Below are 55487 nucleotides of genomic sequence, written 5' to 3'. Positions count from 1 at the left end.
CGATGCTGTTTAAGCACTATGGGAAGTGGATCGACGGTGCTGATGGGGGTGCCGAAGCGGCAAAGCTCAACGCCCTTCACAAACCCCGCAAGCCAGGCGCGGCGACAGGTTAGACGTAGCTGCGACCGGTTGGTTTGATCGTGACCGTCACGCGACCTTCATGTCCCTCCGGCATCATCGGATCGAGTTCGACGATCGCCCCAAGTCCGAAGCTCGTCGCGATGAAATGAAGCTCCTCGATCTCTTTGCCGTGCAGTTGCGTCTGCATGACCTCTACGAGCTGGGCGCGGTCCTGGCGCGTCCGCGACGGTGCGTCGATCAGTCCCTTGTAACCGATCGCTTCGGCCAAAGCGGCTGCGAATGCAGTCCGAACGAGATCCTCGTCCTCGAGGGATAACTCGACGTCCTCGTCATCATCGAACTCGAAGGAATTGGAAACACCGTCGTGGCCGACGGCAAAGCTGTCGGCCGAGCCATCCTGCTCAGCCGGTGCTGGGGAGGGCATACCACCATTTTCTCGTGCTGTGGATGCGGCCATCGGGCGGGGCTCCTCAGGGTGGCAAATTTCGCGTATCTCCCACGAAATATCCACAATGTCCGCAAAAGCCAACGATTCCAACCACTTAAGTGGTGACCCCTACGGGAATCGAACCCGTGTTTCAGCCGTGAAAGGGCCGCGTCCTAACCGCTAGACGAAGGGGCCGCCGGGTGGCGTGGAGGGGCCTCTAAGGGAGGTTGTGGAATCGGTCAACAACTTTTTTCAGTCGGCCCATGCGGCGTCCTCGATATGGAGTTCGGCGACGTCGCGGCCCGACCAATCGTCGACCTTGGCGCGGCCTGCCAGCCACAGGCGGCGCGTGCTGCCGGCGCCCAGCAAAGCCTGGCCCAGTGCGGTGTCGGCCTGGCGAAAGGCCATCGCCTTCAGGCTGCGGCCGTCCGCCCCGGCGACGATGGCGCGGACATGGTTGGTGCCGACCAGATCGGCGCGGATCACGCGAAAGGGACCGGCGGCGATGCGCGGGGCGGGCCAGCCCATGCCGTAAGGGCCGCCCGCCTCCATCGCGCCGACCAAAGCGGGATTGACCCCGCCGGGGGCCAGCACGGCGTCGACCAGCAGCGCGCGGCCCGCGCTGGCGCGGACCACCGCTTCGGCCAGGCGTTCCTCCAGAAATTCGGCGAACTCGGCGATCCGATCCGCTTCCACCGTCAGGCCCGCCGCCATGGCATGGCCCCCTCCGGCGATCAGCAGCCCCTGTTCCCTGGCGGACAATATGGCGGCGCCCAGATCGACCCCGGCGATCGAGCGGCCCGATCCCTTGCCGATCCCATGCTCGTCGATGGCGATGACGATGGCGGGGCGGTCGAGCTTTTCCTTCAGCCGCCCCGCGACGATGCCGATGACACCGGGATGCCAGCCCGCGCCGGAGACGACCGCGACCTGCCGTGCGCGGTCGACGATGGTCTCGGCGGTGGCCTGGACCCCGGCCTCGATCGCGCGGCGTTCGTCGTTGAAATGGTTGAGCTCCTCGGCGATGGCGCGCGCCTCGGCAGGGTCCTCGGTGGTGAGCAGCCGCACCCCCAGATCGGCGCGGCCCACCCGTCCGCCCGCATTGATGCGCGGACCCAGCGCGAAGCCGAGGTCGGAACAGGTCGGTGCGCGGGTCAGCCGTGCCGCCTCGGTCAGCGCGGCCAGGCCGATATTGCGCCGCTGCGCCATCACCTTCAGCCCCTGGGCGACGAAGGCGCGGTTGAGGCCGCGCAAGGGGGCCACATCGGCCACCGTGCCCAGCGCGACGAGGTCGAGCAGGTCGAGCAGGCGCGGCTCGGCCCGGTCGGCGAAGAAGCCGCGGGTGCGAAGCGTCCGGATCAGCGCCGCGCCCAGCAGGAAGCAGACGCCGACCGCCGCCAGATGGCCGTGCGCCGCGCCGTCGGTTTCGTCCAGCCGGTTGGGGTTCACCACCGCATGGGCGCGCGGCAGCTCGGTGGCGCATTTATGGTGATCGACCACCAGTATCTCGATCCCGGCGGCCTGGGCGGCGGCGAGCGGCTCGAACGCCTGCGCGCCGCAATCGACGGTGACGATCAGGTTCGCACCCTCCGCCTGGAGGCGCAGCAGCGCCGCCTCGGTCGGGCCATAGCCTTCGCTGAGACGGTCGGGGATATAGGCGCGGGGCGCCAGGCCGAGGTCGCGCAGCAGGCGGACCATCACCGCCGCCGAGGTCGCGCCGTCCACGTCATAATCGCCGAAGATGGCGACCGCCTCTCGCGCCATCACCGCATCGGCCAGGCGCGCGGCGGCGCGGTCCATGTCGCGGAAGATCGAGGGATCGGGCATGAACCCCCGGATCGAAGGCGTACGATGCTCCTCGACCGCATCGGGCGGGCAGCCGCGTGCGAGCAACAGCTGCGCGACCAGATCGTCATGGCCCAGCCCGTCGCGCGCATCGGCGGCCAGGGCACGCCAGCGCCAGGGCTGGCCGAGAATCGATTGACCGACGCCGAGGACTTCGGTCATGGGCGAGCGGCGAAAGCGGAGAACGTCACGCGAACGCCATGCCATGCCGCGCGGAGTCGCGACAAGGGGGGATGGGACCGCCGGGTCAGCTGACCCAGTTGCCCTCGCGAAACCATTTGGTGATGACGTATTTGACGCCCTCGACCACCGGCATCCCTTCGTGCAGGGTCATCTCGTTGGGGCTGCCGTCCAGCTTCATGTTGTTCCAGGCGAGCAGCAAGCCCCGGCGCGGCGCGACGCGGATGCCCGCCTGCGGAAACCAGGTCGCGCCGCCCTCCGGCACGTCGTTGAGATAGATCATCGCGGTCCAGGTGCGCTGGCCGCCATGGACCCGGACCTTTTCCCAATAGCTTTCGCTTTCGTGGAAATAGTCGTGATGCGCGCGGAACTGCTGGCCGGGGGCATAACGCTGGCCCTGCATCGTCTCGCCCTGTTCGGGGGCGATGCCGAGCAGATCGGCGATCGATTCATCGATCGGCTGCACATCGGGGGACCAGCGGTTCATGTCGCAGCTTTCCGAGGTGCGGAATCCGTAATCGGGCCGGTCGGACAACAGGGTCGAGGGCCGACGATTGGAATCGATCATCGCGATCAGCGCGTCGCACTGGGCGGGCGTGAGGAAGTCATGCTGATAATAGATTTGCGCGGTGTCGGTCACCACGCGCTGGACCGCGGGGTTGGCGTCCAGCCGTTCGGGCACGCTGACCCCGAAGCGGGCGCGGACGGGGGAGGCGGCGGGATTGCCCTTCGGCTTCCTCGAAAACAACGACATGCCCCGGATGTGCGACGATGGGCCGCCAAAGACAAGAGGCTGGAGAGGGAGGGGGCGCGTCCACCCCCTCCGTCCCGCCATTACCAGAAGATGTCGTAGACGATGTCGACCACCAGCCCGCTGCGCAGGTCGACCAGCACCGCATCATTATAATAGCGGACCCAGCGATACGAGCCGTAAGCGGGCGGCAGGCGATAGGCATAGGGATCGTCCAGCCAATAGCTCTGGCCGAAATACATCGGCTCCAGGATCACGCCGCTGGAGAAACGCTGATAGCCATAGCCGCCATAGGGCGAATAATAGCGGGGCAGGTGATAGGCGCCGCGATTGAGCGAGCGCCAGCCCAGCCAGTCATAGCGGCGGTCGCGACGCCAGCTGCGGTTCCACTGATCGGCCCAGGCGCGCCGTTCGGCAAAGCCGTAATTCTGGTCGTTCTGATCCCGCCAGTCGCCGAAGCTGCGGCCCCAGCGGTCGCGATCCTCGCGCCGACGCCGTTCCTCGTCGCGCCAGCGCTGGTTCTGCGCCTGGTCCCGCCATTCCCTTTGACGCCATTCCTGCTGGCGGCGGTCGTCGTCCGGCGACCGCCAGCCCGCCGGGTCGCGCGGGCGGTCGCCGCGCCAGTCGCCGCGATCGGGGCGCGGCCGCTCCGGGCCGGGTCCGTCCGGGCCGGGGCGGTCATAGTCGCGTGGTCCGCCCTCGGGGCCGCCGGGGCGGCTGGGTGCGGGGCTGGGTTCGGGACGCTGCGGGCGCGGCGCCTCGGCATGGTCCGGGCGGAAGGCCGGGCGGTTCTCGGGAAAGGATTCGCGGTCGTGGAAGATCGGCCGCCCCTCGCTGCGCTCCAGCCGACCGGCCGGGCCGCCCGGACCGGGGCCCGGACCGGGACCGCCGGGGCGCGGTCCGCCCTCCGGACGGCCGCGCGGGCCATCCATGATCATCGCCTGCGCGCCGACCATCGCGGGGGCCATGCCCGCCGCCATCGCCGCCGTCGCCAGCAAGCCCGCCATCCAGTTCCTGCTCATCGCTCGCATCCCCATCCGTCGGCGCACGAGCCGACCCCGATCATGCGATGCACCTTGCCCCATGGCCGTTGAGCGGATGCTGAACCCGTCCGTCAGCATTGTGAAAGAATCGGGTCATGGCGTGTCATGAACGCCCGCAGGCGCAAGGAGCGCGGGAACGGCACGCGCGGCGTCGGCGGGATCGGTGCCGGGCAGGGGGGCGGCGGGGATCGTCTCCTCGCCACGTGCGGCACGGGCGGCGCGCTGGATCGCCTCGACCAGCCGGGGATAGACGCCGCAGCGGCACAAATTGGTGATCTGTGCGCGGATCGTCGCTTCGGAGGGGGCGGGATCGCGGCGGAGCAGCGCGGTGGCGGCCATCACCAGACCGGGGATGCAATAGCCACACTGGCTGACATTGGCCGCGAGGAAAGCCTGCTGGACGGGATGCGATCGGTCGCGCGACAGCCCTTCGATCGTGGTGACGACGCTGCCCTCGATCCGGCCGATGGGGATCTGGCAACTGCGCACCGCCCGCCCGTCCAGATCGACCGTGCACGCGCCACAATCGCCCGTGCCGCAGCCATATTTGGTGCCGGTCAGGTTGGACGCGTCGCGCAGCGCCCAGAGCAGCGGCGTATCCGGGGGCAGGCGATAGCGGACGGGCTGGTTGTTGACGGTCAGGCTGGTCATCGGGGGCGAGGCATAGGCGATCGACCAGCCCCGCTCAATCGAGGCGGGTCACGTCGTCGGCCGGTCGCGTCCCAGCAGTGGCGCGGCGCGATCGAGCATCAGGTCGGCGTCGGAAAAGCGGATCGGGGTGCGGACGCCGGGAACGGTGGAGCCGTCGGGCCGCTGCGGATGGATGGCCAGTCCGCGCGCGATGACCTGCGGATCGGCAAAGGCCTGTTCCACCGTATTAATCGGCCCGGCGGGCACGCCCTCCGCCGCCAGCCGGGCGAGCAGCGTGTCGCGCGGCCAGACCCGCGTCGCCGCTTCGATCATCGGGGTCAGCGTGTCGCGATGCTCGCAGCGCAAGGCGTTGGTCGCGAAGCGGGGATCGTCGCCATCGATGCCGACCAGCGCGGCGAAGCGCCGGAATTGCGTGTCGTTGCCGACCGCCAGGATGAACCAGCCGTCGCTGGCGGGAAAGGCGGCATAGGGCACGATATTGGGATGCGCATTGCCCAGCCGGGTCGGCGTCGTCCCCGAGGCGAGATAGTTCATCGCCTGGTTGGCGAGCACCCCGGTCATCGTGTCGAGCAGCGCCATGTCGATCCGCTGCCCACGGCCCGTGCGCTCCCGCATGTGCAGCGCCGCCTGGATCGCGATCACGGCATAGAGCCCAGTCATGATGTCGGCGAGCGCCACCCCGATCTTCTGCGGCGGACCGTCCGGCTCCCCGGTCAGGTCCATGATCCCGCTCATGCCCTGGACGATGAAGTCATAGCCCGCGCGCGGGGCATAGGGGCCGTCCTGCCCGAAGCCGGTGATCGAGCAATAGATCAGGCGCGGGTTGATCGCCGACAGGCTGTCATGGTCGAGGCCATAGCGGGCAAGACCGCCCAGCTTGAAATTCTCGATCACCACATCGGCATCGGCGACCAGGTCGCGGACGATCCGCTGCCCCTCCGGCGTCGCGAAGTCGGCGACGACCGAGGATTTGCCACGATTGGCGGCGTGGAAATAGGCCGCGTCGCGGCTGCCGTCCGGGTTGGCGATGAAGGGCGGCCCCCAGCGGCGCGTGTCGTCGCCCTCGGGGCTCTCGACCTTGACGACCTGTGCGCCGAGATCGGCCAGCACCTGCCCCGCCCAGGGACCGGCGAGGATGCGGGCCAACTCGACGACCTTCAGGCCGGTCAGGGGTGGGGGATTTGCCATCCTCAATCCTCCCCATCGCAAGATGGGGAGGGGGACCGCGCCCGCAGGGCGTGGTGGCGGGGCAGGGGCATAAGCCCCTCCACCATCCTTCGGATGGTTCCCCTTCCCAAGCCGAGCTTGGGGAGGAATGGGGACGGGATCAAAATGCCGCGATCCCGGTGATCGCGCGGCCCAGGATCAGCGCATGGACGTCATGCGCGCCTTCATAGGTGTTGACCGTCTCCAGGTTCAGCATGTGGCGCATCACCTGATACTCGCCCGAAATGCCGTTGCCGCCATGCATGTCGCGCGACGCCCGCGCGATGTCGAGCGCCTTGCCGACATTGTTGCGCTTGACGATCGAGATCATCTCGGGCGCGAACCGGCCCTCGTCCATCAGGCGGCCGACGCGCAGCGAGGCTTGCAGGCCCAGCGCGATCTCGGTCTCCATATCGGCCAGCTTCTTCTGATAGAGTTGCGTCGCCGCCAGCGGCCGCCCGAACTGCTTGCGGTCCAGGCCATATTGGCGCGCGGCGTGGAAACAGAATTCCGCCGCCCCCATCGCGCCCCAGCTGATCCCGTAGCGCGCGCGGTTGAGGCAGCCGAACGGCCCCTTCAATCCCTCGACATGCGGCAGCAGCGCGTCCTCGCCAACCGCCACCTCATCCATCATCACCATGCCGGTGATCGAGGCACGTAAGGACAGCTTGTTGTCGATCTTGGGCGCCGACAGCCCCTTCATGCCCTTTTCCAGAACGAAGCCCCGGATCGCGCCGCCATGCGCATCCGACTTGGCCCAGATCACGAAGACATCGGCGATCGGCGAATTGGAAATCCACGTCTTGGCGCCCGACAGGACATAGCCGCCATCGACCTTCTTCGCGGTGGTGCGCATGCCGCCGGGATCGGAGCCCGCATCGGGTTCGGTCAGCCCGAAACACCCGATCCATTCGCCGCTCGCCAGCTTGGGCAGATAGCGGCTTTTCTGTTCGTCCGAGCCATAGGCATGGATCGGATACATGACGAGGCTCGACTGCACGCTCATCATCGAGCGATAGCCGCTGTCGATCCGCTCCACCTCGCGCGCGATCAGGCCATAGGCGACATAGGATGCGCCGACGCCGCCAAATTCCTCCGGGATGGTGGGGCCGAGCAGCCCGAGTTCGCCCATCTCGCGGAAGATCGCGGGATCGGTATGCTCGTTGGCGAAGGCGTCGATGATGCGCGGCGCCAGCCGGTCGTCGGCATAGGCGCGCGCGGTGTCGCGGATCATCCGCTCGTCATCGGTCAGCTGGTCGTCGAGCAGCAACGGATCCGCCCAGTCGAACTTGCCCATTCGGGACATGTCTTCTCTCCTTGTCCCCCCGCTTCTCCCGAAGGCGGCCTGGTTTGTCCACCCCCGGCGGGGTCGGGCGGCGACATGAAAAAGGGCCCCTCCCGCCGGAACGGGAAGGGCCCAGGTCTGAACGCTCGAGGGGGCGTCAGAGCTTGAAGCTGAGCGTCGCGCGCAGATCGCGACCGGCCAGCGGCGCGAAGTCCTTCAGCACGCTGGCATGGCGGCGCGCGTCGACGTCGAAGATGTTGTTGGCCGACAGGGTCAGCGTCGTCGGGTTCACCGCGCCCCAGGGCTTGAGCTGGACCGAGGCGTTGACCAGCGTGAAGCCGTTGGTCGGCGTCTCCAGCCCCAGCACGCGGCTCTGGCGGAAGCTGCGCTCCACCTCGACGCGGGCGTTCACCCGGTCCGACTGCGCTTCCAGCCCGCCGAGCAGCCGCAGCGGCGGGATGCGCGGGGCGGGGCCGGTGTTCAGGATCTGCGCATGGACATAGTCGCCCAGCAGGTCGGCGTTGATCGCATAGGTGCCGATCGTCGCAAGGCGAACCGAACCCTCCGCCTCGATCCCGTAATAGCGGGCATCGGCCTGCGCATATTGGAAGCAGGGCAGATCGACCTTGCGTCCCGACGGCGCGGCCGCTGCTTCGCACGGACCCTGCTGGACCAGCGCGTCATAGATATAGTTGGAGAAGCGGTTGTAATAGGCCGAGGCGTCGAAGCTATATCCCTCGCCATGGCCGTGGACGGTCGCCTCGATACCCCAGCTCGCTTCCTTCTTGAAATTGGGGTTGCCCAGTTCATAGGCCTCGGTCCCGGCGTGCGGGCCGTTGGCGAACAGTTCCTCGGCCGACGGCGCGCGTTCGGTGCGCGACAGGTTCAGGCCCGCGCGCCAGTCGGGCGCGAAGCCGTAGCTGGCACCGACCGAGCCCGAAAAGGCGTCGAAGCTGCGCTGGCCCCGGAAGAAGCGGTTGTCGGCGACGGCGGTGCGCGCGGTCAGCGAGGTATGCTCGTAACGGGCGCCCGCCTCCATCTTGAAGGCGCCGCGATCCAGCTGTTGCAGGGTGAAAAGGCCGACCTGCGCGGTGTTGTTGCGCGGCAGGAACGCCTCGTCGCCGCGCACGTCGAAGTCGCGGTTGAAGAACTGGACGCCCGACGCGCCCTGCCAGCCGTCGCGCTTCGACTGGACCAGCTCGAGGCGGCTCTCGATGCCCTTGTTGTAGAAGGCGGTGCCGATGCCGCCATCTTCCTCCAGCTCGTAATGGCGATATTGCGCCGCGCCCGCGCGCAGGCGGATGCGGTCGAGGAAGCCGCCGCCCGTCTCGATCTCGCCGCGCAGGTCGAGGCGGTTCTGGACGAGGCTGAGACGCGGCGCCTCTGGCTTTTCGCCGCCGGGGGTGAGGGTATAGCGGATCGGCACGCCGTACAGGCTGTCATAATGGCTATAGGCGATGCCCAGCGACCCCGTATCGGTGATCAGCGCACCGCCGACCCCCGCCGTCCAGGTCTCGCTGGCGGTGTTGGGCAGGCGACCGCTAAGATTGGCGAGTCGGGCGAAGTTGAGCGGGTCGCGGGGCGCCTGTGCCGCCGCCGCCTGCGCCTCGGCGCGGGCGCGCGGAGACAGGACATAGCCGCCGATCTTCAGATTGTCGGTCTTCAGATACGAACCGTCCGCGTGCACCACGAACTGCTTGCCGACCGCGACATCGGTCGCGCCCGCCACCGACCGTTCGGTCGCGGCCGAGCCATAGGTCGCCATGCCCGACAGGCGATAGCCATTTTCGGGCACGGTGCGCGGGATGCGGGTGTCGATGACGTTGACCACGCCGCCCACCGCCGACGATCCGAACAGCAGTGCGGAGGGGCCGCGCAGCACCTCGATCCGCTCGGCGAGCAGCGGGTTGATGACGACGGCATGGTCGACGCTGGTGTTCGACACGTCGATCGATCCGATGCCGTCGGTCAGCACGCGGATACGCTCGCCCTGGAAACCGCGCAGCACCGGGCGCGAGGCGTTGGGGCCGAACGAGGTGGCCGACACGCCCGGCTGACGGGCCAGTGTCTCGCCGATGGTCGGACGGATCGAGCGTTGCAGTTCCTCGCCCGTCACGATCGAGGTGCCCGACAGCACGTCCGCTTCCGACTGCTGGACCGGCGCGGTCACCACGATCTCGCGGCCGCGATTGGTCGGCTGGCCTGCGGTCTGCGCGGCGGCGGGAAGGGCGAACAGGGCGGCGACGGCGGTGGCCGACAGGCCGGACAGCAGGACGGACTTGGGCAAGGACAGGGCTCCGATGATTGGCGAAGCCCCGTCGGTAGCGTAGTGTTACAACATATCAACAGAAAAATGACCGACCGTTCATCCGTTTGCCGCATCCGCACAGGTCAGGACGCGCAGCAGCCACCCCTCCGCCGCCGGTTCGACCGACAGATCCGCGACGATATCGCGACCCAGCGGAATATCCGCCTCCGCCAGATCGGCCAGCCAGGCGGCCAGGGCCGGGGAGGAGGGCGCGGCCAGCGACAGGGTCGCCACCGATCCGCTGAATGTCGCCGACGACCAGGGTTCGACCGCCTGGACCGCGATCGTGACCGTACAGCCCGCCTGCGCGGCATGGGCGGCAAGGACGCGGGCCAGCCTTTCGCCGCGATCGGCGGGACGCGGACGGCTGCGGCACAGACCGGCGGAGCGGCGGGCGGGGTCCGACCAGGCGAGCGCGGTCATGCGCGATGCTCCGCGATGAAGCTGCGGACGCGCTGGACCATCTCCGGCCCCGGCTCTCGCCCGCGCCGCAGGTCGCCCACCAGTCGCGGGTCGTTGACCGCCATGCGGCCGAACTTGGTTTCCGGCATGTGGCTGGCCTTCAGATAGCGTTCGATTAACCCCAGCAATTCCATGGACGTTCTCCCATTGTCCGAATCTCTGGTGTTCTTGTTCTGTTCTAATTTCCAACTTGTCTAGGAAAAATCCTATGCCTATATCGGAGGCCATGTCGGGATCGGAGATCAGGGCCACGCTTCAGGCGCTGGCGGAGCAGGCGGGCGTCAGCCTGGCCGCGCTGTCGCGCATGCTGGGGCGCAACGAGGCCTATCTTCACCAGTTCGTCCATCGCGGGTCGCCGCGCATGTTGGCCGAGGGCGATCGCCGTCAGCTGGCCGAGTTCTTCGGCATCCCCGAAACGCGGCTGGGCGCGTCGGTGGAGGCGGGGCCGATGCTGGTGCGGCGGCTCGCGGTGGCGGCCTCGGCGGGGCCGGGGGCGACCGTGGATGACGAGGTGATGATCGGGGTCGAGGCGCTCGATCGCCAGTTGGCGCGGCGGCTGGGGCTGCATGAGGGCGCCGCCTCGGTCATCCGGGTGCGGGGCGACTCGATGGCGCCGGGGCTGATGGACGGCGATCACCTGGTCGTCGATCAGCAGGATGTCCGTCCGCCCGCGCGGGGCGGCCTCTATATCATCCGCATCGGCGAGGTGTTGATGGTCAAGCGCGTCCGCGCCGGGCCCGAGGGGCTGGTCGCCTCAAGCGACAATCCCGCCGCGCCGCCGGTCCCGCAGGGGCCGATCACGGTAATCGGGCGGGTGGTGTGGCAGATGCGCCTGCCCAGCTGACGGCCTCAGCGGCTCCGCCACCAGAGCAGCAGCGCGACGAGGATGCCGAACCCCAGTCCGGCCAGCACGCCCAGCGTCACCTGTCCCGTCGCCAGCCCGGCGAGGATGCCGCCCACCACGCCGACCGCGATGAAGAACCCGCCCGCGGGCGCGGACGGCCGCGACGCGCGGGGCGGGGACGGCGGGGCGGAAGGGCGCTGGGGATCGGTCATGGCGACCGTCCTCGCACGATGCGCCGGGCGAGGCCAGCCGTCCCGCGACGGGGCGCGCGGCACAGGTCAAGGGGACTGGCGAAAAACGGAAATCCGGATTAGGGACGCCAGCGAAACGGCACGGTTCAGGAGTGTATATGCCCGATCGCGGCGGCGGCTTTCAGGTTCCTCCCTTCGTCACCGACACCGATGTGGCGACTGCGGCGGAGATGATGGAGACGTTCGGCGAATCGGCGGGCGGGGAAGCGGCGGCGCGCGCGGGGCGTAGCCGCGACCTGGGCAACCACATCCATTTCTGCCGCTGGCGCCAGATCGAGCGCCTGATCGGCCTGTTGTCCAGCGAAGAGGCGTTCGGCACCGTTCATTGATGCGGGCCGGGTGGCACGCGGACCATGGCGCGCGACGTCCGGCGCGGCAAATCTGTTCAACCGAGCGTGCCGGGGGGTGTCGCTGCCGCTCCGTCGCGGCTAGGGACTGGGCCATGATGGTCCGCGTCGGGCGGCCGCGCCGCTCGGTCGCCATCCTTTGTACTGCCATGGAAATGGGCGGAATCGCCTGGACGGGCCAGGCGCGTGCCCAGACGGTCCCGGTCGGGACCAGCCCCGCATCGTCCTCGACCGCGCCCGCCGCGCAGCCGACGCCCGATGCCATCGATCCGACAATGCTCGACCCTTCCGCGCCGCTTGCGCCGCTGCCCGAGATCGGGGTGGCCTGGCCCGACCTGTCGACCGCGCCGGGCGATCCGTCCGCGACGATCGCGGCGACGGTCGATGCGGCGGCGGAGCGACGTTATCGCTGGCGGGTCGAGGGGATCGACGGCGCGGGGGACCTGCTCCGCAAGCGGTTCGACGAGTTGTCCAGCCTCCACACCAATGACGGCGATCCCGCCAACGCCGCGCAGCTCGACCGCCGCGCGCGCGAGGATGCCGCGCTGCTGACCAATTTGCTGCGCGGCGCGGGCTATTATGATGCGCAGGTCGCGACGCGGATCGAACCCGGCGAGGTGCCGACCGTGCTGCTGCAGGCGACGCCGGGCAATCTGTACCGTTTCGCCGGGGTGACGCTCGACGGGGTGCAGAAGGCGGGGGACAAGGCCGCGCCGCTGACGCGGGCGTTCGGCATCAAGCCGGGCGATCCGGTCGACGCCGATACCATCGTCGCGGGCGAGGCGGCCCTGAAAGCGGCGGTGGGCGAGGCGGGCTTTCCCTTCGCCAAGGTCGGCGATCCGCAGATCGTGGTCGATCGCGCCGCGCGCACCGCGACGCTGGACCTGACGATCGCACCGGGCACGCCGCGCCGTTACGGGCGGATCGTCACCACCACCGACCGGCTGTTCGACGCCGAGCATGTCCAGGACATTGCGCGCTTCCGCCCCGGCGATCCCTATGACTCGGCCGGGCTGGACGATCTGCGCCGCGCGCTGGTGCAGACGGGGCTCGTCTCCTCGGTCCAGGTCAAGCCGGTGCCCGGCGACACGCCCGAGACGGTCAATGTCGCGGTCACGCTGGAACCCGCGCCGTCGCATACCATCGCGGGCGAGCTGGGCTATGGCACCGGCGAGGGCGCGCGCGCGGCGATCAACTGGACCGATCGCAACCTCTTCCCGCCCGAGGGCGCGCTGACCCTGCGCAGCGTGCTGGGCACGCGCGAGCAGCTCGGCTCGGTGGTGTTCCGGCGCAACAATTTCAACGGCCGCGACCGGGTGCTGACCGCGCAGTTCGCCGCCGCGCATCTGCTGCGCGACGCCTATGAGGCCAAGACGCTGTCGCTGTCGGCCAGCCTGGAGCGGCAGACCAACATCTTCTTCCAGAAGACCTGGACCTGGTCGCTGGGCGGCGAGCTGCTGACCTCGGACGAGCGCGACGTGATCGAGTCGACCGGCCAGCCGCGCCGACGGACCTTCTTCATCGGCGCGTTGCCGACCAGCCTCAACTATGACGGATCGGACGATCTGCTGAACCCGACGCGCGGCTTTCGGCTGGGCGGGCGGCTGAGCCCCGAATTGTCGTTGCAGGGGGCGGCGTTCGGCTATGCGCGGACGCAGGTCGATGCCAGCATCTATCGCCCGCTCGGCGACCGGGTGGTGCTGGCGGCGCGCACCCGGCTGGGGACGATCCTGGGCGCGCCGCGTGACCAGATCGCACCGTCGCGACGTTTCTACGCGGGCGGCGGCGCGTCGGTGCGCGGCTATGGCTTTCAGGCGATCGGGCCGCGCGACGCCAATAACGACCCCATTGGCGGGCGCAGCCTGGCGGAATTCTCGATCGAGGCGCGGGTCAGGACGTTCGGCAATTTCGGCATCGTGCCCTTTCTCGACGCGGGCAATATCGCGACCTCGCCGCTGCCGCGCCTGACCGGGCTGCGCTTCGGCACCGGGCTGGGAGTGCGCTATTACTCCAATTTCGGACCGATCCGCCTCGATCTCGGCACGCCGCTCAACCCGCAAAAGGGGGATAGCCGGGTCGCGGTCTATGTCTCGCTGGGGCAGGCATTTTGAACGAGGGGGAGGACCTGCCCGCCGATCCGCCGGTGACCGCGCGCCGGTTCCGCTGGAGTCGGGCGCTGGCGATCCTGATGGCGCTGGTGCTGGCCACGATCGGCGCCGCGCTGATGATCGTCGATACCGCGATCGGTCATCGCTGGGTCGCCGACCGGATCGGGGCGATCCGCACCCCGACCGGCCTGCGCTTCTCGATCGGACGGATCGAAGGGTCGCTCTATTCGGACATGCGGCTGGTCGATCTGCGCGTCTATGATCTGGACGGCCTGCTGGTCCGGGTGCCGCGAGCGCGGCTGGACTGGCGGCCGTTGAACTGGGCGCGGGGGGCACTCGACATCCGCGCGGTCGAAGCGCCGCTGGCCACGCTCTACCATGTGCCGCACACCCGCCGCACCGGGCGCGACACGCCGATCCTGCCCGATTTCGATATCCGCATCGATCGGCTCCACCTCGACCGGCTGGTCCTCGCGCCCGCCGTGCTGGGGCGGCGGCGGGTGGCCCGGATCAATGGACGCGCGGATATTCGCGACGGCCGGGCGCTCGTCGCGCTCGACGGCGCGGTGGCGGGCAGCGACCGGCTTCGCCTGCGGCTGGACGCGCAGCCCGACCGCGACCGGTTCGACCTGGCGGTCCAGGCGCGGGGGCGTGCCGGGGGCGTGTTGTCGCGTCTGTCGGGCGCGCGCGCGCCGGTGTCGCTCGACGTTGCGGGCAAGGGCAGCTGGACCCGCTGGGACGGGCGCGCGCACGGCCTGATCGCGCAGCGGCGCGCGGCCGACCTGACGCTGTCGGCGCGGGCGGGGCGCTATGCCCTATCGGGTTATCTCACCCCCTCGCTGATCCTGCGCGGACGGTTGCAGCGCCTGACCGCGCCGCGCGTGACGCTGGCCGGGCAAGCCGATTTCGCCGACCGCCGCCTGACCGGCGCACTGGCGCTGCGCTCGGCCGCCTTGCGGGCGCGGGCGTCGGGGACGGTCGATCTGGGCGGCAACCGTTTCGACGGGCTGCGGGTGGAGGCGCGCCTGCTCCGGCCCGAAGCGTTGTTCGCCAATATGCGCGGACAGGCGATCGCGCTGCGCCTGCGGCTGGACGGCGCGTTCGACCGGGCAGCCTTCGACTATCGGCTGGCGGCCACCCGCTTCTCCTTCGATCGCACGGGGTTCGACGGCGCGCTGGCCGAGGGGCGCGGGCGGTTGAGCGGGGGCTGGCCGCTGACCCTGCCGGTCCGCTTCACCGCCGCACGGGTGACGGGGGTCGGCGAGGCGGCGGGCGGCATATTGCGCCGCCTGTCGGTGGCGGGCGACCTGCGCATCACGCCGCGGGCGATCGTCGGACAGGGGCTCGCGCTGCGCTCGGACAGGCTGGCGGGGCGGCTGGGCCTGCGGATCGACCTGACCAACGGTCGCTACGATGTCGCGCTGGACGGCGCGTTGCAGCGTTATCTGATCCCCGGCCTGGGCGTCGTCGACGTCCGGTCCAAACTGACCGCCGTGCCGGGAGCGGGCGGCCATGGCACGCGCATCGTCGGGCGCGGCGAGGCGCAGGTCCGTCGTCTCGACAACAGCTTCCTGCGGTCGCTGGCGGGCGGATTGCCGCGCCTGACCACCGATCTGGAGCGCGGGCCGGACGGCGTCTTCCATTTCCATCGGCTGGTGCTGACCGGCCCGGATATCCGGCTGACCGGCGAGGCGATCCGCCGGACCGACGGCAGCTTCCGCTTCGTCGGCGGCGGGCGGCAGCGCAGCTATGGCCCGGTGCAGATGACGCTGGACGGGCGGATCGACCGGCCGACGCTGGACCTGATCCTCGCCCAGCCCAATGCCGCGCTGGGCCTTGCCAATGTCCGCGCGCATCTCGACCCCAGCGACCAGGGCTTTGCGGTCCGCGCCGATGGCGGATCGCGCCTGGGCTCGTTCCGCCTGACCGGCGCGATCCTGCTGCCGCGCGGGCAGGATGCGGTGATCCAGTTCCAGCCGCTGGAGGTTGCCGGTGCCAGGGCGACCGGCGCGCTGACCGTGGCGCAGGGCGGCTTTGTCGGACAGCTGGGCGTGGCGGGCGGCGGGCTGTCGGGCGAATTGCTGTTCCGGCCCGCCAATGGCGTGCAGCGGATCGAAACCCATCTGGCGGCGCGACAGGCGCAGATCGCGGGCGTGGCGGTCCGTCAGGGGCGGCTCGACCTGATCGCGCTGCTCGATCCCGCCGGGGCCTCGGTCGAGGCGTCGGCGCGTGCGCAGGGAGTGCGGCACGGCGCCTTCCACATTGCGCAGATGACCGGCACCGCGCGGTTGCGTGGCGGGACGGGCGAGGTGCGGGTCGGTATTTCGGGGTCGCGCGGTCGCGCCTTCGCGATCCAGACCGTGACGCAGGTGACGCCGGGGCGGCTGTCGATGACCGCGCAGGGCACGCTCGACCGGCGTCCGCTGCAATTTCTGTCGCCCGCCGTGGTCACGCGCGACGGCGACGGCTGGGCCCTCGCGCCGACGCGCCTCGCCTTTGCGGGGGGTGAGGCGAAGCTGGCCGGGCGGCTCGACGCCGATGGCGTGGAGGTGCAGGCGGGGCTGTCCCGGATGCCGCTGGCCGTGCTCGATATCGGTTATCCCGGCCTCGGGCTGGGGGGCAGCGCCAGCGGGATGCTGACCCTGCGCCGGGCGGGCGGGGCGCCGACCGGCAAGGTCGACCTGACCATTCGCGGGCTGACGCGCGCGGGGCTGGTGCTGAATTCGCGGCCGATCGACATGGGGGTGGCGGGGGTATTGTCCGCCGACCGGCTGGGCGTGCGCGCGGTCATGGCATCGGGCGGGCGGATCGTCGGGCGCGGCCAGGCGCTGCTGGTGCCCGCCGGACAGGGCGACTGGGCCAGCGGGATGCAGACCGGGCAGCTGATCGCGCAGCTACGCTATGCCGGGCCCGCCGATACGCTGTGGCGGCTGACCGGGGTCGAGCTGTTCGATCTGTCGGGGCCGGTGGCGATCGGCGCGGATGTCGGCGGCTCGCTCCGCCAGCCGGTCATCCGGGGAGTGGTGCGCGCGACCGGCGCGCGGATCGAAAGCGCGACGACCGGCACCGTCCTGACCGACGTCCAGGCCAGCGGCCGGTTCGGCGGATCGCGGCTGGTGATCGACCGGTTCGCCGCACAGGCGGGGCGCGAGGGACGGGTTAGCGGCAGCGGCCAGTTCGACTTCGCCGCCGCCCATGGCATCGGGCTGGACCTCTCGCTTCAGGCCAGCCGCGCCGCGATGATCGCGCGCGACGATATCTCCGCGACGGTGACCGGGCCGCTGACCTTCCATTCGGACGGGACGGGCGGCACGATCGCGGGCGATGTGGTGCTCGACAGCAGCCGTTATCGCCTGGGCCGCGCCTCCGCCGCGACGGCGGTGCCGCAGCTCAACATCCGCGAGATCAATGTTCCCGGCGGCGGCGAGGAGGACGATGCTCCGCGCAAGCCCTGGACGCTGGACGTCCGCGCGCGCGCCTCTGGCGGGTTGATCGTCTCCGGGCTGGGCCTCAACAGCGAATGGTCGGCGGACCTGAAGATCGGCGGCACGCCCGACAATCCCGCGATCACCGGACAGGCGACGCTGATCCGCGGCGATTACGACTTTGCGGGCCGCGAGTTCGATCTGGCGCGCGGCATCATCCGCTTCGGCGGCGAGGTGCCCGCCAACCCCGCGCTCGACATCGCCGCCAATGCCAATGTCCAGGGGCTGAGCGCCTCGATCCGCGTCACCGGTACCGCGCTGAAGCCCGAGATCGGCTTTTCCAGCACCCCCGCGCTTCCCAATGACGAGCTGTTGTCGCGCCTGTTGTTCGGCACCTCGATCGCCAAGCTGTCCGCGCCCGAGGCGTTGCAGCTGGCCGCCGCCGTCGCCGCGCTTCAGGATGGTGGTGGCGGGCTGAACCCGATCAATGCGGTGCGCCGGGCAGCGGGGCTCGACCGGCTGCGCGTGCTGCCCGCCGATGTGCAGCTGGGGCGCGGCACGTCGGTGGCGGCGGGCAAATATATCACCCGGCGCCTCTATGCCGAGATCGTGACCGACGGTCAGGGTTATTCCGCGACCCAGGTCGAGTTCCAGGTCACCCGCTGGCTGTCGCTGCTCTCCAGCATCTCGACGCTGGGGCGGCAGAGCCTGAACGTGCGCATCTCGAAGGATTATTGAGGCGTTGCGCTTGCCACCATGTCGAACAGGAGCCTGAACCCCATGGAAAAGACCGCGTTCATCGACAAGACCGGCGGCCCCGAGGTGATCCGGTGGCGCGAGCACGAACTGCCACCGCCCGGCCCCGGCGAGGTTCGGATGCGTCACCATGCGGTGGGCCTGAACTATATCGACACCTATCACCGCAGCGGGCTCTATCCCATCGACCTGCCGGGCGGGCTGGGCTCGGAGGCGGCGGGCGTGGTCGAGGCGCTGGGCGAAGGCGTGACCGATTTCGCGGTGGGCGACCGCGTCGGCGTGTTCGGCCCGGCGCGCGGCGCCTATGCGACGGCCCGCAATGTCGCGGCCGATCTGCTGGTGCCCTTGCCCGACAGGGTTGATGATCGCACGGCCGCGGCGATCCTGCTCAAGGGCGCGACGACCGCGTTCCTGATCGAGGATTGCGCCGCCGTCCAGCCGTGCTGGCCCGTGCTGGTCCACGCAGCGGCGGGCGGGGTCGGGCACCTGGCGGTCGGCTGGCTGAAGGCGATCGGCGCGACCGTCATTGCCACGGTGGGCAGCGAGGCGAAGGCTGAAAAGGCGCGCGCCGCCGGGGCCGATCACGTCATCCTGAACCGGACCGAGGATGTCGCCGCCCGGGTTCGCGAGATCACGCAGGGCCAGGGCGTGCCGGTGGCGCTGGACGGCGTGGGCAAGGCGACCTGGGGCGCCTCGCTCGACAGCATGGCGCGGCGCGGGCTGGTGGTCAGCTTCGGCAATGCCTCGGGGCCGGTCGACGGGGTCCATCTGGGCCTATTGGCGGCCAAGGGCTCGTTGTTCGTCACGCGGCCGACGCTGTTCGACTATGCGGTGACCGCCGGGGACAAGCGGCGGCTGATCACGCGGGTCTTCGCGATGCTGGAGAAGGGCGCGATCGCGCCTGAAATCGGCCAGAGCTTCGCACTGACCAACGCGGCCGAGGCACACCGCGCGATCGAGGCGGGCGAGACGGTGGGGAGCACGGTGCTGATCCCCTGACCAAAGTCGAAGCGCCAGGAATATTCCTCGTCCGACATTCCCGTTAAGCTGGCTGAAATCGCCCACCGGAGACCCATATGATCGCGCTCCTCCCGCTCGCCCTGCTGGCCATTCAGGCCGCGCCGACCACGCCGACGGCACCGGCCACGGTCGAAGCCCCCAAGCTCGTCATGGTCCGGGTCGCGATGCAGACCAGCCTGGGGCCGGTCGTCCTCGACCTCGATCGCACTCATGCGCCGATCACCACCGCCAATTTCTTGCGCTATGTCGACCAGCACCGGCTGGACGGCGTGACCTTCTATCGCTCGGTCCGCGTCGCGCCCGATTTCGGCTTCGTCCAGTTCGGTATCCAGAACGAGCCCAAGCGCATCCTGCCCCCGATCGCGCATGAGCCGACGACGAAGACCGGCCTGAAGCATCTGGACGGCACCATCTCGATCGCGCGGCTGGCGCCGGGCAGCGCGCGGGGCGACTTCACCATCATGGTGGGCGCGCAGCCCTCGCTGGATGCCGATCCCTCCAAGCCCGGCGACAATCTGGGCTATGCCGCCTTCGGTCATGTGGTCGAAGGGATGGACGTGATCCACAAGATCCTCGACGCGCAGACCGACGCCGCCAAGGGGCCGTTCAAGGGCGAGATGCTGGCGGCACCGGTCAAGATCCTGTCGGCCAAGCGGGTGTCGGTGACGCCGTGAGCGACAGGCTGCTGATCGTCGGCACGGTGCGGTTGCCGCCGGACAATCTGGACGCCGCCCGCCCCGTCATGCGCCGCATGGTCGAGGCTAGCCGCGCCGAGCCGGGATGCCTGGAATATGGCTATGCCGAGGACGTGCTCGACCCCGGCCTCATCCATGTGAAGGAGATATGGGCCGATCAGGCGGCGCTGGATGCGCATTTCGCGTCGCCGCATATTGCCGAATGGCGGGCGGCATGGCCGGTATTGGGCATCGGTGAGCGCGATCTTCGGGTCTATGCGGTCGGGGAAGCCCGCCCTGTTTAATGCTCGGATCGACATTCGATCCGCCTATTCTTCCCTCTGCCCTCGCTGAGTCCATTGCCCCCGAAAGGGCAGGGGGCAGGTACTCATGTTATCCTGCTCTATTTGCGGAGGACGGCGAGTGTCGTCCTTGCGTCAGTCCAAGAGCTTTGACGTCATCCGTACCTCACGGCCGTATCGGCGGCTGTCGTCCCAAAAAGAAAGGGGCCTTGCGGCCCCTTTCCCCGTAGTGACATCGTGCAGGGGCTGGATCAGCCGCTGTAGTACATGTCGTATTCGACCGGGCTGGGGGTCATTTCCCAGCGCATCACTTCGCTCATCTTCAGCTCGATATAGCTTTCGATCTGGTCCTTGGTGAACACATCGCCCTTCAGCAGGAAGTCGTGGTCGGCGGCCAGCGAGTCGAGCGCTTCGCGGAGCGAACCGGCGACCGTGGGAACCTGGGCCAGCTCGGCGGGCGGCAGGTCGTACAGGTTCTTGTCCATCGCCTCGCCCGGATGGATCTTGTTCTGGATACCGTCCAGACCCGCCATCAGCAGCGCCGCATAAGCGAGATACGGGTTCGCCAGTGCGTCGGGGAAGCGCACTTCGACGCGCTTCGACTTCGGACCGGTGCCGTAGGGGATGCGGCACGAAGCCGAACGGTTGCGCGCCGAGTAAGCGAGCAGCACCGGCGCTTCGTAACCCGGCACCAGGCGCTTGTAGCTGTTGGTGGTCGGGTTGGTGAAGGCGTTCACCGCCTTGGCGTGCTTGATGATGCCGCCGATGAAGTACAGGCACATTTCCGACAGACCCGCATAGCCATTGCCGGCGAACAGCGGGTTCTTGCCTTCCCAGATCGAGAAGTGGGTGTGCATGCCCGAGCCGTTATCTTCCTTGATCGGCTTGGGCATGAAGGTCGCGGTCTTGCCATAGGCATGGGCGACCTGGTGCACGACATACTTGTAGATCTGCATGCGGTCGGCGGTCTGGGTCAGCGTGCCGAAGGTCAGACCCAGCTCGTGCTGCGCGGCGGCGACCTCGTGATGGTGCTTGTCGCAGGGCAGGCCCATTTCGAGCATGGTGGTGACCATCTCGCCGCGGATGTCGACCGCCGAGTCGACCGGCGCGACGGGGAAATAGCCGCCCTTGGCGCGCGGACGGTGGCCGAGATTGCCGCCCTCATATTCGCGGCCGGTGTTGGTCGGCAGCTCAATATCGTCGATCTTGAAGTAGGAGGACGAATAGTTCGTGTCGAACTGCACGTCGTCGAACATGAAGAATTCGGCTTCCGGACCGACATAGACGGTGTCGCCGATGCCGGTGGTCTTCACGAACGCCTCGGCGCGCTTGGCGGTCGAGCGCGGATCGCGGGCGTACAGCTCGCCGGTCGACGGCTCGACGATGTCGCAGAACACGATCAGCATCGGGGTGGCCGAGAACGGATCGGTGTACACGGCGTCGAGGTCGGGCTTGAGGACCATGTCCGACTCGTTGATCGCCTTCCAGCCCTCGATCGAGGAGCCGTCGAACATCAGGCCGTCGGTCAGCTCATCCTCACCCAGGATCGAGGCGACCATGGTCAGGTGCTGCCACTTGCCCTTGGGATCGGTGAAGCGCAGGTCGATCCACTCGATCTCTTCGTCCTTGATCTTCTTCAGGATGTCGCTGGCCGTATTCGCCATGTGCCGTTCTCTCTCTGCTTGGCCGCCCTCCGGCGAAAGGCCGGGGCCGGTGATACGTGTTTAGCCGGGCCGAATGTCAGCCCGGTGACGGATGAGTGTCGGGTGCGTCAGATCGCCGCGTCGTCGCGCTCGCCCGTGCGGATGCGCAGCGCCGTTTCGACCGGGATCACGAAGATCTTGCCGTCGCCGATCCGGCCGGTCTGCGCGGCGGCGGCGATCGCCTCCACCACGCGCTCGGCCAGACCGTCCTCGACGACCACCTCCAGCTTCACCTTCGGCAGGAAGTCGACGACATATTCGGCACCGCGATAGAGCTCGGTATGTCCCTTCTGGCGGCCGAAACCCTTCGCCTCGGTGACGGTGATGCCGGACACGCCGATTTCGTGCAGCGCCTCCTTCACCTCATCGAGCTTGAACGGCTTGATGATCGCCTCAATCTTTTTCACGAGCCTGACTGTCCCCGATGATGTTCGAACCCTCGCCCGATCTCACGCGTTGCAGAGATCGTGCCAACTGCCTTCCCCTCCTGGAAGGGCAAGAAAATGGTCAGATTTGCGCCCGAAAAGCGGGCAGAAGGATGGATGCTGCTCAAATAATGGGCAGCGATCACAGGATGCCCCGCACGGCTTCGGGCGGGCGGCCGATGACCACGCCCTTGGGCGTCTCGACCAGCGGCCGCTCGATCAGGATGGGATTGGCGGCCATCGCGGCCAGCACGGTGGCTTCGTCCGCCTGTGCGAGCGCCTTTGCCTCGGCCTCGGCCTTGCGAAGCCCGTCGCGCGGCGCCAGGCCAGCCTTGGCATAGAGGCGCGCGAGTTCTTCGACGGAAGGCGGCGACTTGAGATACTCGACCACCGTCACATCGGCGCCGGCGTCGTTCAGCAGGGCCAGCGCCTCGCGCGATTTGGAGCATCGCGGATTGTGATAGATGGTCGCCCGAATGGCCATGAGCGGCTTATGCGCTCCGCAGCGGTGAAAGCCAAGGCTCTCGTGACCGGAAAGAGCGGGACGGGCAGGGGGCCCGCCCCGCGCGGAAATCCGTTTAGTGCTTCGCGGCGACCGGCATCCGTTTGAGCGCGCGGGCGACGGCGGTGGTGAAATGGTCGCCGGGCCGGGCCTTGCACTGGTCGACGACGACGGGCACGATGTTCTCGACCCCGTCGACGGTATAGGTCGGATGGGGCTTGCCCTTGGGGCCATAGTTCGCCGCATAGACGATCGCCTGCGGGCGGAAGCTTTCATCCAGCAGGCCGAAGTCGTGACACGACACGGTTTCCAGCTTCTTGCCGGACTTGAGCACTTCGATCACGCGCACGCTGCCGTTCTTGCCGGGCACGTGAGCCTGTTCATAGACGCGCTGCGCCATGCCGGCCGATGGAAGCGCGACGATGGCGAGGGCGGCCAGGGCGGGGAGGGGACGGAGAAGTTTCATCTGCGATACTCCTTTCATCAAAGGCACCGCGGAAATGCCGGTTGCACAGGCCATGTTTCACCAGTGAAAGATTGTTCACCAGCCCTTCATTAGCCGGGACGCGGCCTGGAAAACAAAAAGGGCGCCCGGTCCTATGGCCGAGCGCCCCTGATCGAACATGGAATGGAAAGAGGTCAGGCCTGCTTGGCCAGCCACTCCTCCAGCCACTTGATCGTATAGTCGCCCTTCTGGAATTCGGGATCGTCCAGCAGCGACTGGTGGAGCGGGATGGTGGTCTTCATCCCCTCGATCACGAACTCCTCCAGCGCCCGGCGCAGGCGGCGCAGCGCGCCTTCGCGGGTCGTGCCGTACACGATCAGCTTGGCGATCATGCTGTCGTAATAGGGCGGGACCTTATAGCCCTGATACAGCCCGCTATCGACGCGGACATGCATGCCGCCCGGCGCATGATACATCTTCACCGTGCCCGGCGAGGGGGCGAAGGTGCGCGGATCTTCCGCGTTGATGCGGCATTCGATGGCGTGGCCGCGGAACTGCACGTCTTCCTGGCGCAGCGTCAGCGGATGTCCCTCGGCGACGCGGATCTGTTCGCGCACCAGGTCCAGCCCGGTGATCATCTCGGTCACCGGATGCTCGACCTGCAGGCGGGTGTTCATTTCGATGAAATAGAACTCGCCATTTTCCCACAGGAACTCGATCGTGCCCGCCCCGCGATAGCCCATATCGGCCATCGCCTTGGCGACCACGCCGCCCATGCGCGCGCGCTCCTCGGCCGAGATGATCGGCGAGGGGGCTTCCTCCAGCACCTTCTGGTGGCGGCGCTGGAGCGAGCAGTCGCGCTCGCCCAGATGGATCGCGTTGCCGTTGCCGTCGCCGAATACCTGGAATTCGATATGCCGGGGGTTGCCCAGATATTTTTCCATATAGACGGTGGCGTCGCCGAACGCGGCCTTCGCCTCGGTGCCCGCCTGCTGCATCAGCGTTTCGAGCTGGTCTTCGGAGGGCACGACCTTCATGCCGCGACCGCCGCCGCCGCTGGCCGCCTTGATGATCACCGGATAGCCGATCTCGGCCGCGAGGGCCTTGGCCGTATCCAGATCCGAGATCGCGCCGTCCGAACCGGGGACGAGCGGCAGGCCGAGCGCGCCGGCGGTGCGCTTGGCCTCCACCTTGTCGCCCATCACCCGGATATGCTCGGGCTTGGGTCCGACGAAGATCAGGCCGTGCGCCTCGACGATCTCGGCGAACTTGGCGTTTTCCGACAGGAAGCCATAGCCCGGGTGGATCGCATCCGCGCCCGAAATCTCGGCGGCCGAGATGATGTTGGGGATGTTGAGATAGCTGTCCGTCGCAGAGGGCGGGCCGATGCACACCGCCTGGTCGGCGAGGCGCACATGCATGGCATCGGCGTCGGCCGTGGAGTGCACGGCGACGGTCTCGATCCCCATCTCGTGACAGGCGCGGTGGATGCGAAGCGCAATCTCACCGCGATTGGCGATCAGGAGTTTCTTGATCTGCGCCAAGGCGGCTTACTCGACGACGACCAGGGGCTGGTCGAACTCGACCGGCTGGCCGTTCTCGACCAAGACGGCGGTGACGGTGCCCGCCGACGTCGCGGTGATCGGGTTCATCACCTTCATGGCTTCCACGATCAGCAGCGTGTCGCCCGCAGCGACCTTCTGCCCGACCGAGGCGAAGGGCTTGGCGCCCGGCTCGGCCGACAGATAGACGGTGCCGACCATCGGCGACTTCACCGCATTGGCCGAGACGGCCGGAGCCGAGGCTCCGACTTCTGCGGGTGCGGCGGCGACGACGGGCGCGGCGGCCGGGGCAGCGACGGGCGCGGGCGCCGGCGCATAGCCCATCTGGGCGACGGCCGCGGCCTTGCGCGCGACGCGGATCTTGCGGTCGCCATGCTCGACCTCGATCTCGGTCAGGGCGGTGGCGTCGAGCAGCTCGGCGAGCTGACGGACGAGGTCGACATCGACCTTCATCGCTTGTTCAGTCTTTTCGGTCATGGGACGCGCTCCTGTCAGAACCGGGCCGCGGCTTCAAGCGCGAGCAGATAGGAATGCGCGCCAAAACCCGCGATTGTGCCTTTTGCGGCACGCCCGATGAAGCTCTCATGACGGAATGGCTCCCGTGCATGAGGATTGGATAGGTGAACCTCGATCACCGGGGTCGTCACCGACTTGATCGCGTCATGGATCGCGATCGACGTATGGGTGAAGCCCCCGGCATTGAGCAGCACGGCCTTGGCCTCATAGGCCTGGGCCTCGTGCAGCCAGTCGATCAGATGGCCTTCATGGTTGGACTGGCGCATGTCGATCGCCAGATCGAGCTCGCGGGCCCGATCCTCCAGCATCCCCGCAATATCGTCCAGCGTGTCATGGCCATAGATATGCGGCTCGCGCAGGCCGAGCAGGTTCAGGTTCGGCCCGTTGAGGACATAAACGGTCGCGGACATCCGCACTCCCATGGTTGCGGCTCGGAATGGCCGGGCCTAGATCGAGGGCCTTCCTTAACCGCATGCCCTATCCCACGTCGAGCGGGCAGCGACTTGCATGGTAAGTGACACAGATATGCCCCATACCGATGGAACCGTGACGATCACCGTGAATGGCGAGCATAAGCGGGTAAAGGCAGGCCTGTCGCTGGCCGATCTGGCGGGTCAGCTGGGGCTGGTGCCCGAAAAGGTGGCGGTGGAGCGCAATCTGGAGGTCGTGCCGCGCTCGACGCTGGCGCAGGTCGAGGTCGAGGATGGCGACGAGATCGAGATCGTCCATTTTGTCGGTGGCGGCGATCATGTCGCGCCGGTCATGGACGATGATTCGTGGGAAGTGGCGGGTCGGCGTTTCCGCTCGCGCCTGATCGTCGGCACCGGCAAGTATAAGGACTTCGCGCAGAATGCGGCGGCGGTCGAAGCCTCGGGCGCCGAGATCGTCACCGTGGCGGTGCGCCGGGTCAACGTGTCGGATCGCAATGCGCCGATGCTGACCGACTTCATCGACCCCAAGAAGATCACCTATCTGCCCAACACGGCGGGCTGCTTCACCGCCGAGGACGCGATCCGCACGCTGCGGCTGGCGCGCGAGGCGGGCGGCTGGGACCTGGTCAAGCTGGAGGTGCTGGGCGAGGCGCGGACGCTCTACCCGGACATGGTCGAGACGCTACGCGCGACCGAGATCCTGGCCAAGGAAGGCTTCAAGCCGATGGTGTACTGCGTCGACGATCCCATCGCGGCCCGGCGGCTGGAGGATGTCGGCGCGGTGGCGATCATGCCGCTGGGCGCGCCGATCGGCTCGGGGCTGGGCATCCAGAACAAGGTGACGATCCGCCTGATCGTCGAAGGGGCCAAGGTTCCGGTGCTGGTCGATGCCGGGGTCGGCACCGCGTCCGAGGCGTCGGTGGCGATGGAACTGGGCTGTGACGGCGTGCTGATGAACACGGCGATCGCCGAGGCCAAGGACCCGGTGCTGATGGCCCGCGCGATGAAGGCGGCCGTCGAGGCGGGGCGCATGGCCTACCGCGCCGGACGGATGGGGCAGCGCCGCTATGCCGATCCGTCGAGCCCGCTCGCCGGGCTTATCTGACATTAATTTCAGGGAACTTGCCGCGTAACAAAGGGTTCTATCTCCGAGTGTTCAACGGGATGTGACAATCCCCAGTAAATGGAGGCCCCGATGGGTGAGCTGACCGACAAGATCAAGGGCAACGTCAACGAACTGGTTGGCAAGGCCAAGGAAGCTCTGGGCGAGCACAACCATGACGCCGATCTGAAGGCGGAGGGTCAGGCCCAGCAGGTCGAAGGCAAGGGCCAGCAGGTCAAGGGATCGGTGAAGGGCGCGCTTGGCGACAACATCTGATCCTGCTATTCGCTTCTGACTAAAGCAATCAGCAACGAAACTCACCGCCTCGGCTCACGCCGGGGCGGTTTTGTTTTGCCTGGGGGCGATCGGGTGAAGTCCGGCAGGCCGTGGCGGCGTTGCTTGGATCGTCTTGCGGGTGTCGGAATGGGACTTTCGCGTCCTTTGCTTCCTGCCCCGGCAAGAACCGGGGCGGAAGGCAGATGACGCCTGACCTAACGCCCGGCGATCCGCGACAGGGTGGTGGCGGGGGTGATGATCTCGATATCGGTCTTCAGGTGGAGCAGCCGCACGCCCGACTCCGCCATCGCGCGCGACAGGGCGGGGGCAAAATCCTCGGTCCGCGTCACCCTCTCGCTCCAGCAGCCATAGGCACGGGCAAGCGCGGCGAAGTCGGGATTGCCGAGCCGGGTTCCCGCCACGCGGCCGGGATATTCGCGCTCCTGATGCATCCGGATCGTGCCATAGCCGCCATTGTCGACCACGATCACCAGCATCGACACACCATGCTGGACGGCGGTCGCCAGTTCCTGTCCGTTCATCAGGAAACAGCCATCCCCCGCCAGGGCGACGACCGTCCGGTCCGGGTGGCGCAACCCGGCGGCGGTGGCGGCGGGCACGCCATAGCCCATCGCGCCGCAGGTCGGGGCAAGCTGGCACCCCGGCTCGTAGCGCCAATAGCGATGCCACCAGCCCGAATAATTGCCCGCGCCGTTGCAGAGGATCGAGTCGGCGGGAAGCGCCTCGCGCATCGCCGCGACGCACTGGCCGAGGTCGAGCGTCACGCCCTCGCGCGGAGCCGGGTCGGACCAAGCGCGATAGGCGGCATGGGCTTCGGCCCCGGAGGGATGCGGCGTGGCGGCCTGCGTCGCCAGCAATTCCAGCATGCCCAGCGCGCGGTCCACATCGCAGCACAGGGCCAGGTCGGTGCGATAGGTGCTGTGCAGTTCCTCCGGGTCGGGATGGATATGGACCAAAACCTGCCCCGGATGGTCGGGGGCGATCAGGCTATAGCCATCGGTCGTCGCTTCCCCCAGCCGCGCGCCCAGCACGATCAGCAGATCGGCCGCCTTCACCCGGGCGACCAACGCCGGATTGGGACCATAGCCCAGATTGCCCGCATAGACCGGGCAGGTCGCCGACACCGCATCCTGACGGCGGAAGGCCGCGACCAGCGGAATGCCGGTTGCCTCACCCCAGGACCCGGCCAGCGCCACCGCGTCGTCACTCCAGTGCGCGCCGCCGATGATCGCCACCGGGCGCTCGGCCTTTTCGATCAGCGCCTGCACGGCCATGACGTCCTCGATCCGCACATCCTGCGACGGGCGTTCGATACGGGGGCGGGCATGGCCTTCGACCAGGTCGCACAGCATGTCCTCGGGCAGCGCCAGCACGACCGGGCCGGGCCGTCCGCTCATCGCGGTGGCATAGGCGCGGGCGACATATTCGGGGATGCGCGCGGCATCGTCGATCCGCGCGGTCCATTTGGCCAGCGGCGCGAACATCGCCTGGAAATCGACCTCCTGAAACGCCTCGCGGTCGCGGGTGCCCCGGTCGACATCGCCGATGAACAGGATCATCGGCTGCGAATCCTGCCGTGCGACATGGACGCCGATCGCCGCATTGGTCGCCCCCGGTCCGCGCGTCACGAAGGCGATGCCCGGCCGTCCGGTCAGCGTGCCGTCGGCGCACGCCATGAAGGTCACGCCGCCCTCTTGCCGACAGGTCACGAGGTCGATCGCGGGCGTATCGTGCAGCGCGTCGAGTACCGCCAGGAAGCTTTCGCCCGGCACGGTGAAGATACGGTCGCACCCCTGTTCGAGAAGCGCATCGACAAGCAGGCGTCCGCCGGTGATCTGGGTCATGGCGCCCAGCCTAGACCCGCTGCTTCGCAAAGCGCAAACGCCGGGTTGACCGGGCTCCACCGCTCCGCCTAACGCTCCGTCCATCATAGGGAGGACGCCCATGCAGAAGCTTTATCGCGACGCGGCCCACGCGCTCGACGGCTTGTTGTTCGACGGCATGACGATCTGCGCGGGCGGCTTCGGCCTGTGCGGCATCCCGGAGCGGCTGATCGACGCGATCGAGGCGGCGGGGACCAGGGACCTGACCATCGCCAGCAACAATGCCGGGATCGACGGCGTGGGGCTGGGCAAGCTGCTCCGCTCGCATCAGGTCAGGAAGATGATCTCCTCCTATGTCGGCGAGAACAAGGAGTTCGAGCGGCAATATCTCAGCGGCGAGCTGGAGGTCGAGTTCTGTCCGCAGGGCACGCTCGCCGAACGGTGCCGGGCGGGGGGCGCGGGCATCCCCGGCTTCTATACCAAGACCGGCGTCGGCACGAAGGTGGCCGAGGGCAAGGAAGTGAAGAGCTTCGACGGTGAGGACTATATCCTCGAACGCGGCATCCGCGCCGACCTGTCGATCATCAAGGGGTGGAAGGCCGACGAGGCCGGGAACCTGATCTTCCGCAAGACCGCGCGCAACTTCAACCAGCCGATGGCGACGGCGGGCAAGGTCTGCGTCGCCGAGGTCGAGGAGGTGGTGCCGGTGGGCAGCCTCGATCCCGACCAGATCCATCTGCCGGGCATCTATGTGAAGCGGATGATCGTCGGCGCGCCCTACGACAAGAAGATCGAGTTTCGGACGGTCCGCGAGCGGGCTTGATGGTTGGGGCAGGCCCCTCCCGCCTGCGGGAGGGGGAGCGTTGCTGGCGGAGGGGGAGTTCATGAAACGTCTGATGTTGAACCGTGTCGGTCGTCCCGCAACCTCTCCCCTCCCGCAAGCGAGAGGGGTTGGGGGAGGGCTCCCCGGCTTGAGGCTGGCCCTGACCCTCGCCGCCGCCCTGTCCTTGTCCGGCTGCGTCGTCGCGGTCGGCAACACCAGTCCCGCCCCTCCAGCCCCGGCGGCGGCGAACCCCAAGCTCGCCGGGATGCAATATCTCTACGGCTCGGCCGAGGCGGATGCGATCTCGCGCCAGGCCTGGAGCGCGCTCGTCACCTATGCCGCCGACCAGGTCCGCCGCCCCCCGCGCGACAGCGTGGTGCTCCAGGAGGGCGCGACCCTCGACGATCCCCGGTTCCTGTCCTGTGCGGGCAAGCGCCCGGCGGCGGTGTTCGACGTCGACGAAACCGTCCTCCTGAACCTGGGTTTCGAGCAGGACGATCTGACCGGCCGCGCCGACCGCGCCTTTCCCGGCCGCTGGAGCGCGTGGGAGAAAAGCGACGGCCGCGCCGTCCTGCCGACCCCCGGCGCGACGGCGGCGATTGCCGATCTGCGTGCGATGGGCGTGACCGTGATCTTCAACACCAACCGCGACGATGCGGCGGGCGCGGCGCGCGCGATCGATGCGGCGGGGCTGGGCCCGGCGGTGCATGGCGATACGCTGTTCGTGCGGACCGATACCGATACCGGCGACGGCAAGGACGCCCGGCGTCGACGGATCGCCGACCGCTATTGCGTGATCGCGATGGGCGGCGATCAATTGGGCGATTTCAGCGACTTGTTCAACGAAGCTGGCAGCGTGGCCCAGCGTCGCGCCCGTGCGGACGCCCCGCGCATCGCCGCCTTGTGGGGGCGCGGCTGGTTCGTCTTCCCGAACCCCGTCTATGGCAAGGCGCTGAAGGGTAGCGCGGACGACATCTTCCCCGCCGACCGGCGGTGGCACCCGATGGGAGAATAGTGATGGCCTGGACCCGCGACGAAATGGCTGCCCGTGCGGCCAAGGAACTGAAGGATGGCTTCTACGTCAATCTGGGCATCGGCATCCCGACACTGGTGGCCAATCATATCCCGCAAGGCGTTGAAGTCACACTGCAATCCGAAAACGGGATGCTGGGCATCGGCCCCTTTCCCTATGACGATGAGGTCGACCCGGACCTGATCAACGCGGGCAAGCAGACGATCAGCGAGCTGCCGCACTCGGTCTATTTCTCGTCCGCCGACAGTTTCGCGATGATCCGCGGCGGGCATATCGACCTGACCGTGCTGGGCGCGATGGAGGTGTCGGAGGGCGGCGACATCGCCAACTGGATGATCCCCGGCAAGATGATCAAGGGCATGGGCGGCGCGATGGATCTGGTCGCGGGCGTCAAGAAGATCATCGTCGTCATGGAGCATAATGCCAAGGACGGCAGCCCGAAATTCATCCCCGCCTGCACCCTGCCGCTGACCGGGCGCAATGTGGTGGACATGATCGTCACCGATCTGGCCGTCTTCCAGCGGCCTGACCATGACAGCGCCTTCCGCCTGATCGAGTGCGCGCCCGGCGTCACGGCGGACGAGATCGCCGCCAAGACGACGGCGAAGTTCGAACGCTGATGGCCTATACCCTCGTCACCGCGAACCGGAATTATTCGAGCTGGTCGCTGCGATCCTGGCTGCTGATGAAGGCGCTGGGGATCGGCTTTGCCGACCGCGTCGAGCCGTTCGTGGCGGCGGAGAATTACGAGGCGTTCCGCGCCTTCTCGCCGACCGGGCAGGTGCCGGTGCTGATCGATGGCGAGCGGACCGTGTGGGATTCGCTGGGCATCGCGCTCTATCTCGCCGAGCGGCATCCCGGCGTCTGGCCCGAGGACGAGGCGGCGCGCGCTTGGGCGATGTGCGCGGTGGCCGAGATGCATGGCGGCTTCGGCGCGCTGCGGGCCGAGCGGACGATGAATGTCGGGGTGCGTGTAGACGCCAGGCCGCCATCGGCCCGACTCGATCGCGACGTCGCGCGGTTGATCGAATTATGGGGCGAGGGGCTTTCGCGTTTTGGTGGCCCCTGGCTGGCCGGCGAGCGGTTTTCGGCAGTCGATGCCTTCTATGCGCCCGTGGCGTTCCGGGTGCGAACTTATGGGATCGATGTCGGCGCGGTGGGGGCCGCTTGGGTGGAGACGATCCTGGCGCATCCGGCGATGCGCGACTGGGAAGTGCAGGCGCTGGCCGAGACGTGGCGGGACCCGGATCATGAGATCGAACTGACCGAGTGCGGGGGTGTTACGGCGGATTATCGCGCGCAAGGATAGGGGGTGGGCGTGGCCTTCGACTTCGCTCAGGCTGAACGGCGGTGGTGGAGGGCCTCTTCCCTCGCTCCGTTCAGCCTGAGCGAAGTCGAAGGCCACGGGAATCCGCACGCAAAGCGAAATAACATTGCGCCGCACCTTTGCGGCGCGCATCTTTTCGGATAACAGCGCCCGCATCATGGCCCAACGACCCCAGACTCTGTACGAGAAGATCTGGGCCGCGCACGTTGTCGAACGGCGGCCCGACGGCACCTGCCTCATCTATATCGACCGCCACCTCGTCCATGAGGTGACGAGCCCGCAGGCCTTTGAGGGGCTACGCGCGGCCGGTCGCAAGGTCCGCCGTCCCGAACTGACGCTGGCGGTGCCCGACCATAATCTGCCGACCACTCCGCGGCTGGACGCGGCGGGACGGCTGCTGCCTATCGCCGATCCCGAAAGCGCGCAGCAGCTCGACGCCTTGCGCCGGAACACCGCCGAGTTCGGCGTCGACTATATCGATGCGACGGCGGCCGCGCAGGGCATCGTCCATGTCGTTGGCCCCGAACAGGGCTTCACCCTGCCGGGCACCACGCTGGTTTGCGGCGACAGCCACACCTCGGCGCATGGCGCGCTGGGCGCGCTGGCCTTCGGCATCGGCACGTCGGAGGTCGAGCATGTGCTGGCGACCCAGACGCTGCTCCTGTCGCCGTCCAAGACGATGGAGGTCCGCGTCGACGGCGTGCTGGGCCATGGCGTGTCGGCCAAGGACGTGGTGCTCGCGATCATCGGCAAGATCGGCGCGGCGGGCGGCACCGGCCATGTCATCGAATTCACCGGCAGCGTGATCCGCAACCTGTCGGTCGAGGGTCGCCTGACCATCGCCAACATGTCGATCGAGGGCGGCGCGCGCGCCGGCCTGATCGCGCCGGACGAGACGACCTTCGCCTATCTGAAGGGCCGCCCCATGGCGCCGCAGGGGGCGGACTGGGACAAGGCGGTCGCCTGGTGGCGGACACTGCCCAGCGATCCGGGCGCGGTGTACGACAAGGTCGTGACGCTCGACGCCGCCGACATCGCCCCCAATCTGACCTGGGGCACCAGCCCCGAGGATGTGGTGCCGATCACCGGCGTGGTCCCCGATCCCGACAGCTTCGCCGACCCGTCCAAGCGGGCGGCGGCGCGCAAGTCGCTGGACTATATGGGGCTGGAGCCGGGCACCGCGATGCAGGACGTGGCGATCCAGCATGTCTTCATCGGCAGCTGCACCAACAGCCGGATCGAGGATCTGCGCGCCGCCGCCGCCGTGGCGCGCGATCGCCGCGTGGCGGACGGCGTGCGTGCGCTGGTCGTGCCGGGATCGGGGCTGGTCAAGCGCCAGGCCGAAGCCGAGGGGCTGGACCGCGTCTTCGTCCAGGCGGGCTTCGAATGGCGTGAGCCGGGCTGTTCGATGTGCCTGGCGATGAACCCCGACAAGGTGCCGCCGGGCGAGCGTTGTGCCTCGACCTCCAACCGCAATTTCGTCGGGCGGCAGGGGCCGGGGGCGCGGACGCATCTGCTGTCACCGGCGATGGCGGCCGCAGCGGCCGTGACCGGGCGCCTTTCCGATGTTAGAGCGTTGATGCCGCACGAGGACGGTGAAGAGAACAGGGGAGTGACGGCAGCATGAAACATGTACTGGTGATGCTGGTGACCGGCGCGGTGCTGTGCGGCGCGGCCGCCTATGCCGCCGGGGTGGCCTCCAAGCCCGCCACCGCCGAACAACGCCGCTGACGCCCGGCCCCGCATGTGTTGCGGGGCGGGACCGGCGATGAACAGGACTATCGCATGAATCCGGTTACGACCGTATCCGGCACCGCCTATCCCTGGGGTGCCAAGAATATCGACACCGACGTCATCATCCCGGCGCACTGGTTGAAGACGATCAGCCGCGCAGGGCTGGGGCGCGGCGCGTTCGAGACGGTGCGCGCACAGCCCGGCAATATCTTCGACGATCCGCGCTATGCCGGAGCGCCGATCCTGATCGCGGGCGACAATTTCGGGTGCGGCTCCAGCCGCGAACATGCCGCCTGGGCGCTGGCCGACATGGGCATCCGCGCGGTCATCGCGCCCAGCTTCTCGGACATCTTCTCGGGCAATGCGTTCAAGAACGGCATCGTCCCCGTCGTCCTGCCGCAGGAAGCGGTCGACCGGCTGGTCGAGGTGGCGCAGGATCAGCCCATCACGGTCGATCTGGAAACCATGAGCGTCACCACGCCCTTTCAGGATCGCTTTCCGTTCGAGCTCGATCCGTTCCGCCGCGAATGCCTGATGAACGGCCTCGACGAGATCGGCCTCACCCTGGCGCGGGACAGCGCGATCGACGCGTTCGAGGGCGAAATGGCGCAGGGACGCCCCTGGATCGAGGGGCGTCGCCGTTTGCCGCCCGAAGCGACCCCGATCGCCTGAGGCGCTTGCCGCGACCCTCGCGGGTCGTGGCGTCGCCTGATGACGGGGCGGTCAGGTCAGCGCGAGTATGACGGCGGCGATGGCCGCCCATAGCGCCAAGGCGCCGATCATGCCGTTGATGATCCCCTCGATCGCCGGGGCGTTGGGGTATGCGGCAACGGGCGGCCGGGACAGGGGCGCGCGCATCGGACTCTCCTCATCCTAGGCGTCGCGATCCGGGTTCGGAGGCGATCGCCGATCTCGGTCGGAGGCGACTGCTCGGGCGTCGCCATCCTTATGTTTATATGTCATGAACATTACGCACGAACGGGCGCGGCTGTTCCTCGGTTCGGCGCGACAATCGGGCGCCGTTTCGGATCGGTTGCGCGTCGGCGCGGCGGTGCCTATCTCGGAGACTTGGATCAGTGCCCCGAGGGGCAGGGGGATGGCGGACCAATGGATAGTTTTGACGAACGCAGGCGCGGGTTGGAGGCCGGGTTCGTGGCGGATCAGGAGATGATGTTCCGAATCACCGCGCGCCGCAACCGCCTGGTCGCGCAATGGGCGGCGGAGCGGATGAAGCTGACGCCCGCCGAGACCGACGCCTATGCCAAGGCGGTGGTCCAGGCCGATTTCGAGGAGGCCGGTGACGAGGACGTGATCCGCAAGCTGCTGGGCGACCTGACCGCCGCCGGGATCGACGTCGAGGAAGCCGAGGTCCGCCGCGCGCTGGACGAACAGCAGGTCGAGGCGCGCCGCCAATTGATGGAAAGCCGCTGACATGCCGATGGCCGCCGACGATATCGCCGCGATGATCCGCACCGCCATTCCCGATGCCGAGGTCCAGATCACCGATCTGGCCGGGGACGGCGACCATTATGCCGCGCATGTCGTGGCCGCCAGCTTTGCGGGGATGAGCCGGGTCGCGCGGACCCGCGCCGTCTATGCCGCGCTGGGCGGACGCATGGGGGGCGAACTCCACGCACTGCAACTGACCACGGCGGTTCCGGCGGGTGCCGAACCGACCGCCTGACCCTTTTCGATCTTATTCAGGAACGACCGATATGACCGATGACACGAATGCGCGGATCGATGCGCTGGTAAAGGACAATGCCGTCCTGCTGTTCATGAAGGGCACGCCCCTTTTCCCGCAATGCGGCTTTTCCAGCCGCGCGGTGGCGATCCTCAACCATCTCGACGTGCCGTTCGAAAGCGTCGACGTGCTCCAGGACCAGGGCATCCGCCAGGGGATCAAGGCCTATTCGGACTGGCCGACCATTCCCCAGCTGTACGTCAAGGGCGAGTTCGTCGGCGGTTCGGACATCATGATGGAGATGTACGAAAGCGGCGAGCTGGCCGAGCTGGTCCAGGACGTGAAGTCGGCCTGATCGCCGACCTTTACGGGCGCAAGAAGAGGAGGCCGGGTTTCTATCCGGCCTCCTTTTTTGTGGCGATCATCTCTCATCTCCAGGACCAAGCGATCGACCCATTGACTACACCTGTAATCGGCGTACGATTACGAGCGTAGTCAATGAAGGGGCGAGTCGATGGCCGAGCGTATCAGCGATGCCGAACATGCGGTGATGGAGGTCCTGTGGGAGGACTCGCCGCTGACCGCGCAGGATGTTGCCGAGCGGGTCGATCCCGAACGCGGCTGGACCACCAACACCGTCAAGACGCTGCTCGGCCGTCTTCTGGCCAAGGAAGCGATCGCGCATGAGGAGCAGGGGCGGCGCTATCTCTATCGCCCGCTGGTGGCGCGTGACGATTATGTCGTGGGCGAGTCCCGCCGCCTGATCGACCGGCTGTTCGGCGGCCGCCTGACCCCGCTGGTCGCGCATCTGGCCGAGCGCGACGAACTGACCGCGCAGGATATTTCCGAGATCGAGGCGCTGCTCAAGGAGCTGAAGGCGTGAGCGGCGCGCAACTGGGCTGGGCGGTGGAGGCGATGATCGCCTCTGCCCTGCTGATGGCGCTGGTGCTGCTGGCGCGGGGGCATGTCCGCCGGGCCTTCGGGCCGCAGGTCGCCTATGCGCTCTGGGCGCTGCCGCTGCTCCGGCTGGTCCTGCCCCCGTTGCCGCGCGGCCTGTCGGAACAGGCTACCCCGCCGCTGGCGGCGGCCAGCGAACGTTTCACCACCTATGTCATGGTGCCGATGGCCGAGCAGCTGCCCGCGCCGCTCGCCGCGCCCAGCCTCTGGCCGATGGTGGCGCAGGCGGTGGCGCTGGTCTGGATCGTCGGGGCGGGGGGCTTTCTGGGGTTCCAGCTGCTGCGCCATTGGCGGTTCCGCACGCGGTTGCTCGCCACGGCGGAGACGCTGGATGCGGTCAAGGGCGTGCGCGTGGTCGCCAGCGACGGCGCGCCGGGGCCGCTCGCCTTCGGGATCTGGCACCGCTATGTCGCCTTTCCGCGCGATTTCGCCGAGCGTTACGACGCCGACGAGCGCGACCTGGCGCTGGCGCATGAGCTGGGCCACCATGCGCGCGGCGATCTGATCGCCAACTGGATCGCGCTGGGCGTGCTGGCGCTCCACTGGTTCAACCCGCTGGCGTGGCGGGCCTTCCACGCCTTTCGTGCCGATCAGGAACTGGCCAATGACGCGCGTGTCCTGAAGGGGCGCAGCCGCGCCGACCGGCATGTCTATGCCTGCGCCATCGTGAAGGCCGCGCATGGCCGCGCGCTGTCGGGCGCCTGTCACCTGCACACCATCGAGGATCTGAAAGGGAGGCTGAAGATGTTGACGACTTCTCCGACTTCGCGTCGCCAGCTGGTGGCGGGCGGGGCGAGCGTATCGCTGCTCGTGCTGGCCGGGCTTGGCCTGACGGCGTCGGGCACCCCGGCGGCGGCGGCACTGACCGAGCGGGTCGAGCGGACCATCGGCGTCGACCTGACCAGCACGGCGGCGGTCCTGCCCGCGGTTGCCCAGACGGCACCCGAGCTGTCCGACCCGCCCACCGCACCATCCGCGCCGATCGCCCCGGTCGTGACCGCCAAACCCGCCGTCGCCATCGCGGCGACCCCGCCCGCCCCGCCCGCCATTCCTGCCGTGCCGACCACCTCGCCGGCCGTCGAACCGCCCGCCGCGCCCCAGGCCCCGGCCGGGCCGCGCATCCGCGTCGTCACCTTGCGCAACGGGCACAAGGTCCGGATTTTCGACCGCAACGCTGTCGTCCCGATGGTGCCGATGCCCCCGATGCCGATCGTCCAGTCGCGCAGCTGCGGCACGAGCGGCAGCGACAGCCGGACCAGCTATACCACCGTCGACGGCGAGACCCGGCGGCAGGTCACGATCATCTGCACCGACCGGATCGAGCAATCCGCGCGCCTGGCGTCGCTGTCCGCCCTGAACGCCCAGCGTTCGGCCCAGACCAACATGCGGATCGCGCTCGCCAGCATCGAGAGCGCCCGCGCCTCGATCAATCGTGACCGCAACCTGTCCGAAGACGCCCGGCGCGATGCCCTGAAGGGGCTGAACGAGGCGACGGCGGAGCTGAAGGCCGAAATGGCGGACCGCGACGCGGATTGATCCGCCCCGACTTTACCCCCCTCGACCCCTGTGCCCGGTCAATGGGTACAGGGGTTGCTCTTTATCGGCGGCTTGCCCACATGATGCGGGATGGCTGAGCACCCGACCGGCATTCCGATCCTGCTTGAGCCGCTGGTCTCCCGCGTGCTCGCTCCCAATCCTTCACCCTTCACCTATACGGGGACGCAGACGCATATCGTCGGTGACCGCGACGTGGCGGTGATCGATCCCGGCCCCGACGATCCCGCCCATCTGGAGGCCCTGTTGCACGCGATCGCCGGGCGTCCGGTCGCCGCGATCCTGGTCACCCATCATCACCGCGATCACAGTCCGGCCAGTCGCCCGCTCGCCCGCGCGACGGGGGCGCCCGTCGTCGGCGCCGTGCCCTTCGCGCCCGATTACGAAGGCGGCCGGTCCGATGCCGCGTTCGACCGCGACTATGCGCCAGACCGGGTGCTGGCCGAGGGGGAGGGGGTGTCGGGCGATGGCTGGACGCTGACCGCCCTGGCGACGCCGGGCCATACCTCCAACCATCTCGCCTTCGCGCTGCCCGAGACCAAGGCGCTGTTCTCCGGCGATCACGTCATGGGCTGGTCGACCAGCATCGTCTCGCCCCCCGATGGCGACATGGGCGCCTATATGGCCAGCCTCGAAAAGCTGATGGAGCGCGACGACCGCGTCTATTATCCGGGGCATGGCGAGGCGGTGGACAATCCGCAGCGTCTGGTGCGCGGGATGCTGGGCCATCGCAAGCAGCGCGAGGGGCAGATATTGCGCCTGCTGGGCGGCGGCGATCCGCTCGACATAGCCGCGATGACCGCGCGCATGTATGTCGGGCTGAACCCCAAATTGCTGCCCGCGGCGGAACGCTCGGTGCTGGCGCATCTTTACGATCTGCGAATGCGGGGACTGGTCCGCGAGGAGGGAGCATCATGGACGATCGCGGCGTGACCCCGCCGGTCGAGACGCGGCGCGGCGGCTTCGGCCTGTTCATGGCCAAGGCGGCGGGCGTCCTCGTCCTGCTGGTCCTGGCCGGGCTGATCGCGGCCTGGGGGGTACAGCGTTACGTCGCCGACCGGCTGACCCCCGATCCCACCACCATCGCGCGCGCCAGCCTGGAGGGCCTGCGCGAACAGAACCGGCTGTCGGCCTTTGCCGCCCGCTATGTCGCGGTCGTCACCTCGCGCCAGTCGCAACTGGGCTTTTCGACCGAGCGGACGCTCATCATGCCGGGCATGGTCCGCTATGAGGTCGATCTGGGCAAGCTGCGCCAGCAGGATGTCCGCTGGGATGCGGGCGACCATGTGCTGACCGTCACCCTGCCGCCGCTCGAGATCGACGGCCCGCAGGTCGATATGGCGGCGATCCGCGAATATGGCTCGGGCGGGGTGCTGACCACCTTTACCGATGCGGAGCAGCGGTTGGACGCCGCCAACCGCACCGCCGGACAGGTCGAACTGATGCGACAGGCGCGAGGCCCCGCGCCGATGAAGCTGGCGCGCGACGCCACCCGCCGCGCGGTCGAACGCAGCTTCGCGATGCCGCTGCGCGCCGCCGGGGTCGATGCGACCGTCAAGGTCCGCTACGCCGACGAGGCCGGGGACGACGAACGCTGGGACACGACCCGGACGGTTCAGGAGGTTCTGGGCAACGGCGGATGACGTGCCCGATTGTCGGCGCACCGCCTTGCGCTTAGGGGAGGAAACATGACCATCCAGACGAATCTGACGGGCCTCGACCTGCGCGCCGAGATCGACCGGCTCCGCAAGGAACGCAACGCCGTCATCCTCGCCCATTATTACCAGAAGCCCGAGATTCAGGACCTGGCCGATTTCGTCGGCGACAGCCTGGACCTCAGCCGCAAGGCGCAGGCGACCGATGCGGACGTCATCGCCTTTTGCGGCGTGCGCTTCATGGCGGAGACGGCCAAGATCCTGTCGCCCGACAAGATCGTCGTGCTGCCCGACATGGCGGCCGGGTGCAGCCTGGAGGATAGCTGTCCCCCCGAGCAGTTCGCCGAGTTCCGCGCGCAGCACCCCGACCATATCGCGCTGACCTATATCAACTGCTCGACCGAGGTGAAGGCGCTGTCCGACATCATCGTGACGTCGTCCTCCGCCGAGCAGATCCTGGCGCAGATCGACCCGGCACAGAAGATCATCTTCGGCCCCGACCGCAATCTGGGCGGCTATCTGGCGCGCAAGACGGGGCGTGACATGCTGCTATGGCCGGGCGTGTGCATCGTGCACGAGGCGTTCAGCGAAACCGAGCTGCTGAAGCTGCGCGCCGAGCATCCCGATGCGCCGATCGCCGCGCATCCCGAATGCCCCGCCGTCATCCTGGATCACGCCGATTATGTCGGCTCGACGCGCGGCATCCTGGAATTCGCGCAAGGTATCACCGGCGACACGCTGATCGTCGCGACCGAACCGCACATCATCCACCAGATGCAGAAGGCGATGCCGGGCAAGACCTTCATCGGCGCCCCCGGCGCGGACGGCAACTGCAACTGCAACATCTGCCCGTACATGGCGCTGAACACGATGGAGAAGCTGTACCTCGCGCTGCGCGACCTGACCCCGCGCGTCGAGATCGAGGAGGGGCTGCGGCTCCAGGCCAAGAAGAGCCTCGACGCGATGCTGACGCTGGCGAGCGGGACGGTTGGCAAGGGCGACCTGGGCCCGCGTTCGTGATCGAGGGCTTCGACCTCGACGGCTTCGTCACCACGACGCTGGCCGAGGATATGGGGCCGGGCGGCGACATCACCTCCGCCGCCGTCATCCCGGCGAGCGCCCGGTTCGTCGGCACGATGGCCAGCCGCGATGCGATCACCGTCGCGGGGCTGCCCATTGCCGAGGCGTTCTTCCGCCGCCTCGACCCCGAGGTCGCGATCGAGCGGCTGGTCGAGGACGGCGCGGCCGTTGCGCCGGGCACCGCGCTGCTCCGCCTGTCGGGCCAGGCCCGCGCGATGCTGACCGCCGAGCGGTCCGCGCTCAACACCGTCCAGCACCTGTCGGGCATCGCAACGATGACGGCGGCCTATTTCGCGGCCATGGCGGGGACGGGGGCGACGCTGCTCGACACGCGCAAGACCATCCCCGGCCTGCGCCTGCTGGAGAAATACGCCACCCGCATGGGCGGCGCGCAGAACCACCGCATGGGCCTGTGGGATGCGGCGATGATCAAGGACAATCACGTCGCGGTCGCGGGCGGCATCGGCCCGGCGGTCGCGGCGGCGAAGGCGGCCGGGATCGCACGGATCATCGTCGAGGTCGATACGCTCGACCAGATCGAACCGGCCCTGGCGGCAGGCGCGACGCACCTGCTGCTCGACAATATGGGCCCGGCGATGCTGGCCGAGGGCGTCGCCAAGGTCGCGGGCCGCGTGCCCACCGAGGCATCGGGCGGCGTCCGTCTGGACACGATCCGCGCGCTGGCGGAGACGGGCGTGACCTATGTCAGCGTCGGTCGCTTGACCCAGTCCGCCCCGGCGGCGGATATCGGGCTGGATTTCGCCGCGGCCTGAGCCGTGGCCTGAAGAGGGGAAAGGTCTTGCGACCCAAATCGGTGATCCTGGGCGAGCGGCTGTCGTTGCTCGCCATCCTGTTGCTGGTGGTGCTGGCGGGGCTGGGCTGGAACGATACGGTGGCGCAGGCGGGGGTCGGCATCGCGATCTTCGCCAATGTCCTGCTGATCGGGCTGTTCCTGCTGGCGACGCTGTGGACCACCCGTCTGGCGAGCCGGATCGGGCTGGGCCTGCTGATCGTGATGACCGTGCTCAACCTGCTGGGCTTTCTGTACCAGGTGTCGGTCGGCGCGCTGGCGGAGGGGGTGTTCGGCGTGCTGACGGCGGTGCAGGCGGCGGCGTCGCTGGTCGCGGTGGTGATGATGCTGCGGCCCAATGCGCTGGCCTGGTATCGCGCCAAGGCCGAGGAGAACGAAGCATGAAGACGATCCTGATCGGGCTGGCGATGCTGGCCGCACCGCAGATGCTGTCGGCGCAGACGCTGCAATGCACCGCCCCCTCGGGGCCGCAGCGCATCCGCCCCGACCTGCCCAGCGCCAGCCAGCCGACCCGCGTGCTGCCTATCGGCAGCTATACGCTGGCGATCACCTGGAGCCCGCAATATTGCCGCGATCCGAAGGGCGACAGCCGCTTCCAGTGCGGCACGGGCAACCGTTTCGGCTTCACGCTGCACGGCCTGTGGCCGGATGGCGAGGATAAGGAGTGGCCGCAATATTGTCGCCCGGCCGCGATCCTGCCCCAGGCGGTGGTCCGCCGTCACATCTGCGCCACCCCCTCTGCGCAGCTGATGCAGCATGAATGGGCCAAGCATGGCACCTGCATGGCGGGCTACAGCCCGGCGCGTTATTTCCAGCAGTCCAATGCGCTCTATCACGGCCTGCGCTTCCCGGACATGATGGCGCTGTCGCGTCAGGGCAATCTGACCGCCGGTGACGTCGCGACGGCGGTGGCAGCCGCGAACCGGGGCATGACCGCGGACATGATGCGCGTCACCGCGACCCGCGAGGGCTGGCTGGACGAAATCTGGATCTGCCTGAACAAGGCGTTCCGCTATACCCGCTGCCCCGCGCATCAGGGCGGCCTGCAACCCGGCGCCTCGATCAAGATCTGGCGCGGTCAGCGCTGAAGGCCGGCTTATCCCTCCACCGTGACGGTGGAGGGATGATGCTTGTCGAGATGCTTGCGGATGATCCGCAGGTTGCGCGTGTTGGACCGGAACAGCACGTCCGCCGCATCTCCAATCAGCGGTACGAAGCCCAGCACCGCGTCGAACCCGACATTGGCCATCATCCGCGCCATCTGGAACCGTGACAGGCCCAGATTGCGCGCTTCCCATATGATGTAGCTGCCCAGCGCGGCGGCGGCGATGTCGCCTATCACGGGCACCAGCCCCAGCATCACGTCGAGGCCGATCGGCCGATTGATCCCCGGCAGCACGACGACGCGCTCCAACAGCCTTTCCATCGCCTCGATCCGTTGGCGACTGGCGGTGATCCCCTTGTCCAGGGGAAGGTTGTCGAAGATCGAGGAGTCGATGGAAGACGCTTTGGCCATGCCCCTCAATTGGGGTTGGCGCGCAGGCGGTTCAATGGATGCCAGGCGCGGCTGTTGGCCTGGAACTGGCGCAGTCGGCCGCTGACCAGCGACCAGCGCAGCGGACGCGCCAGCGGGATATAGGGCGTATCGGCGTTGAGCGCGGCATCGGCGGCGGCGATCGCCGCGCTGCGGGCGGCCAGAGTGGGCGCCAGCCGGGCCTGCTCGATGGCCGCACGGGCGGCATCGCCGCACGGCGCGCAGGCGGTGGCGAGATACCAGCGCGCGCTGTCGAAGGGGGCGACCGCATCGATCAGCCGGAGGTCGGCGGGCGCGTCCAGCGCGACGCGCTCGGGCACGATGCCGACCGAGAGCAGAGTCGCGCCGACCTGTCCGTACAGCATGTTCGCCCCCGGCCCTTGCGGCAGGGCGATGCGCAGGTGCACCGGCTGTCCCCAGGCCGCGACGCGCGCACGGGCGGCGGCGCGGCGTTCGTCCAGCGTCAGCAGCGCCCAGCCGGGGATTTGCGGCGGCGCGTCCGAATCCAGCGCATCGGGCAGCAGGCGGTCGCTGGCCTCCCAATTGGGCGCGATCGCTCCGAGCAATGCGGCCCGGTCGAACACGGCCGACAGCGCCTGGCGGTTCGCCGCATCCCGCAGAAACCCGTCCCGGCTGGCGATGGCAAAGCCGAACAGCCCGGCGGCGGGATCGACCCGCACCGCCGCCGGGGCGATCTTCGCCAGATCGAGCAGCGGCCAATTCTCGAACCGCCCGCCCAGCATCAGATCGGACGCACCGCGCGAAAAGCGAAGAATGCCCCGTGCGGCGCTTTCGCCGATCAGGCGGACATCGTCCTCCGGCGCGGGTGTCGCATCGTCTTCAGGCTCGGCGCGGCGAGGGTCGGGGATCAGGCGGAGCAAGGGCGGGGGCCCGGCCCGGACGATGCGGAACGGCCCCGTGCCATGACGCGCGCGGTCGATGATCGCCATTTCGGGCTGGGCGAAGAGTTTCAGCAGATCGGGGCGCGGACGCGACAGCCGGACCTCGATGACTTGCGGCGTCATCACGACGATCTCGTCGATGGCGGTCAGAAACGGCGCAAGCGGATTGCCCGAGCCGGGCGTGATCAGGCGGCGCAAGATCGGCACGACCTGTTCGGCGGTGACGGGCGACCCGTCATTCCACGTCGCCTCGCGCAACCGGAAGATATAGCTGCCGCCCTCGTCGATGACGATCCAGCGCTCGGCCAGCCCCGGCTCGATCTGCCCATTGGCGTCGAACCGCACGAGCCCCTGCGCCAGGGAGTCACGCAGCAGCCGATGCGGCATGTCGCCGCCGCTGGCATTGACCGGGTCGCGCCTCTGCGACGTCTTGTCGGGGGAGGGCCGAACCGCACTGACGATAACCGCACCCGTATCGGCCCGCCGCTCGCAAGCCGAAGTGGCAAGCAGCGCGCCGGTCAACAGGATGGTGCGGACGGCGGGACTCGAACCCGCACTCCATAGGAAGCCGATTTTAAGTCGGCAGCGTCTACCGGTTTCGCCACGTCCGCGCACGGGCACAGGAAGAGACGAGGTTGTCGCCCACGTCAAGCATGGACCGATCATCGGGGAGCAGGAACCTCACCCGATCCGGTCGGCCCGCCGCGTGGCGGCAAGAAGGATCAGGCCCCCTCGACGTTCAGGCGGGCGCGCATTTCCTTGCCGGGCTTGAAATAGGGAACGCGCTTGGCGTCGACATCCACGGTTTCGCCGGTCCGGGGATTGCGGCCGGTGCGGGCGCTGCGCGCGCGGGTAGAAAAGGCACCGAAACCACGAAGTTCGACACGACCGTTATCGGCCAGCCGCTTGGTAATCTCATCGAAGAAGATGGTTACGATCAACTCGACTTCGCGCGGGTTCAGCCCCGGATTGTGTTGACCGATTTTTTGTACCAGTTCCGAACGGATCATCGTCTTGTCCCAAGCTACAGACGCGCCGTTCCTAACCTGTGTTTCTCGCTGCTGAAAGCGATTTTATTATACGATTAAGCGACGGACTGGTTCCATTGCGTGCGAAACCGGGACACATCCGGCAAAGCGGATGTGTCCCGGCCTTACGGCTTACTTCTGGCCGCGCGCCTTCAGCGCTTCGCCCAGGATGTCGCCCAGCGACGCGCCCGAGTCGGACGAACCGTACTGCGCCACCGCCTGCTTCTCTTCGGCGATCTGCATCGCCTTGACCGAGAAGGTCGGCTTCTTCGAACGATCGAAGCCGGTGACCATCGCGTCGAACTTCTGGCCGACCTGGAAGCGCTCGGGGCGCTGCTCGTCACGGTCGCGACCCAGATCGGTGCGCTTGATGAAGCCGGTCGCACCATCGTCGCCCGCCTGGACTTCCAGCCCTGCGTCGCGGACTTCGAGGACGGTCACGGTGACGACCTGGTTCTTGTTCAGGCGATCGCCAGCCGCAGCCACGCCGCCGGCGACCGGGCCGCCGCGCTCGAGCTGCTTCATGCCGAGCGAGATGCGCTCCTTCTCGGGGTCGATGTCCAGGACCACGGCCTGAACGACTTCGCCCTTGCGGTGCAGGTTGAGGGCATCCTCACCCGACACGCCCCAGGCGATGTCCGACATGTGGACCATGCCGTCGACATCGTTGTCCAGGCCGATGAACAGGCCGAACTCGGTCGCGTTCTTGACTTCGCCCTCGACGGTCGAGCCGATCGGATGAGCGGCGGCGAACGCCTCCCACGGATTGGCCTGAGCCTGCTTGAGGCCGAGGCTGATGCGGCGCTTTTCCTGATCGACCTCGAGAACGACCACATCGACTTCCTGCGAGGTCGACACGATCTTGCCCGGATGGACGTTCTTCTTGGTCCAGGACATTTCCGACACGTGGACCAGGCCTTCGATGCCCGGCTCCAGCTCGACGAACGCACCATATTCAGTGATGTTCGTGACGCGGCCCGACAGCTTCGCGCCGACCGGGTACTTGGCGCCGGCGCCATCCCACGGATCGCTCTCGAGCTGCTTCATGCCGAGCGAGATGCGCTGCGTGTCCTTGTTGATGCGGATGATCTGGACGCGCACGGTATCGCCGATCGCGATCATCTCCGACGGATGATTGACGCGCTTGTACGACAGGTCGGTGACGTGCAGCAGGCCGTCGATGCCGCCCAGGTCGACGAACGCACCGTAATCGGTGATGTTCTTGACGACGCCGTCGATGATCTGACCCTCGGCCAGGCTCTGGATCAGGCCCGAACGCTGCTCGGCGCGGGTCTCTTCCAGGACCGCGCGACGCGAAACGACGATGTTGCCGCGCTTGCGGTCCATCTTCAGGATCTGGAACGGCTGCGGGATGTCCATCAGCGGGGTGACGTCGCGGACGGGGCGGATATCGACCTGCGAGCCCGGCAGGAACGCCACGGCGCCGTTCAGGTCGACGGTGAAGCCACCCTTCACGCGGCCGAAGATCACGCCTTCGACGCGGGCCGACTTCGAGAATTCGAGCTCCAGCTTGTCCCAGGCGGCCTCGCGGCGCGCGCGGTCGCGGCTGAGCATCGCTTCGCCGTGCATGTTCTCGACGCGGTCGACATAGACCTCGACCTCGTCACCGACCTTCAGGTCGGCCTTCTGGCCGGGGGCAGCGAATTCGCGGAGGGGCACACGGCCTTCCGACTTCAGACCGACGTCGATGACGGCCATGTCGTTTTCGATCGCGGTGACGGTGCCATGCACGACGCGACCCTCGAAGCTGTCGGCACCGCCGAACATGTCATCGAGCATCGCCGCGAAATCGTCGCGCGTGGGCTGGGGGTTGGTTGCCATAAAAGGGTTAGGTTCCTGAGAGTTTTTCGCCTCCGGTCGGGGATTCGGCCCCGGCCTTCGACGATGGCCGCGCCGACCCCATGTCGACGCCACCAGGCCCGAAGATGTGACTGAAACACGGAAAAGCGGCGGTCCGCGACAAATGCGGAAAGGACGCTGAGGGCAAGGCCCTGCGTCAGCCTCTCCGCGGAACAGGGTCCGCGAGCGCGGGTGCCTTAGCCGAAAATGGGGTTTTGTGCAAGGTGAGGCTATCCTCCCCGGCACGGGGAGGGGGACCGCCGCGAAGCGGTGGTGGAGGGGGCGTGCCGCATAGGTTTGACCTTTGGGGCTGGCCCCCCTCCGTCAGCGCTGACGCGCTGCCACCTCCCCATGCTGGGGAGGATTATGTTAGCGCCCCTTGGCCGTGACCTGGGCGTCGACGAACTGGATCGCGCGGGCGACCGCCGCTTCGATCGTCAGGCTGGACGTATCCAGCGCCGCCGCATCCGCCGCCTGGGTGAGGGGGGCCGTCGCCCGGCCGCTGTCGCGTTCGTCGCGGGCGCGGATGTCGGCCAGCACCTGCTCGAAGCTCGCGGTCGAGCCGTTGGCGGCCAGCTCGTTATGCCGCCGCCGCGCGCGGACCTGCGGGCTGGCCTTTACGAACAGCTTGGCGTCGGCGTCGGGGGCGATGACCGTGCCGATATCGCGTCCGTCGAGGATCGCACCGCCCGGCTGGTTGGCGAAGCGCTTCTGCCGCTGGAGCAACGCGGCGCGGACCAGCGGATGCGCCGACACGACCGAGGCGAGCTTGCCCGTCTCGTCATCGCGCAAGGCCGGATCGGCGAGCAGGCTGTCGTCGAAGCTGCACGCCGCGACCGCATCGGCCTCGCGCGTCGGGTCGAGGTGCATCGCGCGCACCGTCGCCGCTACGGCGCGGTAGAGCAGTCCGGTGTCGAGATGGGGCAGCCCGTAATGCCTGGCCAGCGCGCGGGCGATGGTGCCCTTGCCGCTGGCCGCCGGGCCGTCGACCGCGATGATCATGCCAGCGCCCCCAGCGACTCCAGCGTGTCGAAGAAGACGGGATAGCTGGTCGCGACGGGGGCCGCATCATCCAGCGTGATCGGATCACGCGCGTTCAGCGCGGCGATGGTCATGCTCATGGCGATCCGGTGGTCGAGCAGGGTCGCGATGGTCGCGCCGCCGGGGATCGGGTCGCCGCCGGTGCCGGTAACGGCCATGCCGTCCTCATATTCCTCGCAACGGACGCCGCACGCGCCCAGCGCTTCGGCCATGGCGGTGATGCGATCCGACTCCTTGACGCGCAGTTCCTCCGCGCCGCGTGCGATGGTCGTACCTGTCGCGAAGGCGGCGGCGACGAACAGCACGGGATATTCGTCGATCATGCTGGGCGTCAGCTCGGGCGGAACCTCGATCGCCGTCAGGGGCGCATGGCGGACGCGCAGGTCGGCCACCGGCTCGCCGCCGACGATGCGGGCGTCCAGTTCGGTGATGTCCGCGCCCATCATCTTGAGCGCCGCGATGATGCCGGTCCGGGTCGGGTTCATGCCGACATTGGTGATCGTCACATCGGCACCCGGCACGATCGACCCCGCGACCAGCCAGAAGGCGGCGGAGGAGGGGTCGCCCGGCACGACGATATCCTGCGGCTTCAGCTCGGCTTGCCCGCGAATCGTGATGATCCGACCTTCAGGCGAGGGGGTGACGGTCAGCTCGGCGCCGAAGCCCGCCAGCATCCGCTCGCTATGGTCACGGGTCGCGATCGGCTCGATCACCGTCGTTTCGCCCGGTGTGTTGAGCCCCGCGAGCAGGATCGCCGACTTCACCTGGGCCGAGGCGACGGGCAGGGTGTAGCGGATGGGCACCGCCGGGCTGATACCCCGGACCATCAGGGGCAGGCGGCCGCCTGGCGTGTCCTGGAACTGCGCACCCATCTGCGACAGCGGATCGATGACGCGGCCCATCGGGCGCTTGGACAAAGAGGCGTCGCCGGTGAAGGTGGCGGTGATCGGATGGCTGGCGACCAGACCCATCAGCAGGCGCGTCGAAGTGCCTGAATTGCCCATGTCGAGCGCGGTCTCGGGCTGGAGCAGTCCGCCGACGCCGACGCCGTGGATCACCCACACCCCGTCATCCTGCCGGACGATGTCGGCGCCCATCGCGCGCATCGCGCTGGCGGTGGCGAGCACGTCCTCGCCCTCCAGCAGGCCCCGGACCCGGCTTTGCCCGACCGCGAGCGCGGAGAGCATCAGCGAGCGGTGGCTGATCGATTTGTCGCCCGGAACGGCGATGGTGCCGCGAAGGGCGGCGGCGGCTCGCACGGTGCGAGGCTGGGGAAGAGTGTGCGCCATAGATGGCGCGGGCTTTTGACAGGGGCCTTGCGCTGTGGCAAGGCGCGCCCACTTTTCGCTCCGGCGGAAAACCCAATCCGAAAGGTATGAACGGCATGATCAAGCCGGAATGGGGCACGAAGCGTACGTGCCCGAAATGCGCGACGCGCTTTTACGACCTCGAAAAGGACGACCCCGTGACCTGCATCAATTGCGGGACGCAGTGGGAGCCCGAGCCCATCCTGAAGTCGAAGCAGCCCCTGCCGTTCGAGCAGGTCAAGGCCGAGAACAAGGAAGCCGACAGCGATCTGGCGGGCGGCGACGACGAGGATCTGGACATCACCGGTGAGGACGAAGAGCCCTCGCCCGACGATGAAGTCGATCTGGGCGGCGACGACGATCTGGGCGTCGAGACGTCCAGCGAGGACGACGAACACTAAGTCGTTCGACGGGGTTCGGCAGGGACCTGAAAAAAGTACTTGCCGAGCCCCGGCGGCCCCGCTAGTGGGCTGCCTCCACAGCGGAACGGGGCCGTAGCTCAGCTGGGAGAGCGTCGCAATGGCATTGCGAAGGTCAGGGGTTCGATCCCCCTCGGCTCCACCATTCCGCAGGAACGTCGGTAGCTAAGCTGCTGACAGGCTGACCCGCATCCCGCCGGGCCATGCCGACATCGATGGGGCCGTAGCTCAGCTGGGAGAGCGTCGCAATGGCATTGCGAAGGTCAGGGGTTCGATCCCCCTCGGCTCCACCATCCTTTCGACATCGCTGACAGCTTCAACCGCCCTGGTCGTCCATGGGTGGTTTTTCGCGTTGTGCGCCGTGGCGCGCGCCGGGCAAGTCCGGCAGGACCCGTCTGCTCGCGCGAAGGCGAAGGAATAGGGCTTCGCCAGGCGGCAAAGGCTGCCCATGCGCTTCGACTTCGCTCAGCGCGAACGGGTAGGGGACATGACGGCGGTCGCAACATTCCCCGGTGAATGGAAAACGCGCTGTCAGGCCCGATCAGACCGCCGCCAGCCGCCGCTGCATCCGGTGAACGGGGTTGGCGGCATCGCCGGTCATGTCGGTCAGCCGGAAACGGGCGACTTCGCGGGCCAGCGTCTCGGCCTCCAGCGCCAGCTTGCGCGCGGACGAGGTGGCCTGTTCGACCATCGCGGCATTGCGCTGGGTCACGCCGTCCATTTCGGACACCGCGGTGTTGACCTGTTGCAGCCCGATCGACTGTTGTCCGGCCGAGGCCGCGATCTGCGACACCAACTCGCTGATCTCGCCGATCCGCCCGATGATTCGCTGCAGCGCCTCGCCAGCCTCGTTGACCAGTTCGACGCCCGTGCCGACCTGATCGGAGGAAGCCAGGATGCGCGTCTTGACGTCCTTGGCCGCCTCGGCGGACCTCTGGGCGAGCGCGCGGACTTCGGACGCGACGACGGCGAAGCCCTTGCCCGCCTCGCCAGCGCGCGCCGCTTCGACCCCTGCGTTCAGCGCGAGCAGGTTGGTCTGGAACGAGATGCCGTCGATGACGCTGATGATCTCGCTGATTTCGGACGAGGCGCGCTCGATCCCGCCCATCGCCTCGACCGCGCGGCGGACGATCTGGCCCGATTCCTCGGCTTCCTGACGCGCCTCGCCGACGATCCGGTTGGCGCGCGAGGCGCCATCGGCGGTCTGGCGGACCGTGGTGGTGATCTGCTGCATCGCCGCCGCCGTTTCCTCCAGCGAGGCGGCCTGCTGCTTGGTGCGGTCGGACAGGTCGTCCGAGGCCAGCCGGATGTCACCCGACCCGATGCGGATTTCCTCGCCCGACTGGGTCACGACGCCCAGCGTCGCGCACATCTGGGTGCGCATCGCCTCGAAACTGTCGGCCAGCGCCTGATATTCGGTCGGCAGCCCGTCGAGCGAGGCGGTCAGGTCGCCCTTCGCCATCCGGTCGAACACCGCGCCGCAGCGTTCGATGACGGCTCGGCGCCCGGCCTGTTCGGCCTCGAAATAGGCGGCCAGCGCGATATCCATGTCGATCAGTGACGCCTTGACCAGCGCGGTCGCCGCCCGTGCACGCCGCCGCGCGCCGAAGGGCCAGAGCAGCCGCCCGAGGATCAGCTTGGGCAGGACATATTCCAGCATCCGCGCATAGCCGCTGATATACCAGGTCGGCGCCAGCCCGATCCGGGCATGGACCTGCCCGATATGGGTCGAGGAGGCGGCATAGTCGCGGTCGAGCGGGCGCGAGAACAGCTTGCGCCAATGCTCCATCTGCTTGTCGCGGGCATGGTCCATCCGCGCCTGCGACGCGAACAGCCCCCGGATCTGCGACGTGTTGGCGATGTGACGGTACAGCGCGGTCAGCGCCGCGGGGGCGTGCCGTTCGATCGCGCGCTTGACCATCGGGAAGGTGGCATAGCTTCGCGCATCATAGTCGAACGCCGCCAGCCTCTGCTCAAAATCAATATGTTCCGATCCGCTCACGGCCCATCCTCCATGCCACGCCCTGTTATGGCAAAGAGGGTTAAGAAGCCGTGGCGGTTACCGATGAGGCACAATTTTTTCCCGCAACCCACGTCGGTTACGCGATCGGCCCCGAAACGGGCCGGGCCGCCTGCGCGAACCCGGCCCCTGGGCTCAGGCGGCCAGCCCGTGATGGCGCAGCAGCGCATCCGGCTCCGGCGCGCGGCCGCGGAACGCGCGGAAATTCTCGGCGGCCGGACGACTCGCCCCGCGCGCCAGCACCTCGCGGCGGAACCGGTCGCCCGCCACCTGGCCCTCCTCGGCAAAGGCGGCGAAGGCGTCGGCCGACAGCAGCTCGGCCCAGAGATAGCTGTAATAGCCCGCCGCATAGCCGCCCGCGAAGATATGGGCGAAGCTGTGCGGGAAGCGATTCCATTCGGGCGGGCGAATCACCGCCACCTCGTCGCGCACCGCATTCAGCACCGCCATCACCCGACCGCCCTGCGCCGGGTCGAAGTCGCGATGCAGCCGCAGGTCGAAGGTCGCGAACTCGATCTGGCGCAGCAGGAACAGCCCGGCCTGGAACCGCCGCGCCGCCAGCATCTTGGCGAACAGGCCGTCGGGCAGCGGCTCGCCGGTTTCGACATGCGCGGACAGCTGGGTCAGCGTGTCGCGGTCCCAGGCGAAATTCTCCATGAACTGGCTGGGCAGCTCGACCGCATCCCATTCCACGCTGGAAATCCCGCCGATCGAGGGCAGGTCGACCTCGGTCAGCAGGTGGTGGAGCACATGGCCGAATTCGTGGAGCAGCGTGACGACATCGCCATGCGCCAGCAGGGCAGGGGTGTCCCCCGTCGCGGGCGGGAAGTTGCAGGTCAGATAGGCGATCGGCCGATGGAACCGGTCGGCATCGCGGAAGCGCGGACGGCACACGTCCATCCAGGCACCCCCGCGCTTGCCTGCGCGCGCATGGAAATCGCAATAGACGCCCGCGACGATCTCGCCGCTCGCATCCTGCACGTCATAATAGCGGACATCGGCATTCCACACCGACACGCCCGGCCGCTCGACCAGGCGGATGCCATAGAGCCGCTCGATCAGCGCGGTCGTGCCCTCCATGACGCGGGGCAGGGGGAAATAGGCGCGGATCGCCTCGCGATCGACGCCGAAGCGTTCGCGGCGCATATGCTCGGCGACATAGCCGGTGTCCCAGGGCTCCAGCTTGGCGATGCCGAATGTCTCGGCGGCATAGGCGCTCGCCTCGGCCAGTTCGCGCTCGGCCAGCGGGCGGGCTCGTGCGGCCAGGTCGGACAGGAAGGCCAGCGCCTCGTCGGCCGACTGCGCCATCTTGGTCTCGACCGAACGCGCGGCGGCGTCGGAAAAGCCCAGCAGCCGGGCGGCCTCATGGCGCAACTCCAGGATGCGGTCGATCCGGGCGCTGTTGTCATGGGCGGGATCGGCGGCCTGGTCGGAGGCGCGGGTGGCATAGGCCTTGGCGACGCGGGCGCGCAGGTCGCGATTGTCGGCCTGGGTCAGGATCGCCTGAACGCTGGGTTCGCGCAGCGTGACGAGCCAACCATCCAGTTCCTTCTCGGCGGCATAGGCGGCCAGGATCGCCTTGGCATTGTCGGTCAGGCCCGACAGCAGCGCCTCGTCGGTGACGTGCTCGCCCCATGCCTCGCTCGAATCGAGCACGGCATTGCCGAACTCGGTGGTCAGCTTGTTCAGCTCGACCCCGATCTCGCGGAAGCGCGCCTTGGCCGCATCGTCCAGCCCGACGCCCGACAAAGTGAAATCGCGCCGCGCCAGCACGACCGCGCGGGCCTCGGTCTCGGTCAGCGGCGCGAGGTCGACCCGGTTGAACGCGGCGAACAGGCGCGGGTCCTGCCCGGCCTCCAGCCCATATTCGGCGAGCATCGCCTGCGCCTCGGCATAGGCGGCGCGCAGCTCGGGGGTGTCGGCGACCGAATGAAGATGCCCGGCGGGCGACCAGCCGCGCGCTATCGCGAACCCCGCGCGCTCGCTGGCCAGCACGACATCGGCGAAATCGCTGGCGTTGGACCCGCCGATCCGGTCGGCGGCGGCGCGGGCGTCGGCTATCAGCGCCTGGGCGGCGGGGACCAGATGCTCGGGCCGGACGGCGGCGAAATCGGGAAGGTCGGTATCGGCGAGAAGCGGATTGATGGTCATTCGGCGTCCTTGAGCAACATCGTGCGAAGCGACATCTCGGCAGCGTCGACGCTTTCGGCAAGCCCCTGATGCGCCAACCAGCGCGGATCATGGTGGCAATCGGCATAGCGCGCGCCATGGTCGCAGATCAGCGTGGCGATCGATCCGGCTCGTCCGGCGGCGGTCATGTCCAGCGCCAGCAGCGCGGCGGCGACGAAGTTCGCGCCCGTCGACGGCCCCACCGGCCGCCCCAGGCACTCGCCCGCGATCCGCATCCCCGCGATCGACACGGCGTCGGGCAGCTTCATCATCCGGTCGATCGCACCGGGCAGGAAGGATGGCTCGACACGAGGGCGGCCGACCCCCTCGATCCGCGACGGGGCGGGGCAGCGCGCGGTGGGATCGTCGTCGCGATAGCCCTGGAAAAAGGCGCTATGCTCGACATCGGCGACACAAAGCCGGGTGGGCAGCCCGCGATAGCGACAATGCCGCCCGATCGTGGCGGCGGTCCCGCCGGTGCCCGCGCCCACCACGATCCATTCGGGAACGGCATGCGGCTCGCCCGCCATCTGGGTCAGGATCGCCGAGGCGATATTGTCGCAGCGCCAGTCGGTCGCGGGCGCGGCATTGGTGAACTGGTCGAGATAGACGCCGCCCAGCGCATCGGCCAGGTCGCGCGCCTCGTCATATAGGCGGTGCGGCTCGACCAGATGGCATTGGCCGCCCTGCGCCTGGATCGCGGCGATCTTGGCGCCTGCGGTGCTGGCGGGCATGACGGCATGGAAGGGCAGGCCGAGCAGCCGCGCGAAATAGGCCTCCGACACCGCCGTCGATCCCGACGATGCCTCGACCAGCGGGCGACCCGCGCGAATGACGCCCGCGACGATCCCGCCGATGAACAGCGACCGCGCCAGCCGGTGCTTCAGGCTGCCCGTCGGATGCGCCGACTCGTCCTTCAGATACAGGTCGACATGGGGTGCCGAGGGGAGGGTGACGGCCAGCAGCGGCGTTTCCGGGCAACGGCGCCGATCCCGGTCGAGCACCGCCAGCGCGGCGTCGACGAAATGCCGGTCGACCGGCTTCTCCGTGACGGCGATGCCCAGCGCATCGACTGCGCCCTGGATCGCATCCTCATCGGTGGCGGGGCGGGGGGGCGCGGTCATCAACATGGCATATTTTCCTTCGTTGCCGGAAAGGATATGCGGTTCTCATCGCGAAATCATACCAAAGTTGGCGGTTCAATCCGTGTTTGGTGTGAGAAAATCCCATGTGAGGGCCATATGATCGATAAAATTGACACCGCCATCCTCGCCCAGCTCCAGGCGGATGCCAGCCTGTCGGTCGCTGAAGTGGCCGCACGGGTGAATCTTTCGCAAAATGCCTGCTGGCGGCGCATCCGGCGGCTGGAGGAGGAGGGGATCATCCTCGGCCGGGTGGCGCTGCTCGATCCGGAAAAGCTTGATGCGGGGATGACCGTCTTCGTCAGCGTGCGCACCGCCGAGCATTCCGCCGCCTGGCTCGATGATTTCGCCAAGGCGGTGAACGACATGCCCGAGGTCGTCGAGTTCTACCGCATGGCGGGGGAGATCGACTATCTGCTCAAGATCCGCGTGGCCGACATCAAATCCTATGACCGGGTCTATAAGCGCCTCATCGAACGCGTCCGCCTGGTCGATGTCAGCGCCGCCTTCGCGATGGAGGAGATCAAGCACAGCACCGCGATCCCGCTGCCCCAGCCGCCCCGATGATATGGATTGCATTTTATGCAACTACATTTGTTGAGGTTGCAATTGCGTCAATCGCTGCTGCGATGCAC

General features: G+C 68.2%; 57 protein-coding genes, 4 tRNA genes and 1 pseudogene (1 of these 62 cut by a window edge). 31 read left to right on the top strand and 31 right to left on the bottom strand.

Annotated elements, in window-relative coordinates; translation table 11 throughout:
• Positions 1–113 carry the 3' end of an Arm DNA-binding domain-containing protein gene (locus tag QE360_RS17595; protein ID WP_309703635.1) on the top strand. Its footprint begins 985 nt before the window's first position, so 113 of the gene's 1098 nt are visible here — the last part of the coding sequence; its start codon lies beyond the left edge, outside the window; the stop codon is at positions 111–113.
• Here the strand turns inward: QE360_RS17595 and QE360_RS17590 are convergent.
• From QE360_RS17590 to QE360_RS17540, 11 genes are all read right to left on the bottom strand, one after another.
• Entirely contained in the window at positions 110–538 is a 429-nt protein-coding gene (locus tag QE360_RS17590) for a hypothetical protein (RefSeq protein WP_309703634.1), read from the bottom strand. The two genes, QE360_RS17595 and QE360_RS17590, sit on opposite strands and share 4 nt — an antisense overlap.
• Before the next feature lie 90 nt (positions 539–628).
• Positions 629–703: transfer RNA gene (locus QE360_RS17585), tRNA-Glu, on the bottom strand.
• A gap of 57 nt (positions 704–760) precedes the next feature.
• On the bottom strand, positions 761–2515 hold the full coding sequence (gene recJ, locus QE360_RS17580) for a single-stranded-DNA-specific exonuclease RecJ (protein ID WP_309703632.1): 1755 nt from the start codon (positions 2513–2515) through the stop codon (positions 761–763).
• Between the two features lie 85 nt (positions 2516–2600).
• A complete protein-coding gene (locus QE360_RS17575) occupies positions 2601–3287 on the bottom strand; it encodes a 2OG-Fe(II) oxygenase (RefSeq protein WP_307104391.1) in 687 nt (228 codons plus the stop codon).
• A gap of 80 nt (positions 3288–3367) precedes the next feature.
• Positions 3368–4306: an RcnB family protein gene (locus QE360_RS17570; protein ID WP_309703630.1), complete on the bottom strand. Its 939-nt coding sequence runs from the start codon at positions 4304–4306 to the stop codon at positions 3368–3370.
• A 114-nt stretch (positions 4307–4420) separates the two neighbouring features.
• Positions 4421–4978 (bottom strand): 2Fe-2S iron-sulfur cluster-binding protein, encoded by a 558-nt coding sequence (locus tag QE360_RS17565; protein ID WP_309703628.1) that lies wholly within the window; start codon positions 4976–4978, stop codon positions 4421–4423.
• Between the two features lie 48 nt (positions 4979–5026).
• Positions 5027–6166, bottom strand: a complete 1140-nt coding sequence (locus QE360_RS17560) for a CaiB/BaiF CoA-transferase family protein (RefSeq protein WP_309703626.1) — start codon at positions 6164–6166, stop codon at positions 5027–5029.
• Between the two features lie 139 nt (positions 6167–6305).
• Positions 6306–7490 (bottom strand): acyl-CoA dehydrogenase, encoded by a 1185-nt coding sequence (locus tag QE360_RS17555; protein WP_309703625.1) that lies wholly within the window; start codon positions 7488–7490, stop codon positions 6306–6308.
• A 136-nt stretch (positions 7491–7626) separates the two neighbouring features.
• Positions 7627–9756 carry a TonB-dependent receptor domain-containing protein gene (locus QE360_RS17550; protein ID WP_309703623.1) on the bottom strand — a complete coding sequence of 710 codons (2130 nt, stop codon included), beginning with the start codon at positions 9754–9756 and terminating at the stop codon, positions 7627–7629.
• A gap of 78 nt (positions 9757–9834) precedes the next feature.
• Positions 9835–10200: a hypothetical protein gene (locus QE360_RS17545; RefSeq protein WP_309703621.1), complete on the bottom strand. Its 366-nt coding sequence runs from the start codon at positions 10198–10200 to the stop codon at positions 9835–9837.
• Complete coding sequence (locus tag QE360_RS17540; protein ID WP_307104405.1) at positions 10197–10373, bottom strand: hypothetical protein; 177 nt, start codon at positions 10371–10373, stop codon at positions 10197–10199. Before QE360_RS17540 ends, QE360_RS17545 begins: the two co-directional genes overlap by 4 nt.
• Before the next feature lie 74 nt (positions 10374–10447).
• Between QE360_RS17540 and QE360_RS17535 the strand changes: the two genes are divergently transcribed.
• Positions 10448–11083 carry a S24 family peptidase gene (locus tag QE360_RS17535; RefSeq protein ID WP_309694275.1) on the top strand — a complete coding sequence of 212 codons (636 nt, stop codon included), beginning with the start codon at positions 10448–10450 and terminating at the stop codon, positions 11081–11083.
• Between the two features lie 5 nt (positions 11084–11088).
• Here the strand turns inward: QE360_RS17535 and QE360_RS17530 are convergent, their stop codons facing one another.
• Positions 11089–11295, bottom strand: coding sequence for a hypothetical protein (locus tag QE360_RS17530; RefSeq protein ID WP_307104409.1), 207 nt, complete (start codon positions 11293–11295; stop codon positions 11089–11091).
• A gap of 137 nt (positions 11296–11432) precedes the next feature.
• Between QE360_RS17530 and QE360_RS17525 the strand changes: the two genes are divergently transcribed.
• The 6 genes from QE360_RS17525 to QE360_RS17500 all read left to right on the top strand — a co-directional run bounded on the left by QE360_RS17525 (position 11433) and on the right by QE360_RS17500 (position 19969).
• Positions 11433–11663 carry a hypothetical protein gene (locus tag QE360_RS17525; RefSeq protein WP_307104411.1) on the top strand — a complete coding sequence of 77 codons (231 nt, stop codon included), beginning with the start codon at positions 11433–11435 and terminating at the stop codon, positions 11661–11663.
• A 113-nt stretch (positions 11664–11776) separates the two neighbouring features.
• Complete coding sequence (locus tag QE360_RS17520; RefSeq protein WP_309703618.1) at positions 11777–13792, top strand: autotransporter assembly complex family protein; 2016 nt, start codon at positions 11777–11779, stop codon at positions 13790–13792.
• A 77-nt stretch (positions 13793–13869) separates the two neighbouring features.
• On the top strand, positions 13870–17952 hold the full coding sequence (locus QE360_RS17515; protein ID WP_405052686.1) for a translocation/assembly module TamB domain-containing protein: 4083 nt from the start codon (positions 13870–13872) through the stop codon (positions 17950–17952).
• 42 nt (positions 17953–17994) lie between these two features.
• Positions 17995–18969, top strand: coding sequence for a quinone oxidoreductase (locus QE360_RS17510; RefSeq protein ID WP_309703614.1), 975 nt, complete (start codon positions 17995–17997; stop codon positions 18967–18969).
• Positions 18970–19046: 77 nt separating this feature from the next.
• Complete coding sequence (locus tag QE360_RS17505) at positions 19047–19664, top strand: peptidylprolyl isomerase (protein ID WP_309703612.1); 618 nt, start codon at positions 19047–19049, stop codon at positions 19662–19664.
• Positions 19661–19969: a putative quinol monooxygenase gene (locus QE360_RS17500; protein ID WP_309703609.1), complete on the top strand. Its 309-nt coding sequence runs from the start codon at positions 19661–19663 to the stop codon at positions 19967–19969. Before QE360_RS17505 ends, QE360_RS17500 begins: the two co-directional genes overlap by 4 nt.
• Before the next feature lie 248 nt (positions 19970–20217).
• Here QE360_RS17500 and glnA read toward each other — a convergent pair whose 3' ends face one another.
• The 7 genes from glnA to aroQ form a co-directional block, all read right to left on the bottom strand.
• Positions 20218–21630, bottom strand: a complete 1413-nt coding sequence (gene glnA / locus QE360_RS17495) for a type I glutamate--ammonia ligase (RefSeq protein ID WP_307104423.1) — start codon at positions 21628–21630, stop codon at positions 20218–20220.
• Between the two features lie 107 nt (positions 21631–21737).
• Positions 21738–22076 carry a P-II family nitrogen regulator gene (locus QE360_RS17490; protein WP_007405799.1) on the bottom strand — a complete coding sequence of 113 codons (339 nt, stop codon included), beginning with the start codon at positions 22074–22076 and terminating at the stop codon, positions 21738–21740.
• Positions 22077–22236: 160 nt separating this feature from the next.
• Positions 22237–22572, bottom strand: a complete 336-nt coding sequence (gene arsC / locus QE360_RS17485; protein ID WP_309704226.1) for an arsenate reductase (glutaredoxin) — start codon at positions 22570–22572, stop codon at positions 22237–22239.
• 100 nt (positions 22573–22672) lie between these two features.
• The gene (locus QE360_RS17480) at positions 22673–23062 is read right to left on the bottom strand and encodes an HdeA/HdeB family chaperone (RefSeq protein WP_309703605.1); all 390 of its coding nucleotides are present in this window, start codon (positions 23060–23062) and stop codon (positions 22673–22675) included.
• A gap of 173 nt (positions 23063–23235) precedes the next feature.
• Entirely contained in the window at positions 23236–24585 is a 1350-nt protein-coding gene (gene accC / locus QE360_RS17475) for an acetyl-CoA carboxylase biotin carboxylase subunit (protein WP_309703603.1), read from the bottom strand.
• A 6-nt stretch (positions 24586–24591) separates the two neighbouring features.
• Complete coding sequence (accB, locus tag QE360_RS17470; RefSeq protein ID WP_309694318.1) at positions 24592–25080, bottom strand: acetyl-CoA carboxylase biotin carboxyl carrier protein; 489 nt, start codon at positions 25078–25080, stop codon at positions 24592–24594.
• Positions 25081–25094: 14 nt separating this feature from the next.
• On the bottom strand, positions 25095–25529 hold the full coding sequence (aroQ, locus tag QE360_RS17465; protein WP_058746681.1) for a type II 3-dehydroquinate dehydratase: 435 nt from the start codon (positions 25527–25529) through the stop codon (positions 25095–25097).
• A gap of 115 nt (positions 25530–25644) precedes the next feature.
• On the opposite strand from aroQ, the gene thiS reads away from it, so the two are divergent.
• Both thiS and QE360_RS17455 read left to right on the top strand, forming a co-directional pair.
• A complete protein-coding gene (thiS, locus tag QE360_RS17460) occupies positions 25645–26655 on the top strand; it encodes a sulfur carrier protein ThiS (protein ID WP_309703599.1) in 1011 nt (336 codons plus the stop codon).
• A gap of 90 nt (positions 26656–26745) precedes the next feature.
• A complete protein-coding gene (locus QE360_RS17455; protein WP_307104433.1) occupies positions 26746–26928 on the top strand; it encodes a CsbD family protein in 183 nt (60 codons plus the stop codon).
• Positions 26929–27143: 215 nt separating this feature from the next.
• Here the strand turns inward: QE360_RS17455 and QE360_RS17450 are convergent, their stop codons facing one another.
• Positions 27144–28793, bottom strand: coding sequence for a thiamine pyrophosphate-binding protein (locus QE360_RS17450; protein ID WP_309703596.1), 1650 nt, complete (start codon positions 28791–28793; stop codon positions 27144–27146).
• 100 nt (positions 28794–28893) lie between these two features.
• On the opposite strand from QE360_RS17450, the gene QE360_RS17445 reads away from it, so the two are divergent.
• The 6 genes from QE360_RS17445 to leuD all read left to right on the top strand — a co-directional run bounded on the left by QE360_RS17445 (position 28894) and on the right by leuD (position 34361).
• A complete protein-coding gene (locus QE360_RS17445; RefSeq protein ID WP_309703594.1) occupies positions 28894–29595 on the top strand; it encodes a CoA transferase subunit A in 702 nt (233 codons plus the stop codon).
• 148 nt (positions 29596–29743) lie between these two features.
• A complete protein-coding gene (locus tag QE360_RS17440; RefSeq protein WP_309703591.1) occupies positions 29744–30610 on the top strand; it encodes an HAD family acid phosphatase in 867 nt (288 codons plus the stop codon).
• A gap of 2 nt (positions 30611–30612) precedes the next feature.
• Positions 30613–31248, top strand: coding sequence for a CoA transferase subunit B (locus QE360_RS17435; protein ID WP_307104443.1), 636 nt, complete (start codon positions 30613–30615; stop codon positions 31246–31248).
• The gene (locus QE360_RS17430) at positions 31248–31937 is read left to right on the top strand and encodes a glutathione S-transferase family protein (RefSeq protein WP_309703589.1); all 690 of its coding nucleotides are present in this window, start codon (positions 31248–31250) and stop codon (positions 31935–31937) included. Before QE360_RS17435 ends, QE360_RS17430 begins: the two co-directional genes overlap by 1 nt.
• Before the next feature lie 175 nt (positions 31938–32112).
• Positions 32113–33582 carry a 3-isopropylmalate dehydratase large subunit gene (gene leuC, locus QE360_RS17425; RefSeq protein ID WP_309694341.1) on the top strand — a complete coding sequence of 490 codons (1470 nt, stop codon included), beginning with the start codon at positions 32113–32115 and terminating at the stop codon, positions 33580–33582.
• A gap of 158 nt (positions 33583–33740) precedes the next feature.
• Positions 33741–34361 carry a 3-isopropylmalate dehydratase small subunit gene (gene leuD, locus QE360_RS17420; protein ID WP_307104448.1) on the top strand — a complete coding sequence of 207 codons (621 nt, stop codon included), beginning with the start codon at positions 33741–33743 and terminating at the stop codon, positions 34359–34361.
• Between the two features lie 51 nt (positions 34362–34412).
• Here the strand turns inward: leuD and QE360_RS17415 are convergent, their stop codons facing one another.
• Positions 34413–34547: a hypothetical protein gene (locus QE360_RS17415; RefSeq protein ID WP_309703585.1), complete on the bottom strand. Its 135-nt coding sequence runs from the start codon at positions 34545–34547 to the stop codon at positions 34413–34415.
• A gap of 249 nt (positions 34548–34796) precedes the next feature.
• Between QE360_RS17415 and QE360_RS17410 the strand changes: the two genes are divergently transcribed.
• From QE360_RS17410 to QE360_RS17360, 11 genes are all read left to right on the top strand, one after another.
• The gene (locus QE360_RS17410) at positions 34797–35120 is read left to right on the top strand and encodes a DUF1476 domain-containing protein (RefSeq protein ID WP_309694350.1); all 324 of its coding nucleotides are present in this window, start codon (positions 34797–34799) and stop codon (positions 35118–35120) included.
• Position 35121: 1 nt separating this feature from the next.
• A complete protein-coding gene (locus QE360_RS17405) occupies positions 35122–35373 on the top strand; it encodes a BolA family transcriptional regulator (protein WP_307104454.1) in 252 nt (83 codons plus the stop codon).
• A 31-nt stretch (positions 35374–35404) separates the two neighbouring features.
• Complete coding sequence (grxD, locus tag QE360_RS17400; protein ID WP_307104456.1) at positions 35405–35728, top strand: Grx4 family monothiol glutaredoxin; 324 nt, start codon at positions 35405–35407, stop codon at positions 35726–35728.
• 159 nt (positions 35729–35887) lie between these two features.
• Positions 35888–36256, top strand: coding sequence for a BlaI/MecI/CopY family transcriptional regulator (locus QE360_RS17395; RefSeq protein WP_307104458.1), 369 nt, complete (start codon positions 35888–35890; stop codon positions 36254–36256).
• Positions 36253–37866, top strand: a complete 1614-nt coding sequence (locus tag QE360_RS17390) for a M56 family metallopeptidase (protein ID WP_309703583.1) — start codon at positions 36253–36255, stop codon at positions 37864–37866. Before QE360_RS17395 ends, QE360_RS17390 begins: the two co-directional genes overlap by 4 nt.
• Positions 37867–37956: 90 nt before the next feature.
• A complete protein-coding gene (locus QE360_RS17385) occupies positions 37957–38817 on the top strand; it encodes an MBL fold metallo-hydrolase (RefSeq protein WP_309703578.1) in 861 nt (286 codons plus the stop codon).
• Entirely contained in the window at positions 38799–39527 is a 729-nt protein-coding gene (locus QE360_RS17380; protein ID WP_307104463.1) for a DUF4230 domain-containing protein, read from the top strand. The genes QE360_RS17385 and QE360_RS17380 overlap by 19 nt, the downstream gene beginning before the upstream one ends.
• A gap of 45 nt (positions 39528–39572) precedes the next feature.
• Entirely contained in the window at positions 39573–40559 is a 987-nt protein-coding gene (gene nadA, locus QE360_RS17375) for a quinolinate synthase NadA (RefSeq protein WP_309703576.1), read from the top strand.
• Complete coding sequence (gene nadC / locus QE360_RS17370) at positions 40556–41392, top strand: carboxylating nicotinate-nucleotide diphosphorylase (RefSeq protein ID WP_309703572.1); 837 nt, start codon at positions 40556–40558, stop codon at positions 41390–41392. Before nadA ends, nadC begins: the two co-directional genes overlap by 4 nt.
• 26 nt (positions 41393–41418) lie before the next feature.
• Positions 41419–41814, top strand: coding sequence for a hypothetical protein (locus tag QE360_RS17365; RefSeq protein ID WP_309703570.1), 396 nt, complete (start codon positions 41419–41421; stop codon positions 41812–41814).
• On the top strand, positions 41811–42518 hold the full coding sequence (locus tag QE360_RS17360) for a ribonuclease T2 family protein (protein WP_309703568.1): 708 nt from the start codon (positions 41811–41813) through the stop codon (positions 42516–42518). The genes QE360_RS17365 and QE360_RS17360 overlap by 4 nt, the downstream gene beginning before the upstream one ends.
• 8 nt (positions 42519–42526) lie before the next feature.
• On the opposite strand, the gene QE360_RS17355 is transcribed toward QE360_RS17360, so the two are convergent.
• The 7 genes and pseudogenes from QE360_RS17355 to aroA all read right to left on the bottom strand — a co-directional run bounded on the left by QE360_RS17355 (position 42527) and on the right by aroA (position 49084).
• The gene (locus tag QE360_RS17355) at positions 42527–42946 is read right to left on the bottom strand and encodes a DUF4112 domain-containing protein (protein WP_307104471.1); all 420 of its coding nucleotides are present in this window, start codon (positions 42944–42946) and stop codon (positions 42527–42529) included.
• Positions 42947–42951: 5 nt separating this feature from the next.
• On the bottom strand, positions 42952–44388 hold the full coding sequence (locus QE360_RS17350; RefSeq protein ID WP_309703566.1) for an ABC transporter substrate-binding protein: 1437 nt from the start codon (positions 44386–44388) through the stop codon (positions 42952–42954).
• Positions 44389–44393: 5 nt separating this feature from the next.
• Positions 44394–44477 (bottom strand) — tRNA-Leu (locus QE360_RS17345).
• A 111-nt stretch (positions 44478–44588) separates the two neighbouring features.
• Positions 44589–44903: pseudogene (locus QE360_RS17340) on the bottom strand (integration host factor subunit beta); the annotation flags it as partial.
• A gap of 123 nt (positions 44904–45026) precedes the next feature.
• Positions 45027–46736 (bottom strand): 30S ribosomal protein S1, encoded by a 1710-nt coding sequence (rpsA, locus tag QE360_RS17335; RefSeq protein ID WP_307104474.1) that lies wholly within the window; start codon positions 46734–46736, stop codon positions 45027–45029.
• 387 nt (positions 46737–47123) lie between these two features.
• On the bottom strand, positions 47124–47756 hold the full coding sequence (cmk, locus tag QE360_RS17330; RefSeq protein WP_309703562.1) for a (d)CMP kinase: 633 nt from the start codon (positions 47754–47756) through the stop codon (positions 47124–47126).
• Entirely contained in the window at positions 47753–49084 is a 1332-nt protein-coding gene (gene aroA, locus QE360_RS17325; RefSeq protein ID WP_309703560.1) for a 3-phosphoshikimate 1-carboxyvinyltransferase, read from the bottom strand. The genes cmk and aroA overlap by 4 nt, the downstream gene beginning before the upstream one ends.
• A 95-nt stretch (positions 49085–49179) precedes the next feature.
• On the opposite strand from aroA, the gene QE360_RS17320 reads away from it, so the two are divergent.
• The 3 genes from QE360_RS17320 to QE360_RS17310 all read left to right on the top strand — a co-directional run bounded on the left by QE360_RS17320 (position 49180) and on the right by QE360_RS17310 (position 49814).
• Complete coding sequence (locus QE360_RS17320) at positions 49180–49503, top strand: TIGR02300 family protein (RefSeq protein WP_307104832.1); 324 nt, start codon at positions 49180–49182, stop codon at positions 49501–49503.
• Positions 49504–49590: 87 nt separating this feature from the next.
• Positions 49591–49666: transfer RNA gene (locus tag QE360_RS17315), tRNA-Ala, on the top strand.
• Positions 49667–49738: 72 nt separating this feature from the next.
• Positions 49739–49814, top strand: a tRNA-Ala gene (locus tag QE360_RS17310).
• Positions 49815–50062: 248 nt separating this feature from the next.
• Here QE360_RS17310 and QE360_RS17305 read toward each other — a convergent pair.
• The 3 genes from QE360_RS17305 to QE360_RS17295 form a co-directional block, all read right to left on the bottom strand.
• The gene (locus QE360_RS17305) at positions 50063–51523 is read right to left on the bottom strand and encodes a globin-coupled sensor protein (protein ID WP_309703558.1); all 1461 of its coding nucleotides are present in this window, start codon (positions 51521–51523) and stop codon (positions 50063–50065) included.
• A gap of 153 nt (positions 51524–51676) precedes the next feature.
• Positions 51677–53692 carry a M3 family metallopeptidase gene (locus QE360_RS17300; protein WP_309703556.1) on the bottom strand — a complete coding sequence of 672 codons (2016 nt, stop codon included), beginning with the start codon at positions 53690–53692 and terminating at the stop codon, positions 51677–51679.
• Complete coding sequence (locus tag QE360_RS17295) at positions 53689–54840, bottom strand: pyridoxal-phosphate dependent enzyme (RefSeq protein ID WP_309703554.1); 1152 nt, start codon at positions 54838–54840, stop codon at positions 53689–53691. The genes QE360_RS17300 and QE360_RS17295 overlap by 4 nt, the downstream gene beginning before the upstream one ends.
• Positions 54841–54951: 111 nt before the next feature.
• On the opposite strand from QE360_RS17295, the gene QE360_RS17290 reads away from it, so the two are divergent.
• Positions 54952–55419, top strand: a complete 468-nt coding sequence (locus QE360_RS17290) for an Lrp/AsnC family transcriptional regulator (protein WP_309703552.1) — start codon at positions 54952–54954, stop codon at positions 55417–55419.
• Positions 55420–55487: the final 68 nt, after the last annotated feature.

It is taken from the genome of Sphingomonas sp. SORGH_AS_0789 (genome assembly GCF_031453055.1).
Taxonomy (GTDB): domain Bacteria; phylum Pseudomonadota; class Alphaproteobacteria; order Sphingomonadales; family Sphingomonadaceae; genus Sphingomonas.
Note: the sequence above shows the minus strand (reverse complement) of the source record. Positions and strands in the feature narration are given on the sequence as shown.

Coding starts and splice junctions, on each gene's coding strand:
- QE360_RS17455 (WP_307104433.1), top strand. CDS start 26,746: ATGGGTGAGCTGACCGACAAGATCAAGGGCAACGTCAACGAACTGGTT.
- cmk (WP_309703562.1), bottom strand. CDS start 47,756: ATGATCATCGCGGTCGACGGCCCGGCGGCCAGCGGCAAGGGCACCATC.
- QE360_RS17525 (WP_307104411.1), top strand. CDS start 11,433: ATGCCCGATCGCGGCGGCGGCTTTCAGGTTCCTCCCTTCGTCACCGAC.
- QE360_RS17540 (WP_307104405.1), bottom strand. CDS start 10,373: ATGGAATTGCTGGGGTTAATCGAACGCTATCTGAAGGCCAGCCACATG.
- QE360_RS17295 (WP_309703554.1), bottom strand. CDS start 54,840: ATGTTGATGACCGCGCCCCCCCGCCCCGCCACCGATGAGGATGCGATC.
- QE360_RS17320 (WP_307104832.1), top strand. CDS start 49,180: ATGATCAAGCCGGAATGGGGCACGAAGCGTACGTGCCCGAAATGCGCG.
- nadA (WP_309703576.1), top strand. CDS start 39,573: ATGACCATCCAGACGAATCTGACGGGCCTCGACCTGCGCGCCGAGATC.
- QE360_RS17575 (WP_307104391.1), bottom strand. CDS start 3,287: ATGTCGTTGTTTTCGAGGAAGCCGAAGGGCAATCCCGCCGCCTCCCCC.
- QE360_RS17290 (WP_309703552.1), top strand. CDS start 54,952: ATGATCGATAAAATTGACACCGCCATCCTCGCCCAGCTCCAGGCGGAT.
- QE360_RS17300 (WP_309703556.1), bottom strand. CDS start 53,692: ATGACCATCAATCCGCTTCTCGCCGATACCGACCTTCCCGATTTCGCC.
- QE360_RS17355 (WP_307104471.1), bottom strand. CDS start 42,946: ATGGCCAAAGCGTCTTCCATCGACTCCTCGATCTTCGACAACCTTCCC.
- QE360_RS17590 (WP_309703634.1), bottom strand. CDS start 538: ATGGCCGCATCCACAGCACGAGAAAATGGTGGTATGCCCTCCCCAGCA.
- QE360_RS17415 (WP_309703585.1), bottom strand. CDS start 34,547: ATGCGCGCGCCCCTGTCCCGGCCGCCCGTTGCCGCATACCCCAACGCC.
- QE360_RS17380 (WP_307104463.1), top strand. CDS start 38,799: ATGGACGATCGCGGCGTGACCCCGCCGGTCGAGACGCGGCGCGGCGGC.
- QE360_RS17435 (WP_307104443.1), top strand. CDS start 30,613: ATGGCCTGGACCCGCGACGAAATGGCTGCCCGTGCGGCCAAGGAACTG.
- thiS (WP_309703599.1), top strand. CDS start 25,645: ATGCCCCATACCGATGGAACCGTGACGATCACCGTGAATGGCGAGCAT.
- QE360_RS17480 (WP_309703605.1), bottom strand. CDS start 23,062: ATGAAACTTCTCCGTCCCCTCCCCGCCCTGGCCGCCCTCGCCATCGTC.
- leuD (WP_307104448.1), top strand. CDS start 33,741: ATGAATCCGGTTACGACCGTATCCGGCACCGCCTATCCCTGGGGTGCC.
- glnA (WP_307104423.1), bottom strand. CDS start 21,630: ATGGCGAATACGGCCAGCGACATCCTGAAGAAGATCAAGGACGAAGAG.
- QE360_RS17450 (WP_309703596.1), bottom strand. CDS start 28,793: ATGACCCAGATCACCGGCGGACGCCTGCTTGTCGATGCGCTTCTCGAA.
- QE360_RS17510 (WP_309703614.1), top strand. CDS start 17,995: ATGGAAAAGACCGCGTTCATCGACAAGACCGGCGGCCCCGAGGTGATC.
- QE360_RS17360 (WP_309703568.1), top strand. CDS start 41,811: ATGAAGACGATCCTGATCGGGCTGGCGATGCTGGCCGCACCGCAGATG.
- QE360_RS17560 (WP_309703626.1), bottom strand. CDS start 6,166: ATGGCAAATCCCCCACCCCTGACCGGCCTGAAGGTCGTCGAGTTGGCC.
- QE360_RS17395 (WP_307104458.1), top strand. CDS start 35,888: ATGGCCGAGCGTATCAGCGATGCCGAACATGCGGTGATGGAGGTCCTG.
- QE360_RS17445 (WP_309703594.1), top strand. CDS start 28,894: ATGCAGAAGCTTTATCGCGACGCGGCCCACGCGCTCGACGGCTTGTTG.
- QE360_RS17555 (WP_309703625.1), bottom strand. CDS start 7,490: ATGTCCCGAATGGGCAAGTTCGACTGGGCGGATCCGTTGCTGCTCGAC.
- QE360_RS17570 (WP_309703630.1), bottom strand. CDS start 4,306: ATGAGCAGGAACTGGATGGCGGGCTTGCTGGCGACGGCGGCGATGGCG.
- accB (WP_309694318.1), bottom strand. CDS start 25,080: ATGACCGAAAAGACTGAACAAGCGATGAAGGTCGATGTCGACCTCGTC.
- QE360_RS17530 (WP_307104409.1), bottom strand. CDS start 11,295: ATGACCGATCCCCAGCGCCCTTCCGCCCCGCCGTCCCCGCCCCGCGCG.
- rpsA (WP_307104474.1), bottom strand. CDS start 46,736: ATGGCAACCAACCCCCAGCCCACGCGCGACGATTTCGCGGCGATGCTC.
- QE360_RS17430 (WP_309703589.1), top strand. CDS start 31,248: ATGGCCTATACCCTCGTCACCGCGAACCGGAATTATTCGAGCTGGTCG.
- leuC (WP_309694341.1), top strand. CDS start 32,113: ATGGCCCAACGACCCCAGACTCTGTACGAGAAGATCTGGGCCGCGCAC.
- QE360_RS17505 (WP_309703612.1), top strand. CDS start 19,047: ATGATCGCGCTCCTCCCGCTCGCCCTGCTGGCCATTCAGGCCGCGCCG.
- QE360_RS17535 (WP_309694275.1), top strand. CDS start 10,448: ATGCCTATATCGGAGGCCATGTCGGGATCGGAGATCAGGGCCACGCTT.
- QE360_RS17410 (WP_309694350.1), top strand. CDS start 34,797: ATGGATAGTTTTGACGAACGCAGGCGCGGGTTGGAGGCCGGGTTCGTG.
- grxD (WP_307104456.1), top strand. CDS start 35,405: ATGACCGATGACACGAATGCGCGGATCGATGCGCTGGTAAAGGACAAT.
- recJ (WP_309703632.1), bottom strand. CDS start 2,515: ATGACCGAAGTCCTCGGCGTCGGTCAATCGATTCTCGGCCAGCCCTGG.
- QE360_RS17405 (WP_307104454.1), top strand. CDS start 35,122: ATGCCGATGGCCGCCGACGATATCGCCGCGATGATCCGCACCGCCATT.
- QE360_RS17545 (WP_309703621.1), bottom strand. CDS start 10,200: ATGACCGCGCTCGCCTGGTCGGACCCCGCCCGCCGCTCCGCCGGTCTG.
- QE360_RS17385 (WP_309703578.1), top strand. CDS start 37,957: ATGGCTGAGCACCCGACCGGCATTCCGATCCTGCTTGAGCCGCTGGTC.
- QE360_RS17520 (WP_309703618.1), top strand. CDS start 11,777: ATGATGGTCCGCGTCGGGCGGCCGCGCCGCTCGGTCGCCATCCTTTGT.
- QE360_RS17515 (WP_405052686.1), top strand. CDS start 13,870: ATGGCGCTGGTGCTGGCCACGATCGGCGCCGCGCTGATGATCGTCGAT.
- QE360_RS17565 (WP_309703628.1), bottom strand. CDS start 4,978: ATGACCAGCCTGACCGTCAACAACCAGCCCGTCCGCTATCGCCTGCCC.
- aroA (WP_309703560.1), bottom strand. CDS start 49,084: ATGGCGCACACTCTTCCCCAGCCTCGCACCGTGCGAGCCGCCGCCGCC.
- aroQ (WP_058746681.1), bottom strand. CDS start 25,529: ATGTCCGCGACCGTTTATGTCCTCAACGGGCCGAACCTGAACCTGCTC.